Source organism: Demequina pilifera (assembly GCF_048814985.1).
Classification (GTDB): Bacteria; Actinomycetota; Actinomycetes; order Actinomycetales; family Demequinaceae; genus Demequina.
Map to the genome: position 1 here is coordinate 184,288 of NZ_JBMDTW010000003.1, position 57,671 is coordinate 241,958.

A 57,671-nucleotide genomic window follows, 5' to 3' on the forward strand; every position below is an offset into this window, starting at 1 on the left:
GGCATCTGGGTGATCACGGACGAGATCTACGAGCACCTGCTCTACGACGACGCGGCCTTCACCCCGATGCTGTCCGCGGTGCCCGACCTCGCCGACACCACCATCGTCCTCAACGGCGTGGCGAAGACCTACGCGATGACCGGATGGCGCGTGGGCTGGATGGTCGGACCTGCGGACGTGATCAAGGCGGCGACGAACTTCCAGAGCCACCTCACGTCCAACGTGGCCAACGTGTCGCAGCGCGCCGCGATCGCCGCCCTCCAGGGCGGGCTCGAGGAGGTCGAGCAGATGCGCACCGCCTTCGATCGCCGCCGCCGCACCATGGTCGACATGCTGCGCGAGATCGACGGCTTCGAGGTGCCCACCCCCAAGGGGGCGTTCTACGCCTACCCGTCGGTCGAGGGCGTGCTCGGGCGCGAGATCCGCGGCAAGGTGGCCACCACCTCGGCCGAGCTGGCGACCATCATCCTCGAGGAGGCCGAGGTCGCGATCGTGCCGGGCGAGGCCTTCGGCCCCTCGGGCTACGCGCGCCTGAGCTACGCGCTAGGTGACGACGACCTCGCCGAGGGCGTCGGTCGCATCCAGTCCCTGCTCTCTTAAGGAGCAGCGGCGCGAGTCATCATCTCGGTCACGGGAGATCGTTCGCGCGGCCGATGCGCGGGCGGGGCCACTTCTCGCTAGCCTCGTGGGCATGAGCGACGGAGCGATCTCAGTCACGGGCCTGCGCAAGACGTACGGACCCAAGAACGCGGTCGATGGCATCGACCTCGAAGTGCACCGCGGCGAGGTGTTCGCCCTGCTGGGGCCCAACGGGGCCGGCAAGTCGACCACGGTCGAGATCATGGGCGGCTTCCGCAAGCGCACGGCCGGCGACGTCGCGGTGCTCGGAGTCGATCCCGCGCATCCCACTCGCGAGTGGCGCGAGCGCGTGGGCATCATGCTGCAGTCCACCAGCGGGAGCAGCGTGCTCACCGCTCGGGAGGCGCTTCACCACGCCGCCCGCCTGTATCCGAACCCGCGGGACATCGACGAGACGCTCGAGGTCGTGGGCCTCACCGAGAAGGCTGACGCCAAACCCCAGTTGCTGTCGGGCGGCCAGCATCGGCGACTGGACGTCGCTCTCGCCGTGATGGGCAACCCCGAGCTGGTGTTCCTCGACGAGCCCACCACCGGCTTCGACCCCGAGGCGCGGCGGCAGTTCTGGACCCTGATCGAGTCTCTGCGCGACCAGGGCACCACCATCCTCCTCACCACGCACTATCTGGACGAGGCGGACCGACTCGCCGACCGCATCGGCATCATCGCGAACGGTTCGATGGTCGCCCTGGACACCCCCGAGGGCCTGCGGTCCCGCGCGACCGATGCGTGGGTGAGCTGGGTGGAGGACGGCGCCCCGCGCCGGGAGCCCACGCCCACCCCCACCGCCTTCCTCCGCGACCTGCTCGCTCGCAACGACGGCGAGATCCCGCGGCTGCAGATCACGCACCCGTCCCTCGAGGACGTCTATCTGGATCTGATCGGCGCGGCGCAGGCCGAGGCTGCGGCAGAGTCGGACGAGGAGGTGGCGGCATGAGCGCCCAGGACACCCGCCGCTCGCCAGGATGGGGCTCGCTGCTGACGAACCGCGTCGTGCTCGAGCTCAAGGAGTTCACGCGCTCGCGCGAGCAGATGATCTTCATCTTCGCGTTCCCCATGATCTTCCTCGTGCTGTTCGGCACGATCTTCGGGGGTCAGACGCTGGGAGACACCGACGTCACGTTCGCCCAGTACTTCCTCGCGGGCATGATCGCGACCGGCATCCTCAACACCGGCTTCCAGTCGCTCGCGATCTCGCTGTCGATCGACCGCGACGAGGACCTGCTCAAGCGCATCTACGCCACCCCACTGCCGGCCACCGTGTACTTCACGGGCAAGATCGCGCAGGTCCTGCTCGTGTCGATCGTGCAGATCGCGATCCTGCTGGTGCTCGGGGTGCTGCTGTACGACGTGACCCTCCCGACCGACGCGGGCCGCTGGTGGACCTTCACCTGGGTCTTCCTGCTCGGTACTGCGGCGTCCTCTGCGGTGGGGATCGCGACCTCGTCGCTGCTGCGCAACGGCAAGGCCGCCTCCGCGATCCTCACGCCGGTGGTGCTGTTCCTGCAGTTCACCTCCGGGGTGTTCTTCGTGTTCACCCAGCTGCCCACCTACCTCCAGACGGTCGCCGAGATCTTCCCGCTGAAGTGGCTGGCACAGGGAATGCGCTCGGTGTTCCTGCCGGAGTACTTCGAGGCTCAAGAGGCTCACGGATCGTGGGAGCACCCCATGACCGTGGTCATGCTCAGCGTGTGGTTCGTGCTCGGCCTGGTGGTCGCAGTCCGCACCTTCCGGTGGATGCGGGCCGATGACCGCTGACCGGCCGCACGCCGCCGCGCCCGAGATCTGAGAGGCCGCTCAGGCTCACGCGACCATACTGTTGCCATGATTCGCCCCAGTTTCCGTGCTCTCGCCGTCGCCGCGGGATTCCTGGGCGTGAGCTTGATCGTCGCGGGCACCGCCAGCGCCATGGCCGGCGCCCCGACCACGAACCCGGTGGCCTCCGCGGTTCAGCTGAACCAGGAGGACCCGGCATCCGTGACGCCCGCCGTCGAGGCCGGCACCTCCGGCTCGGAGCCGCCCGCCGAGGTGACGGCCCCGGTCGAAGTCGCCCCGACCGCCATCGAATGCAGCGACGCGGGCGTGTGCGGTGGAGCGCGCGCGGCGGCTGCCCCCGCGCCCGTGGAGACCACCGACGCGCGCGCTCCCGAGCCCGCCCCGACGGCGATCGCCCGGCCTGCGTGCACTCCTCCCGAGCCGCCGGCCGAGCCGACGGACGGCGCCGGCACCGACACGTGGAGGAAGGCGGTCGACGACTGGGCCCAGCAGTGGCGAGAGTCGGCTCGTGAATGCGGGTGGGATCAGCACGACTGGACGGACGCGCTCGGGGACCACCCGTGGCGGAGCATCCCGGGGGACGCTCGCCAATGGCGTGGCGACGATCGCGACGGATGGGCCGACGGCGACCCCCGCGGCCACACCCGGTGGCGCGACGGTCCCGCGGAATGGTGGGAGGACGCGCCGACCGCAGGCCGCGAACCGGGAGCGCGAGGCGACCGCTGACCGGCACGGACGAGCGGTGCCGCATCGCACCAGGGCGCTAGCGTAGGCGCAGGAGGATCTCATCGCGCGCCTGATCGAACGCATCACGCACCCGGCTCGACGCATGACAGTGCGAGCGCGGGTGCTCGCGTACCTCGTGGCGCTCACCACCGCCGCCCTCACCATCGCCGGCTTCACGGCATACGGGATCGAACGCGCCCGCATCGACGCGACGATCGTCGAGGGGCTGGCGCTGCGCACCGAGGCGTTCATCGAGCTCGCCGAGGGACCGGATCCCAGCACCGGCGAGCCCTTCGCGACATCGGAGGACCTCATGCGCGAGGCGATGATCCGGGTCGTCGCCAGTCCCACCGAGAGCGCCGTGGCGCACGTGGGGAACGTGGCGAGGTTCGTGCCGTCCTCCCCCCAGCGATTGCGGCTGGAGGACGATCCGGAGTTTCTTCGGGTGGCGGCGGAGCGCGCCGCCGAGACGGTCGTCGTCCGCGCGGTGGTCACCGACGTCGCCGACTACCGCTTCGCCGCCGTGCCGATCATCGAGCCGGACGGGGACACCGTGGCGGTGTTCACCATTGCGACGGACCGCGGCGCGCTGGTGGACAACCTGACCGAGACCTTCCGCATCTATGCGCTGGTCGCGATGGTGGCGCTCGCGATGATCGGCGTCATCGGGTGGACCACAGTGGGTCGCATGCTGCACCCGATCTCGGTGCTCGAGGGCAAGGCCCGGCACATCAGCGAGCACGACCTCGCCGAGCGCATCCCGGTGTCCGGCCATGACGACCTGTCCCGGCTGTCGCACACCGTGAACGCGATGCTGGACCGCCTCGAGCGCGCCTTCTCCGACCAGCGCCAGCTGCTCGACGACGCGTCTCATGAGCTGCGCACGCCGCTCGCGATCATGCGCACCAATCTCGAGCTCATCGAGCCACGGGACCCGGTCGACGTGCTCCGGGTGCAGAGCGACCTGCTCGACGAGGTCGACATGATGTCCCGGCTCGTCGACGACCTCGTCACCCTCGCGAAGTCGGATCGTCCCGAATTCGTGCTGCGCGAGAGCGTCGACGTGGGGGAGCTGACCGAGACGACGTTCGCGCGCGCCCAGGCCCTCGGCGACCGGAACTGGAAGCTGGACTCGGTGGCGCACACGACGCTGCCGGTCGACGCCCAGCGCGTCACCCAGGCGTGGCTGCAGCTGGTCGCCAACGCCGTCAAGTTCTCCGAACCCGGCACGACCGTCAGCATCGGCAGCGCGAGTCTGGCCGCCGAGGTGCACCTATGGGTCACGGACGAGGGTCGCGGGATCGCACCGGAGGACCAGGAGCGGGTGCTGGAGCGGTTCCATCGCGTCGACCCCGAGACCGAGGGCACCGGGCTCGGACTGCCGATCGCCGCCGCGATCGCGACCGCCCACGGAGGACGACTCTCGCTGGCGTCGCGCGTAGGCGAGGGGTCCACCTTCACACTGGTGCTCCCGAGGAATGGAGGCGACGCGTGATCAGGATGCTGCTGGTCGAGGACGAGGCGAGGCTGGTCGAGTCCCTCACCAAGGGTCTGCGCACCGCGGACGTGGACGTGACCGCCGTGCGCACCGGTCGCGACGGGCTGCGGCTCGCTCTCGAGGACGGCTTCGACATCATGGTGCTGGACATCGGCCTTCCCGACCAGGAGGGCTTCACGGTGCTGCGGAAGCTGCGCGCCTCCGGCTCGGAGCTCCCCGTCATCATCCTGACGGCCCGCACCTCCGCCGAGGACACGGTGCGCGGCCTGGAGCGCGGCGCCGACGACTACATGGCGAAGCCATTCTCATTCGACGAGCTGGTCGCGCGCGTGCGGCTGCGGGCCCGGGCGCGGCCCGAAGAGGAGCAGGGCTCGGCGCAGCTCATTCGCGTGGGGAGGTGCGAGCTCGACCCGATCGAACGCACCCTCGCGTGCGATGGCATCGACGTGCCGCTGAGCCCCCGCGAGTTCCAGCTCGCCCACCTGCTGATGTCCCGAGGGGGCGAGGTGGTGCCGCGCGCGGATGCGCTCCAGGAGGTGTGGGGCTCTGCGGCTCGCGACAACGTGCTCGACGTCTACATCCGATACCTGCGCACGCATGTGGGCCAGGGCGCCATCGAGACGGTGCGAGGGGTCGGCTACCGGTTCGTCGGCTGAGCAGCTCGGGATCCGGCAGACGGCCGATGCGCGGGGCGCCCGGGTGCGCCTACGCTTTGGTGTCATGGACCTCCGGCCGCCGCGATGGAACGACGCGCTCGTCGTGGGCGCGCTGCTGGCGCTGAGCATGATGTGGGCCGCGTCGCTCACCGGCTTCCAGTACGCGGAGATCCGCCCCATCGACCCGCTGGGATACGTGCTTCTCGCGGCCATGGTCATCCCGCTGCTATGGCGTCAGAGATACCCGCGCGCGGTGCTGTGGCTGACCGCCGCGGCATGGATCGTCGTGGTGGGGCTCGGGTACGAGGCCACTCCCGCCATGCTCGGGCTGTTCCTCGCGATCTATGGCGTCGCGTCGTACATGCCGCGGGCGACCTCGATCCGCCACAGCGCGGCCCTGATGGGGATGATGCTCGCGTGGACCGCCGTGGGCGCGATGACCTCGGAGGCCGTGCCGACGAGCGCCATCTTCGCGATCCCGGTCGCCGTGATCGTGCCGTTCGCGATCGGCATCGGGGATCGCCGCCGCCGCCAGCGGCTGAGCGAGCTCGAGGTCGCGCACGCGCGCCGCGAGCAGGCCGGCTACGAGGCCGCGACGGATGCCGTGCGCGCGGAGCGCGCGCGCATCGCGCGCGAGCTGCACGATGTGGTCGCGCACGAGATCACGGTGATGACGCTTCAGGCAGAGGGAGCGCGACGCCGGCTGGGAGCCGAGGACGAGGAGCTCGCCGGCACCCTCGCGACGATCGCCGCTTCTGGCCGCTCGGGCCTGGAGGAGATGCAGCGCATGATCGGCGTGCTGCGTGCCTCCGAGCTCGAGGCGAACGAGCGCGTCGACTCGGACCGCGCGCTCGCCACCGGAGCCTCCACCCACGATGGCCTCACTCCCATGCCGTCGCTCGCAGCGCTTCCCACGCTCGTCCGCCACGTGCAGGACTCGGGGCTGCCGGTCACTCTCGAGATCTCGGGCTCCGCCCACGTGCCCGCCGGAGTCGAGGTGAGCGCCTACCGGATCATCCAGGAGGCTCTCACCAACTCGCTCAAGCACGCAGGCCCAGGGGCGCGGGCGGACGTGATCGTCAAGCGCACCGCGCACGCCGTCCACATCAGCGTCGAGGACGACGGCCGCGGCGCCGCCAGCGATGGGCCGCGCCTGCCCGGCGGTCACGGCCTGACCGGCGTCGCCGAGCGGGTCCAGGCGCTCGGCGGTGCACTGTCGCATGGGCCGCGCCGGGGCGGGGGATTCCAGGTGCACGCCGTGCTGCCCTCGGGAGACGATCAGGTCTCGGGCCCGGCCTCCGGCGGTCAGACTGCAGTCATCCAATCGAAGGGGGCATCCGCGTGATCCGAGTGGGGCTGGTCGACGACCAGGCGATGGTGCGCGTGGGACTGCGCATGATCCTCGAGGCCGAGGAGGACATCGAGATCGTCGGAGAGGCCGCGGACGGGGCGGACGCCCGGGCGCTCGTGCACGACCACGCGCCCGACGTCGTGCTGATGGACATCCGCATGCCGGGCATGGACGGGCTGGCGGCCACCGAGCAGGTGCTGGCGGCGCATCCCGAGGCCCGCGTGGTGATTCTCACCACCTTCGACGACGACGAGTATGTCTACCAGGCACTTCGCGTAGGCGCCTCCGGCTTCCTGTTGAAGAGCGCGGACGGGGACACGCTCGTGAACGCGGTGCGCGTGGTGGCAGGAGGAGAGGCACTGCTCGCGCCCGAGGTCACCCGCCGGGTGATCGAGCGGTTCGCGGTTCCGTCATCGGTGTCCGCAGTCGAGCCCGCGCCGGAACCGGGAGGTGCGTACGTGCCGCCGCCCGAGGCCATCGGCGACCTGTCCGAGCGCGAGGTGGAGGTGCTCCAGCTCATCGCACGCGGGATGTCCAACCAGGAGATCGCCGCGGAGCTGTGGGTGTCGCCGACCACCGTCAAGACCCACGTGAGCCACATCCTCACCAAACTCGGCGTGCGCGACCGCGTGCAGGCGGTGGTGGAGGCCTACGAATCTGGAATCGTCGTCCCCAAGGGATGACCCGCCAGGGTCATCCCTGAGGACGACAGGGGCGAACCGTCCTCGGGAGGGATACCCGCACATCGGCCGCACTTGGCACACTTGTCCCGGATCGACTCGAACCCTGATGAAAGGCCACCCCATGACCACCACCGCTGCACCCGGGCTTGAGCTCGCGGCCACGATGCGCGACGGCTACAAGGACTACGGATTCGGCGAGGCCGCCGTGCGCGCGCTGGACGGCATCAATGTCGACATCGCCCGCAGCGAGTTCACGGCGATCATGGGTCCCTCGGGCTCCGGCAAGTCGACGCTGCTGCACACGCTCGCGGGGCTCGACCGGCTCACCGCGGGCTCGTCCACGATCGCCGAGACCACCATCACGCAGCTGTCCGAGGCGCAGATCACGGAGGTGCGGCGCAAGTACATCGGCTTCGTGTTCCAGTCCTTCAACCTGATCCCGTCGCTCAACGCACGCGAGAACATCACTCTGCCGCTCGACATCTCGGGCACCGAGGTCGACAAGGAATGGTTCGACAACATCATCGGCATCCTCGGCCTCGCGGACCGCCTCACCCACCTGCCCGCGGAGCTCTCGGGGGGCCAGCAGCAGCGCGTCGCGGTCGCCCGGGCGCTCGTGGCCCGACCCGAGATCATCTTCGCGGACGAGCCGTCGGGAAACCTCGACTCCCGCTCCGGCTCGGAGCTGCTGACCTTCATGCGCAGCGCGGTCAAGGATTTCGGGCAGACCATCGTGATGGTCACGCATGACCCCACCGCCGCCGCGTACGCGGACCGGATCGTGTTCCTCGAGGACGGACAGATCGTCGACGAGATGCGTGAGCCCACCGCGGAGCGCGTGCTCGACCGCATGAAGCAGATGGGGCACTAGACCGCGATGTTCAAGATTGCGCTCAAATCCGTCCGGCACAACCCCAAGCGGCTGATCCTGACGGCGATCGCGGTGGCGCTCGGCGTGTCCCTCGTCGCCGCCTCGCACACTCTCACCAACGCACTGTCAGCCGGCTTCTCGAACCTGTTCTCGGACATCTACGCCGCCACCGACGTGATCGTCGAGGAGGACCCCGAGGGCTCCGAGTCGGAGGGCGGCGACCCGTTCGCCGCAACGCAGGGCGTGTTCGTCCCGGAGGACGTCGACGCGATCGCCGCCGTCGAGGGCGTCGACGTCGCGATCGGCGGCATCCAGGCCCCCGGCGCGGTGCTGCCGCCCGCGACGGACGACTCCGCGGGCGACCCCTTCAGCGGCGGCGGGCCTCCCAGCCAGCTCTTCAACTGGTCAGGCATTCCCGAGATCGACCAGTCGACGCTCGTCGACGGGCGCGGGCCCGAGTCCGACGGCGAGCTGGCCCTCGACCTCGACTCGGCTCCCCGGCTGGGGTACGACATCGGCGACACCGTGCGCATCGCGACGGAGGACGGCGTCACCGAGTTCGAGCTCGTCGGCACCGTGCGGTTCGGGGAGACCAACAGCCTGCAGGGCGCGACGCTCGGCTTCATGACGGACGCGGATGCGCAGCAGCTCGCGGACGACCCGAACTACCAGCAGGTCAGCGTGCTGGTCACCGACGGCTCCGATGCGGATGCGGTGGTCGACCGCGTCTCGGAGGTCCTGCCTGACGGGACTCGAGCGATCACCGGCGAGGACAAGGCCGCCGAGGAGACCGAGTCGCTCGACGAGGTGCTGGGCTACATCGACGTGTTCGCGATCGCCTTCGCGCTGATCTCGCTGTTCGTGGGCGCGTACATCATCGTCAACACGTTCCGCATCATCGTGACCCAGCGCACGCGAGAGTTCGGGCTGATGCGCGCGATCGGCGTCACCGGCCGCCAGGTCCGGACGATGATCCTGCTCGAGGCCCTGGTGGTCGCGGTCCTCGCGTCCACGATCGGGATCGTGGTCGGCTACCTCCTCGCCCTCGCCGCGGCCGGAATGGTCAGCCTGTTCGCCGGCGACATCTTCGGGCCGATGACGCTGCCGCTGGAGGCGGTGGGATGGGCGTACCTGCTCGGCACGCTGGTCACGCTCGTCTCAGCCCTGCTGCCCGCGATCACGGCCTCGCGCATCTCCCCCATGGAGGCCCTGCGTGAGTCGGCCACGGGGGGCAAGAAGCCGCTCAAGGTCCGCAACATCGTCGGCGCCGCTCTCGCTCTCGTGGGCGTGATCACCATCACGACCGGGCTGTACGCCGGACTCGAGCGCCCGTACATCTACGTCGGCGCCGGGGCGGTGATGCTGGTGCTCGGCACGACGCTGCTCGCGGCCCAGGTGCTGGTGCCCATGGCCTACGGGCTGCGCCACCTGCTCACACGGACCTTCGGAGTGGACGGCAAGCTGGCGGCGAACAACATCCGGCGCGAGCCCCGCCGCAGCGCGAACACCGCGGCGGCGCTGATGATCGGCGTGATGCTGCTCGCCCTCGTCGCGACGTTCACCGAGTCGCTCAAGACGGTCTTCACCGAGCAGTTCGCGCAGTCCGAGGCGGACCTGTTCGCCTTCTCGACTCAGGGCGCCATCCCGAACGGAGCGGTCGATGTGCTCGCGGAGGTCGATGGCGTCGAGGCCGTGAGCAGCCTGGGCATCGACAGTGCACTCATCGACGGCGAGAGCCGCACCGTGGCGTCGACGGATCCGGAGACGGCGGAGATGGCCTTCGCGTACGACACGGAGCCCGAGCTGGCGGAGCTCTCCGGTGGGGCATTCGTCGACTCGGTGCTGCAGGACCTCGGCTACGAGGTGGGAGACGACATCACGGTCGAGGGGCCCGAGGGCTCGCTGACGCTCGAGGTGACCGGCCTGTACCTCACCGAGGGAGACGCGAACCTGTGGGTCGACGAGGCCGCTGCCGCGGACCTGTTCGGCGAGCCCACGATCGTGCAGTCCTCGATCATGCTCGAGGACGGCGTCGACGTGGATGAGGCGCAGACGGCCATGGTGGACGTGCTCGCCGAGGACTACCCACTGACGATGGTCGAGCAGCCGGGCGCGCTCGTGCAGTTCGCCAACCAGATCATCGACCTGATGCTGGGCATCATCTCGGCCCTGCTGGCGAGCGCCCTGGTGATCGCGATCCTGGGGGTGGCGAACACGCTGCTGCTGTCCGTGACCGAGCGCACACGAGAGATCGGTCTGCTGCGTGCGGTGGGACTCAAGCGGAGCTCGGTGTGGCGCATGGTGACCGTGGAGTCGATGGTGATGGCGGTGTTCGGCACCATCCTCGGCATGATCCTGGGCGTCTCGCTCGGCTCGGCGCTGGTGCTCGCCCTCGAGGACTTTGGCTTCGACGGCGTCACGATCCCATGGATGTGGCTCGTGATCTACACGGTGCTGGCCGCCATCGCGGGAGTGCTGGCCGCCATCTGGCCGGCGTGGCGCGCCTCGCGGCTCGACATCCTCAAGGCGATCGCGACCGACGGGTAGCGAGGCCCCGCACGAATTCCAAGCGGCCGATGCGCGTCTCACCCGAGCGCGCATCGGCCGCTTGGCGTGTGCGTGGGTGCGAGCGACGCTACAGCTGCACGCCGAGCAGCACCGGCTCGGGAACGAGCGTGACGTCGAAGCGCTCCCTCACTCCGTCCCGGATGGTCCGTGCGAGAGCGACGAGCTCCTCCGCGGTCGCGTCGCCTCGATTGGTGAGGGCGAGCGTGTGCTTGGTCGAGAGTGCCGCGCCCGAACCATCGATCGAGTGCGCCCGGGGGAAGCCGGCCTGCTCGATCAGCCACGCGGCCGAGGTCTTGACGGTGCCGTCGGCCGCCTCGAAGCGCGGGGCATCGTCGGGCAGGCGCGCCGCCGCATCCGCGGTGAGGATGGGGTTGGTGAAGAACGAACCCGCGCTCCACGTGTCGAAGTCATCGGCGTCGAGCACCATCCCCTTCGCCCCCCTCACGCGCAGCACCGCCTCCCGGACGTCGGCGATGGGAGCGCGGCCCCCGGTCTCGATCCCCAGGGCGTCCGCGAGCTGCGCGTAGAGGACGGGCCCCGAGCGGGTTCCCTGACGCATCTGAAAGGTGACGTCGAGCACCACGTAGCGCGGCGTCGGGTGCCACACCCCCGCGTCGGGAGCGGCACCCCTCATCGACCTCTTGAACACTGAGTCGCGGTAGCCGAACCCGCAGTCGATGCGCGGAAGCGAGCGCACGCGCTCCTCGAGCCGGTCCCAGACGCGTACGAGAGCGATCACGTCCGCGACCTCCGCGCCGTAGGCGCCCACGTTCTGCACCGGCGTGGCGCCCGTCGACCCGGGAATCCCGGAGAGGGCCTCGATTCCCACCCAGCCCTCGTCCACCGCGCGCCGCACCACGTCGTCCCACGGCACGCCGGCGGTCACGGTCACCGACACGCCCCCGCACATCCCGTCGTCCTGGACCGAGATGTCGGTGCGCGCATCGCGCACGACGACGCCGGCAAAACCGTCATCTCCCGCAAGCAGGTTCGACCCGCCGCCCAGCACGAGCAGCGGTTCGCCCGCACGGTCGGCGTCGATCACGGCATCGATAAGTTCGCGCTCGGTGCGCGCCGAGACGAGCCGGCGGACCGGGCCGCCCACGCGCAGCGTCGTGAGTTCCGCGAGAGTCGTCATGCGCCCAGCGTATCGGCGGGCCGAGCCCGTCACTGGCCGCGCACGGGGGCGTCCGGGGCGCCCGTCGCGGTCGTGGACCCGGGCGCGACGGCAGGCTCATCCGCCTCCTTGCCGGCGGCCAAGCGGCCGGCGCCGACGCGCCGGAGCGCCGCGGTGCGGCTGCCGAACAGCCCGCCGTCCTTGCGCACCGCTCGCGCGAGGACGAACGATGCGGTCGAGGCCAGTGCGACGACGAGCAGCGCGTTGCTGAGGTCCACCGCTTCGCCGAGATAGCCGATGAGGGGCGGGACCATCAAACCGGCGACGGTGGAGAAGGACGCGACGGCGGCCACTCGCGCGGCGGCCCGGCCGGGCTCGTCGGCGGCGGCCGAGAAGCCGATGGGCACCCCCAGCGCCGCGCCCACGCCCCACAGCGCCGCCGCGACGGGCACGAGCCAGAACACGGGGGTGAAGGCGAACAGCAGCAGCCCGCACACGACGGACACGGCGCTCGCGCGCAGCGCCACCACTCGTCCCAGACGCCCGATGATGGGCGCGCCGAACCAGCGCACCGTCACCATCGCCGCGACGAACACCCAGTACATGAGGTCGCCCACGGCCTCGGGCCTGTCGAAGTCGTCCACGACCGCGAGCGCCATCCACTGCGCCGCCGACATCTCCGTCATCGACGCCGCGAACAGGATGACGCCGATCAGCACCACCCGCCGGTCGCGGTACTCAGCGCGGGCGGTCGCGAAGGGGCCGCCGAGAGACACCTCTCCCGTGTCCGGGGCCGGACCGCCGTCCATGGTCGCCGCGGGGATGATCGCGAGCCGGATCGCCGTCAGGACGGCGGCCACCACGATGAAGTGCCACAGCGGCGGGATCCCCGCGTGGGACACCGCCGCACCGAGCGCCAGGGCGGCGGCCATGCCCACGGAGAAGGCGGCGTGGAACTGCGGCATCACCGCGCGTCCCATGCGCCGCTCGACCTCGGCGGCCTCCGCGTTCATCGCGACGTTCGTGAAGGCGAAGGAGAACGACACCAGGAAGTGCCCGATCGCGAACATCGGCGGGGACGCGATGAGCGTCGACACCGCGACGAGGGTGAACGCCCCCAGGTGGACGAAGCTCGACCACCACAGCAGCGCCCGGGTGCCGAACTTGGCCGCCGACCACCCGGTGACGAGCAGCCCGGCGAGAGCGCCGAACGCGCCGAAGACGATGAGGTTGGCGAGGCCCGACACGCTGACGTCCAGCAGGTCGCGGATCGAGGGCACACGCGACAGGAACGTGGACAGCATCGCGCCCATGAGCGCGAACAGGCCGAGCACGGCGAATCGTGCCGCGCGCACGCGCGTGGCGTCGGGCGTCGTGGTCGGCGCGTGGCCGAAGGTGAAGGGCATGGCGTCCTGTCTGCGAACGGCGCTGGGCGCCGGGATCGCCGTGGTCGGCGCGGCGCCGGGCACCACGCTCAGCGCAATGCCCGCTCCCCCATTGTGCGACTACGCTGGGGCGAGCGCAAAAATGGACTGAGGAGCAACGTGGCCGCCAGAAGACGACCCACCATGGCCGATGTGGCCGCGAAGGCGAGTGTCTCGCTGTCCACGGTCTCGCTCGCGTATTCGGGAGCGGGCCCCATCTCGCCCGAGATGAAGGCGCGAGTCGAACGCGCCGCCGAGGACCTCGGCTATGCCGGCCCCTCGGCACAGGCGCGGGCGCTGCGATCCGGCCGCACCCACGTGGTCGGGGTCGTCATCCACGACGCGTTCACCCTCGCGTTCCGCGCCCCGCTGATCCTGAACGTCATGGACGGCCTCATCTCCGAACTGGGCGAGATGGGCCTGGGCGTGCTGCTGCTCCCCACGCCGTCCGCCGACCAGGGCGACAAGTCGCTGCTGGCCACCGCGCCCATGGACGCCGCGGTGGTGTTCCGCGTGCGCGACCACGACGATCCCGCGCTCGAGCTGTTGCGCAAGCGCGCGGTGCCGTTCGTGATCATGGATGGCGACGCCCCTCCGGGCGCCGGTCAGGTGTCGATCGACGACACCACCGCCACCGTCCAGCTCATCGAGCACCTGCAGGAGCTCGGGCATGAACGGATCGGCACGATCACCCTCCCGCACGCGCCCGGGCACGAGACCACGCTCCGGCCCAAGGACTACATGCCTGAATCGGCGTGGGCGCCCATGCACAACCGTCTCGAGGCCTTCCGGGTCGCGGGGGTCGAGCCCTGCGTGGTGGTCGAGGCGCGCGAGTCGATGGTCGCGGAGGGCATCGCGGCGGGCCATCTGGCGCTCACGCACGAGTCCCGACCGACCGCCATCGTCGCGCAGTCCGACATTCTCGCGGCGGGCGCGGTGATCGCGGCCCGCGAACTCGACCTGAGCGTTCCTCGCGACGTCTCCATCACCGGCTTCGACGGGATCGACCTGCCGTGGCTCGCGCCGCTCGAACTCACGACCGTGATCCAGGACGGCGTCGAGAAGGGCAAGGCCATGGCGGCCGAGGTGAAGGAACTGCTGGCCGGGGAGACCCCGTCGCAGATCTGGATGCCGCTCGAGCTGAGCGTGGGGACGTCGACTGCGCCGGTCAACAGCGAACGCTGACCGTCGTCAGCTGCAGTCGACCAGCGCCTGCGCCTTGCCCAGCACCTTGACGTCGCCGTGCTGCACGGTGAGATCCACGCGCGCGGTGCGCCGCTCCTCGTCGAGAGCGCCGATGCGCGCGGTCACCAGGACGGTCGCCTCACCCGGGTTCGGCACCGGGACCGGCCGCGTGAACCGCACCTGATAGTCGGCGACGTTTCCCGCGCCCGCCCACTCCTCGACCACCGACGCGGCCGCGCCCATGGTCAGCATGCCGTGCGCGATCACCCCGGGCAGGCCCACCTCCTCGGCGAACACGTCGTTGTAATGGATCGGGTTGAAGTCGCCCGACGCACCGGCGTAGCGCACCAGCGACGCGCGGGTGAAGGCGAGTTCGCGCTCGGCGACCACCTGGCCCACCTCCAGTCCCGCGAAGCTGGGGCTCGTCGACTCGGTCACTTCGCCTCCTCCGACTCCTGCGGCTCCCTCACCGCGAGCGTGCTGAGCACTGTCGACACCGGGGCCCCGTCCTCATCGGCCAGCTCGGCGCGCGTGGTGACCATCGAGATCCCCGCACGCTGCTTGATGGACTCGATGTGGACGGTGGTCAGGATGACGTCGCCCGCGACGAGGGGCCGCACATGGGTGAAGCGCTCCTCGGCATGCACCACGCGGGAGAAGTCCACCCCCACCTCGGGGTCGGCGACCACGTGGAACTCGGCCTGCTGCGCGATCACCACCGCGAAGGTGGTGGGTGCGACGAGGTCCGCGTACCCCTCCGCCTGGGCGACCGCGACGTCGCGGTGCGCGCCCGAATAGGCGTCGACCGCATCGGCGAACTCCCGGATCTTGACCCGCGTCACCTCGTAGGGCTCGAACGGGCCATAGGTGCGGCCCACTGCTTCGCTGTTCACTGGCACGATTCCACCCTAGCGAACCGGGACGCCGCGGGTCCCGCTCAGCCCACCAGCGTCGTGATGGGGCCCAGCGCGAAGTACAGCACGAACGCGGCGGCCGCTCCCCACATGAGCGGGTGGACCTTGCGAGCGCCGCCCGAGGCGATCTGCAGCACCACGTAGGAGATGAACCCCACGCCGATGCCGACCGAGATCGAGTAGCCGAACGGCATCAGGATGAACGTCAGGAACGCGGGGATCGCGATCCGGTAGTCCTTCCAGTCGATCCCGGCGACCTGCGACACCATCAGGAACCCGACGACCACGAGCACGGGAGTGGCCGCCTCGAACGGCACGAGCGCGTACAGCGGCGTGAGGAAGGTCGACAGCAGGAACGCGATTCCCGTCACCACCGATGCCAGGCCCGTGCGGGCGCCGTCGCCCACTCCCGCGGCGGACTCGATGTAGGAGGTGTTGGAGGACACCGAGCCGAAGCCGCCGGCGGCCGCCCCCACCGAGTCGACCAGCAGGATCTGCTGGCTGCGAGGCGGGTTGCCCTCCTTGTCGTTGAGCCCCGCCTCGGCGCCCACGGCGGTCATGGTTCCCATCGTGTCGAAGAAGTCCGCGATCAGCAGCGAGAACACGAGGAGCAGGGCGGTGAGCACCGGCAGCGACGTGAAGCCACCGAACAGGTCGACCTGACCGATCAGCGAGAAGTCCGGCAGGGACACCGCGGAGTCGGGCAGCGCGGGGACCACCAGCGCCCAGCCGTCGGGGTTGTCCTCGGAGGATCCGAGCGACATCGTCGCCTCAAGGATGATCGCCAGCACCGTCGCGGCTGCGATCGAGATGAGCAGTGCGCCGCGCACCTTCTTGACCATCAGCACGATCGCGGTGAACAAGCCCACGACGAACACGACCATCGGCCACGTCGAGATGTACCCGCCGTCGCCGAACTGGGTGGGAGTGCCGGCGCCGGTGCGCACGATTCCCGCGTCGTAGAGCCCGATGAAGGCGAGGAAGAGCCCGATGCCCACCGCGATCGCCTGCTTGAGGAAGGTCGGCACCGCCGCGAACACGGCCTTGCGGAAGTTGGTCATGACGAGGATCAGGATGACCACGCCCTCGATGACCACGAAGCCCATGGCCTCGGGCCACGTCATGCCGGAGCGCGACGCGATGCCGTACGCGACGAAGGCGTTGAGGCCGAGCCCCGCCGCCATCGCGAGCGGGAACCGCGCCCACACGCCCATCATGATGGACAGCAGTCCCGCCACCAGCGCGGTCGCGGCCGCGATCATGGCGAGGTTGGGCTCGCTGCCGCCCCCGAGGAAGCTGCCCTCGCCGTCGGCGACGGTGCCGATGATCAGCGGGTTCAGCACCACGATGTACGCCATCGTGAAGAAGGTCGTGAGTCCACCCCTGATCTCCTGGACGAGGGTGGATCCGCGGGCGGTGATCTCGAAGAAGGAGTCGAGGCGGCCGGTCATCCCGGTGCGCTGGCTGGTCGTGGTCACGTGTCCCTTTCGTGCGCATGGGTGCGCGTGTCGGCCATCAGGACGGCGCCGGTGAAGTCGCCGCGTGTCCGCTCCTCGTCGCTGCGGTGCGACCTGCGACGCACGCGGACGCGCGGCGCGCTGCAACGGCGTGCAGCGAGGTTTGGACGGGGATACCCTAGCGCCCCCGCGCCGTGCCGATCCCCCAGCCCGCGCATCGGCCGCATCCAGCACCACCCCGGAAACGACGAACGCCCGCCCCCTCTGATGAGGGGACGGGCGTTCGGGGAAATCTAGAGCGTCAGCGCGTCTCGCGGTGCGGGTTGTGCTTGCCGCAGTTCCGGCAGAACTTGGAGAGCTCCACACGGTCGGGGTTGTTGCGACGGTTCTTGCGCGTGATGTAGTTGCGGTTCTTGCACTCGGTGCACGCGAGCGTGATCTTCGGACGAACGTCGTTCTTTGCCATGTGGTCTTGCTCCCAGCCTTGTGGTGACGCGCCTGGCAGGCACGGCGACAGGCGATGCGCCTGTCTCGTAGCGAGGGCGGGACTCGAACCCGCGACCCCACGATTATGAGTCGTGTGCTCTAACCACCTGAGCTACCCCGCCGCGAGAATCGCTCGATCATCACCCCTCGCAGAAGGAGTGATGATCGAGCATTTCTCAGAGCCCCGACAGGGAATCGAACCCTGGACCTTTTCCTTACCATGGAAACGCTCTGCCGACTGAGCTATCGGGGCAAGCCGGACAAGAATACACGCCGCGCGCAGTGGTTGTGAAATCGGCCAGGAACGCGGTGTCGGCGGGCGCGGATACTGTGTCCGACGTGACTGTACAGCTCAGCGCGGCTCAGGCGCGACGCACCTTTCTCGACGCCCAGTCCCTGGCGCGGCGACGTCCCGCGCGGCGCCCGCGAGACGCGGACTTCGGCTCGTACCTGGAACGTCAGGGCGTGCTTCAACTCGACACCGTGAACGTGCTCGCCCGCGCCCACTACCTGCCGCTGTACTCGCGGCTCGGCCCGTACGCGCACGCCGACCTGGATCGGTTCCTTTGGGGAGATCCGAGCGGCCACTCCCCGCATGCGTTCGAGCACTGGGGCCACGAGGCCTCGGTGATGCCGCGCGACCTGCTGCCGATGCTGCACCACCGCATGGTGGGCGCCTCGAACTGGAAGGCCCGGACTGCGGCGCAGCTCGAGGATGAGCGGCCCGGCCTGCTCGCCGCGGTGCGGGCGGCGGTCGAGGACGCGGGCCCCGTCACCGCCGCGGATCTCGATCACCTCGCTCCCAGCGCGGGGGTGCGCGGGACGTGGTGGGACCACGGCCACGTGAAGGCGGCACTCGAGCACCTGTTCATCACCGGGGGCGTCGCGGCGTCGCGAGGGCGTCACTTCGCGCGCACCTACGATTCGCCGATGCGCGGGTGGGGCCTCGAGGCGGCCGATGCCGGGGCTTGGGGCGCGCCCGCCGCGCGAGCGCGGCAGGCGCTGTTCGATCGCGCGCTCTCGGCGACGGGCATCGGCACCGTGCGGGACCTGTGCGACCACTTCCGCCTGCCCTACGGAGCCGGCGCTCGCTCGCCGGACGTCGCCGGCGGCGAGGTGTGGGCCGCATCGGCCGTGGAGCGCGGACTGGCGGAGTGGACACAGGTCGAGGGGTGGCATGAGCCGGCGCTGATCGCAGTCGGCGGGCCCAGCGAGGATGCGCCGCATCGTCGTCCGGCTCGCGACCCCGACAGGGCCACCGGCCGGGCGCTGCTGAGCCCCTTCGACCCCGTGTGCTGGTACCGGCCGCGACTGCTGCGGATGTTCGGCGTGGACTACCGCATCGAGATCTACACGCCGGCGCACAAGCGCGTGTTCGGCTACTACTGCCTGCCGCTGCTCGTGGGCGACCAGATCGTCGCCCGGCTCGACCTCAAGGCCGATCGCAAGGCCAAGGTGCTGCTGGTGCAGGCGGCGTGGCACGAGCCGGGACGCGCCCCGGGCTCGCGTCCCATGGGGCGCGGAGCGGTCGCGCACGCCGCCGCCGCGGAGCTGGACGCCATGGCGCAGTGGCTCGGACTGGAGTCCTGGGCCGTCGCGGGAAGAGGTGACCTCGCGCCCACGTTGTGAGGGCGACGGCTGCCGCGCCGCATGGGCCCCACCGCGGGGTTCGTGTGGCGAGAGTACGCCGCACGAGCACGTCGCACCCCCGTACCGACGAGAGGCATCACCATGACGAGCACGCCCGCCACACCCCCGCCCCGCGCAGCCAGCAGGCTCAATCGACGCGTGATCGCGATCAGCATCGGCGCCGCGCTGGGCGGGTTCCTGTTCGGCTTCGACTCCTCGGTCATCAACGGCGCCGTGGAGTCGATCGAGGGCGAGTTCGACCTCTCTGCCGCGTTCACGGGCTTCGCGGTCGCCGCGGCGCTCCTGGGCTGTGCGGTGGGCGCGTGGTTCGCGGGCACCATCGCGAACAAGTACGGCCGCATCCGCGTGATGCTGATCGCGGCAACCCTGTTCTTCATGTCCGCGGTGGGCTCCGGCCTGGCGATCGGGATCTGGGACCTCATCCTGTGGCGGATCGTCGGCGGGCTCGCCGTCGGTGCCGCCTCCGTGATCGCGCCGGCGTACATCGCCGAGGTCTCCCCCGCGAAGTTCCGCGGGCGCCTGGGATCGCTGCAGCAGCTCGCGATCGTGACGGGCATCTTCGCGGCGCTGCTCACCGGTCAGCTGTTCGCCGACGCCGCCGGAGGCGCTGCGGAAGAGTGGCTGTTCGGCATCGAGGCGTGGCGCCTCATGTTCATGGCGGAGGCGATCCCTGCGATGATCTACGGCGTCGCGGCGCTCCGCCTGCCCGAGTCCCCGCGCTACCTCGTGGGTCAGTCGCGGGACGAGGACGCGGCCGAGGTGCTGCGGCTGTTCACCGGCGTGCAGGACGTCGACGCCAAGATCAAGGAGATCGAGGACTCGCTGCACCGCGAGGAGAAGCAGACCCTGCGCGACCTGCGCGGACACACTCTCGGGCTCAAGCCCATCGTGTGGACCGGCATCCTGCTGTCCGTCTTCCAGCAGTTCGTGGGCATCAACGTGATCTTCTACTACTCGAACACGCTGTGGCAGTCCGTGGGCTTCGACGAGGGCCAGGCCTTCCTCACGTCGACCATCACGTCGGTCACGAACATCGTGGTCACCATCGTGGCCATCCTGCTCGTCGACAAGATCGGCCGGCGACGGCTGCTGCTGATCGGCTCCTCCGGCATGACGCTGTCGCTGGGCCTCATGGCCGTCGCGTTCTCGCAGGCCATCACCGACGGCGCCGGCGAGGTCACCGACTTCGAAGGCTCGTGGGGCACTGCGGCCGTGATCGGCGCGAACGCCTTCGTCGTGTTCTTCGGAGCCACCTGGGGACCCGTGGTGTGGGTGCTCCTTGGCGAGATGTTCCCCAACCGGATCCGCGCATCGGCGCTCGCCGTGGCGGCCGCCGCGCAGTGGATCGCCAACTGGACGATCACCGTGACGTTCCCGTCCTTCGCGTCGATCGGGCTGACGTTCGCGTACGGCTTCTACGCCTCGATGGCGCTGCTGTCGCTGCTGTTCGTGTTCTTCCGGGTGCCCGAGACCAAGGGCATGGAGCTCGAGGACATGGACGCGGACGTGCGCGTCAAACGCGGCAAGTTCGTGGAGTCCAGCCGCACCTGACCTCGCCCGCCCCCTGTCCGGCACTCATGGTCGCCTCCAGGAGGTTTCATCCTCCTGTCCGGCACCTGCCGTCAAGGAGTGCCGGACAGAAGGTCGCGACCTCTCAGAGGGGTCAACCAGTGCCGGACAGGGAGTGGGGCGGAAACACGAAAGGCCCGGCTCTCGCCGGGCCTCGCGTGGCAGGTACAGGATTCGAACCTGTGAAGTCTGTGACGGCTGATTTACAGTCAGCTCCCTTTGGCCGCTCGGGCAACCTGCCTTGAGCGCGTAGGTCCGAACCGAACCTGGCGCGCATGGAAGGATAGCAACTAAATAGCGGCCCACGCGAACCGATGCGGGGCCGGCCCCACCGGCGAGACCACCGGCGCCGCGAGCGCCCCGACCCGAGGAGGACCGATGGCAGGCGACAGCAGCTTCGACGTCGTGAGCAAGATCGACCGTCAGGAGGTCGACAACGCGCTCAACCAGGCGCACAAGGAGATCAGTCAGCGCTACGACTTCCGCGGAGTCGGAGCCTCGATCGAGTTCTCAGGCGACGCGATCCTGATGAAGGCCGACTCGGCGGAACGTGTGAAGGCGGTGCTGGACGTGCTGATCGCGAAGCTCGCCAAGCGCGGCATCTCCATGAAGTCCCTCGAGTACGGCGACCCGGTGCCCTCCGGCAAGGAGTTCCGCCTGGTCGCGGACCTCAAGGAGGGCATCACTCAGGAGACGGCGAAGAAGCTCGGCAAGCTGCTTCGCGAGGAGGGCCCCAAGTCAGTGAAGTCACAGATCCAGGGCGACGAGCTCCGGGTGCAGTCGAAGTCCCGCGACGACCTTCAGGCGGCCATCCAGTTGCTCAAGGGCGCGGACGTCGACGTGGACCTCCAGTTCGTCAACTTCCGCTAGCGGGCGCCGTCGGCCACGCACTCCTTCCCCGGAGTCCACCGCGGAGCCGACGCGCCGCGCCTCGATCGGTGGCTCGCGTTCGCACTGACGAACGTGGCCGCGATCGCATCACGGGTGCCCGGACGCCTCCCCTCGCGATTGCACTGATCGCGAGGACTGTCGCTCACGAAGTCTGCGAGTCGCCGGTCCGCCGCTCGCTCAGCACAGAGTGCTGCGCGCCTCGTGGCGGGGGCGTGTAGGTGCAGGTGTCACCGGCACACAGTTGGGGCTTCTGGCGCGCGAATCGTTGCGCGAGGAGGCAACCCACGCAGATCCCGAACGCGGTCTCCACGTAGAGCAGGAGCAGACAGACTCCGCAGATCACTTGCGCGATGATGGCGGGCAGCCCGAGCCACCCGAGGCTGAAGCACCCGGCAAGCGCCATGACCAAGCCGAGTTGCCATGCCAAGTGCTTGGATCGGGCCTCTACCCACTCTGGACGCTGGGGTCGAGTGATCAGCGTCCCGATGACGAGGGTCGGGGTGAGGGCCGTCCCGACGTACATGCGGAGCATCATCTCCACGGCGAAGACGATGCCAAAGAGGCGCATGGGCTGAAGGTCACCGGTGATGACACCCCAGAGCCATGCCGCAAACCCGCCGATGAAGAGAATCCCCGCCGATGCCCTGACGGCGCGCTCGTTCACTACCGGCTCATCGATTCCTTCGACCCATTGGCCGACGACGAGTTGGTCTTTGTCTGATGGGGTCCGCATCCGGCGATAATACCCTAGGGGGTATACACCGGTGACGAGGCGGGGAACCTGACGCGGCACAATGAGCGCGCCCCGCTCAGTGCACGGGCGGGACACATTCTGAGCAAGCAGCGGGGCTGAGCAGGCGGCGCTCTCCGTCGAGGCCGACCTCCAGTTCGTCAACTACCGCTGAGGACCCTCACGGCCGTCGGCGACTGCTGGTGCAGCATCATCCGCCAGCCGTCGCTCGAGCGCATGTAGGTGCTGGACAGCATGGCCTCGAAGGGCGGTTCCTCGACACGGCGTGCGCGCACGCGATAGGCGACCACGGCGACGCCTGATCCGAGGTCGTGCACGGTGACGTCCTCGAGCTCGTAGTCCTGCCAGCGGCGGGACTCGGCCATGCCGTCGATCGCGTCGTCCCGCTCCATCACGCCGAACGGGAAAACCATGACGGCGTCCTCGGTCAGCACGTCATCGTAGAACTCGCGAGCGTGCCCGTTCGTGAGCGCCTCCCAGCCGTGCGTCTCCAGCGCGACCAATTGCTCTTCCTCGTGTGTCTTCATGGCCCTTACCTCCTGCTCTCAATGCCTTCGGTGAGCTTCGCCACCGCGTAGCCCCACGCCTGCGACACCTTCGGGTGCGGTGGGACCGAAATCTCGTCCGGATTGGTGAGGACGTCGAGCAGCACTGGACCGTCCTGGCGGAAGGCCCACTGCAGCGCGCCGTCCAACTCGTCGGGTCGCTCCACACGCCGCGACGCCAGGCCCATGGCGGTGCCCACGGCGGCCAGGTCCGGGTTGTCGAGATCCGTGCCGGAAGAGGCGAGCCCACCCTGCTGCTGCTCGAGCTGAACCATGCCGAGTGAGGCGTTGTCGAACACCACGACCACGACGGGCAGGTCCTCGGACACCGCGGTGCGCAGGTCGCCGAGCAGCATCATCAGCCCCCCGTCCCCACTCATCGACACCACCCGGCGCGTGCGGTCCAGCGCCTGGGCACCGAGCGCCTGCGGCAGCGCGTTCGCCATGGACCCCAGGTTGAACGAGCCGAGCAGCTCGCGACCGCCGCGCATCTCGACGAACCGTGACAGCCACACGGTCGACATCCCCGTGTCCACGGTGAAGACCGCGTCGTCGGGCGCGTGCCGGTCCACAGCCGCGGCGAGCGCCTCGGGGCGAATGCGATCGTCGGGATTGTCGAACTTGGAGCGCACCTTGGCCACCAGGCCGGACTCCTCGTAGTCGGGGTCGGACACGGAGCGCTGGCGTTCGCGCCACGACGCGTACGCCTCCCTCGCCCGATCCACATGCGCGGAATCCCGATCACGCGTGAGGCGGGGCAGCAGCGCCGTCAACGCGTCGCCGGCGTCTCCCACGACGGGCACATCGACCGCGACCCGGCGCCCCACATGGGTCGCCGCGCGATCGATCTGCACCACCTTCGCGGCGGTCGGATAGAAGTCGCGATAGGGGAAGTCCGTGCCGACCATCAGCAGCACGTCGCAGTCCGCGAGCGCATCGGCCGCGCCGGGGTTCCCGAGCAGGCCTGCCTGGCCCACGCCGTAGGGGTTGTCGCCGTCGAAGCCCGTCTTGCCCTTAAGCGTGACCACCATGGGCGCCTGCAGGCGTTCCGCCACGGCGAGAGTCTGTTCGCGAGCATGCTCGGCGCCGCGTCCCACCAGCATGGTGACGCGCTCGCCGCCGTCGAGCGCGGCAGCGGCGGCCGCCAGCGACTCCTCGGCCGGCTCGGCCTTGCGAGGAGGGCGGGCGAAGGCGATCGCGGGGGCGTCCTCATCGAGCTCGAGATCCCCGACGTCGCCGGGCACACTCAGCACGGCGACTCCTCGCTGCGCGTACGCCGCGGTGATGCCCTGGACCAGCATCTGCGGCAGCTGCTCGGGAGAGGTTAGGGTCTGGTTCCACACGGCGACGTCGTCGAACACCCGGTCGTTCGCGACCTCCTGGAAGTACTCAGTGCCGATCTCTCCCGTGGGGACCTGCCCGCAGATCGCGAGCACCGGGGCGTGCGACTTCTTCGCGTCGTACAGCCCGTTGAGCAGGTGCAAGGAACCGGGGCCGACCGTCCCCATGCACACGCCGATGCGGTCGGTGAGCTGTGACTGGGCGCCGGCGGCGAACGCCGCGGTCTCCTCGTGCCGCACCCCGACCCACTCGATCCGGTCCTCGGTGCGCATGGCCTCGGTGAAGGGGTTGAGCGCGTCCCCCACCACTCCCCACACCTGAGTGACGCCGTGCTCGGCAAGCGCATGGACGATGGTCTGCGCGATCGTGCGGCTCATCGTGACTCCTCCCGGCGTGACGGAGCCGCCGGGTCGGCGACATTCCGCGCCCTACTTGGCCAACGCTATGGCTGGGCGCGCACATTCCTTGACCTAGAGAGAGCGGCCCGCCATGTGTTCGAGTCGAGCCACCCGCTCGTCCATGGGGGGGTGCGTCGAGAACAGCTTCGCCATTCCGGCGCCGGAGAACGGGTTCGCGATCATCATGTGCGACACGTTCTCGAGCGGCCCCTCCTGCGGCAGCGGCCTCGCCCGGGTGCCCTGCTCAAGCTTGCGCAGGGCAGACGCGAGCGCCAGGGGGTCTCCCGTCAGCGTGGCGCCATCCTCGTCCGCGTCGTACTCCCGCGTGCGGGAGATCGCCATGCGGATCAGCGCCGCGGCGATGGGCGCAAGCAGCAGCATCGCAAGCATCCCGATGGGTCCCATGGGGTTGTCGCGGCTGTTGCCCCCGCCTCCGAAGAAGAACATCATCTGCGCGATCGCGGTGATGATTCCCGCAAAGGCCGCCGCGACGGAGCCGATGAGGATGTCGCGGTTGTAGACGTGCATGAGCTCGTGGCCCAGGACTCCGCGCAGCTCACGCTCGTTCAGCAGGCCCAGGATCCCCGCCGTGCAGCACACCGCGGCGTTCTGCGGGTTGCGGCCGGTCGCGAACGCATTGGGCGCTTGAGTGGGTGACACGTACAGGCGCGGCATCGGCTGATTCGCCTCCGCCGACAGCTCGCGCACGATCCGGTACATGACCGGCTGCTCGACCTCCGTGACCGGTCGCGCATGCATCGCCTTGATGGCGAGCTTGTCCGAGTTCCAGTAGCCATACGCTGTGCCGGCGACGCCGAGCAGGGCGAAGATCCAGATGAACTGGCCGCCGCCCACGAACGAGCCGACGCCGAGCAGCACCACCCACAGCACCACGAACAGTCCAGCGGTCTTGAGACCGTTGAAGTATCGCTTTCCCACGTCACCTCCTAGGCGTCTTGTCAGACGCAGGGGAAACGGCCGATGCGGGCGCGCGGTTCCCGCCGATGTCCCCGCCGCGCGCGGCGGGGGCCGGGGTACGCAAGGCTGCCCGCCTGGCGATCCCCGGGGCGGAGGTCGAGCGCACAGCCGATGCGCGCATCGGCCGTCTTCGCGCCGAGGCTAGGCCCGCCGGCGCCCCAGCGCGATGTCCGTCATCTCTTCGCGTGGCACGACCTTGACGCGCTCGCGGCCGTCGGCCTCGCCGGAGGCACGCTCGAAGGCGTCGAGGACCTCCCAATCGTGCCACTGCACGACGTCCACGCCCCGCGAGTGGAGCAGGCGCAGCAGGTTGTCGGGGCTGCGCTGCTCGGCGCCGGCCTCGCTCTCGGCGTACAGCCGCGGAGCGTCCTCGACGAGGTTGGCGATGGTCTCCTGAGCGTCCGACTTGGTGTGGCCGATGAGCCCCACGGGACCGCGCTTGATCCAGCCGGTGGCGTAGTAGCCAGGCACGACATCGCCGCCGGTGGACACACGGCCGCCCTCGTTGGCGATCACTCCCCTGGACTGGTCGAACGGGATGCCGTCGATCTCGGTGCCGTAGTAGCCGACGGCACGGTAGACGGCCTGCACGGGGTAGTCGATGAACTCCCCGGTGCCCTTGACGTTGCCGTCACCTTGCAGCGCGGTGCGCTCGACGCGCACGGCCGTCACCTTGCCGTCCTCGCCGAGCACCTCGTGGGGCGCCTGGAGGAAGTGCAGGTGGATGCGGCGCGACGCGCCGGTGGGCTCCCTGAGCGTCCAGTCGGTAAGCGTCTTGACGACCTGCTTGGTCTGCTTGTTCGTCTCCGCGGCCTCCATCGACGCCTCGTCGAAGTCGTAGTCCTCGGGGTACACGATGATGTCGACGTCGGGCACGTGGCCCAGCTCGCGCAGCTCGAGCGGGGAGAACTTCACCTGCGCGGGTCCGCGGCGACCGAAGATGTGCACGTCCGTGACGGGCGAGGCCTCGAGGATCTCCATGACGTTCGCGGGCACCTCGGTCGAGGCCAGGTCCTTGGGGTGCTTGGAGAGGATGCGCGCCACGTCGAGCGCCACGTTGCCGACGCCGAAGACCGCCACCTCCTTGGCCTCGAGCGGCCAGGTGCGCGGCACGTCGGGGTGGCCGTCGAACCAGCTGACGAAGTCGGCGGCGCCGAACGAGCCCTCGAGTTCGATCCCCGGAATGTGGAGCTCGGCGTCCTTGAATGCGCCGGTCGCGAAGATGACCGCGTCGTAGTGGGCGCGCAGGTCGGCGAGCGTCAGGTCGGTGCCGATGTTGACGTTCGCGAGCAGCCGGATGTCGCCGCGGCCCAGGACGTTGGCGAGAGCCACCACGATCTGCTTGATGCGCGGGTGGTCGGGAGCGACCCCGTAGCGCACGAGGCCGAACGGCGCAGGCAGGCGCTCGATGATGTCGATCGACACGTCGATGTCGCTCTTCGACAGGATGTCGGAGGCGTACGTGCCAGCGGGGCCGGCACCGATCACGGCAACCCGGAGCGGGCGGTCTGTCGTCACGATTGTCACAATCCTCGATGGTGGGGGCGTGCGACGAGCTCTATCTCAGTCGCATGACGCCATGAGTATAGACATGAACGTTCGGTGACCCTCTCGTGGGGGATATCCAGCAGCGCCGTGCAGGTGGCATTCTCGAGACATGAGCCCGGCAGCGCCGTTTCCCACGCCCTCGCTCGCGCCGCCGTTCGCCGGCGGCGCGGAGCGCGGCCTGCCGAACCCGACGCTGCTGCTTCCAGGCGACTACATCGCCGATGCGACGGCGCGCGTGCGTGCGGCCACCCGGCGGGTGCGTCTCGCCACTCTCACCATCGCGGACGAGGAGCGCACCGCTGACCTCATCGAGGCGCTCATCGCGGCGGCTCGGCGCGGGGTGGATGTCAAGATCGCGGCCGACGTGTTCACCTACCTGGACACCGCGGCCACCCTCCTGCCGGCCGGCTTTCGAGGCAGGCGCCGGCGCGAGTCCGCCTCGCTCGTCGCCCGGCTGACCGAGGCGGGCGCGCGCTTCACGTGGCTCGGGTCCGAGCGGGGATTGATCTGGCGGGGCCGCACCCACACCAAGCTGTGCGTGGTCGACGATGTCAGTTACGCCTTCGGCGGCGTCAATCTGGACGACCGCGGCGCCACCAACGTCGACTACATGATGCGCGTGGACGACCCCGGTCTCGCGAACGACCTGGACAAGGTCTACACGTGGATGGCGGAGATGGGTCCCTCCGAGATCGGCCACCCCTCGCTCACGCTCCGGCACGGCGGGGACGCCGTGCTCATCGACGGCGGCATGCCCGGGGACTCGGTGATCTACAGGCGCGCGGTGGAGCTGGTGGCGGATGCCACGCACGTGCTGCTCGTCTCCCAGTACTGCCCCACGGGCGAGCTGGGACGGCTGATCTCCGCCCGCCCGCACGGACTGTGGTTCAACCGCCCGCGCAACGCGACGACCGCCAACCGCATCCTCATCGCCGCCTCGATGGCGGCCAGCGGCCACCGCACGCGCTACCGGGCGCAGCGCTACCTGCATGCCAAGAGCCTGATCATGACCATGCGCACGGGCGAACGCGTGGCGATCACCGGCTCGCACAACTTCGTCAGCGCCGGCGTGACGCTCGGCACCCGCGAACTCGCGCTCGAGACGAGGTCCGAGCAGGTCATCGACCAGCTCCTCGCGTTCCACCGCGAGCATGTGGTGGACGGCGACGTTCGGGACCGACGCGGCGCGCGAGATCGCCCCGGCGCCGGCCGCTGAGAGGGGCTGGCGCATCGCCATGCGCTGTGAGACACTCTCGACCATGGCATTCTCCCCGGACTACGGCGCACCCATGATGTGCTGCTGTGTCTGCTGTGCCATGTGTCCTGTGGCCTGAGCCCACGGATACACACCCCCTGTAGCCCTGGGCGCTCGGCCATCGAGCGCGAACCAGACGCGCTCGCACGGCCTCGCTCCCAGAACACGACGAGTCGAGGAGTCTCGGTGACAAACGCCGACGCCACCCATGCCGATGGGCGCACGCCTGCCCAGATCGCTGAGGCGCAGGAGCGCCGGCGCCACCGCGAGGAGGCGCGCATGATGCGCACGCGCGAGGCCTCCCAGCGCAAGAACACCGCCTCGAAGGACGGCCAATGGGCCGCGGGTGACCGCACCCCGCTGAACCCGAACGAGGAGATGAAGTCGACGGGCGACCCGCTGCGCGTGCGCGAGCGGATCGAGTCGATGTACTCGAAGTGGGGCTTCTGGTCCATCCCGCCGGGCGACCTGCGCGGCCGGTTCCGCTGGTGGGGCCTGTACACGCAGCGTCGCCAGGGCATCGACGGCGGCAAGACGGCGATCCTCGAGCCGCATCAGCTCGACGACGAGTACTTCATGCTCCGCATTCGCTCAGACGGTGGCCAGCTGTCCGTCGCCCAGGCGCGCGAGATCGGGCTCATCTCCGAGCAGTTCGGACGCGACACGGCGGACGTGTCCGATCGCCAGAACATCCAGTTGCACTGGATCCGCATCGAGGACGTGCCCGAGATCTTCCGCCGTGTCGAGGAGGTGGGCCTGCTCGTCACCGAGGCCTGCGGCGACGTGCCGCGCGTGATCCTCGGCTCCCCCGTGGCGGGAGTCGCCAAGGACGAGCTGATCGACCCCACGCCGCAGATCAACGAGATCAAGGAGCGCTACATCGGCAGCCCCGAGTTCTCGAACCTGCCGCGCAAGTTCAAGACGGCCTTCACCGGCCAGCCCGTGCCCGACATCCTGCACGAGGTTCAGGACGTCGCCTTCTGCGCGGTGGAGCACCCGGAGCTGGGCGTGGGCTACGACCTCTGGGTGGGCGGCGGCCTGTCGGTCAATCCCTTCCTGGGCGTGCGCCTGGGCGTCTTCGTCAAGCCCGAGATCGCTCACGAGGTGTGGAAGGGCGTGGTGGGCATCTTCCGCGACCACGGCTACCGTCGCCTCCGCACGCGCGCCCGCCTCAAGTTCCTCGTCAAGGCGTGGGGCGCGGAGAAGTTCCTGCAGGTGCTGCAGGACGACTACCTGGGGTACGAGCTTCCCAAGGGGCCAGCCCCGCAGGAGGGATCCCCCGGTGAGCGCGGCGATCACGTGGGGATCCATGAGCAGGCCGACGGCCACTGGTACGTGGGCGTCGCACCCGTCGCCGGCCGCGTGTCGGGAACCAAGATGCAGGCGATCGCGGACATCGCGGAGAGGGTCGGCTCGGACCGGATCCGCTTGACGCCGCTGCAGAAGATCCTGGTGCTGGACATCGACCAGGAGAAGGTCAGCGACGTCGTCAACGGGCTGCGCGCCCTCGAGCTGGACTCCGACCCGGGCGAGTTCCACCGCAACGTCATCGCCTGCACCGGAATCGAGTACTGCAAGCTCGCGATCGTCGAGACCAAGGCCACCGCACGCGAGGTGGTGAAGGTCCTCGACGACAAGTTCCCCACGCTCGACAACCCGATCACGGTGCACGTCAACGGATGCCCGAACTCGTGCGCGCGTGTGCAGATCGCCGACATCGGCTTCAAGGGGCAGCTCGTCCTCGACGAGGAGTCCGGCGAGCAGGTGCCCGGGTTCCAGGTCCACCTGGGCGGCCGGCTCGGACGCGGCGAGGACAACGACTTCGGGCGCAAGATCCGCGGGCACAAGGTCACGCAGACCGGCATGCCCGAGTACGTCGAGCGCGTCACCACGCATTACCTCGCCGACCGCAACGGGCCTGACGAGACGTTCGCCGACTGGGCCTTCCGTGCCGACGAGGAGCTCATCAAGTGATCCCGTCCCTCTCGGGTGCCGCGGCGCTGACCGCCCTCAACCCGCGCGAATGGAACGCCGAGGCCTGCGCGGCCGTCGCGTCCCGGCTGGAGAACGCATCGGCGACGCACATCGCCGATTGGGCCGTGGCGACCTTCGGCACGGGTCTGGGCGTGGCCTCGTCGATGCAGGACACGATCCTGCCGCACATGTTCGGCACCCGTCTCGCCGGGGTCGACGTGCTGTTCCTTGAGACGGGCTACCACTTCCAGGACACCCTCGAGACGCGGGATCGCGCGGCCCAGCAGTTCCCCATCACCGTCGTCGACGTGATGCCGGACCTCACGGTGGCGGAGCAGGACGCGAAGTACGGCAAGGACCTGTTCGCTCGCGACCCCAACCTGTGCTGCTTCATGCGCAAGGTCGATCCGCTCGCGCGCGCCCTGTCCGGATACGACGCGTGGGTCACCGGCGCGCGCCGCGTGGACGCGGTGACGCGCTCCGAGATGCCGGTGGTGACCTGGGATGAGAAGCACGGGTTGGTGAAGATCAACCCGATCGCCCGCTGGGACGACGACGACGTGGAGCGCTACCAGGACGACCACGGACTGCCCCGCAACCCCCTCGTCGCGCAGGGCTACCCGAGCATCGGCTGCGCGCCGTGCACGCGCAAGGTGGCGCCGGGCGAGGATCCGCGCGCCGGGCGCTGGTCCGGCCAGGGCAAGACAGAATGCGGGATCCACACATGAGCGAGGACGACGTGACGACGACCATGACCACCCTTGATGCCCTCGAATCCGAGGGCATTCACATCATCAGGGAGGCTGTGGGCACCGCCCGCAAGCCCGTGCTGCTGTTCAGCGGCGGCAAGGACTCGGTGGTGGTGCTGCACCTCGCGACCAAGGCCTTCTGGCCGGGCCGCGTGCCGTTCGAGCTGCTGCACGTCGACACCGGGCACAACTTCGACGAGGTCATCGAGTTCCGTGACCGCACGGTCGAGCGGCTGGGACTGCGCCTGCAGGTCGCCAGCGTTCAGGACTACATCGACGACGGCCGGCTGCGCGAGCGCCCCGACGGCACCCGCAACCCGCTGCAGACCGTGCCGCTGCTCGACGCGATCGTGGGCCACGGCTACGACGTGGTGTTCGGCGGCGCCCGCCGTGACGAGGAGAAGGCGCGCGCCAAGGAGCGCGTGGTGTCGCTACGCGACGAGTTCGGGCAGTGGGACCCGCGCAACCAGCGCCCCGAACTGTGGAACCTGTACAACCCGCAGCACCTGCCCGGCCAGCACGTCCGGGTGTTCCCGCTGTCCAACTGGACCGAGCTGGACGTGTGGCGCTACATCCAGCGCGAGCAGATCGACCTGCCCGGCCTCTACTTCGCGCACGAGCGCGACGTCTTCGCGCGCGACGGCATGTGGCTCACGCCGCACGCGAGCGTGCGCGTGCGCGACACCGACTCCCCGGAGCCCCGATCGGTGCGGTACCGCACGGTCGGCGACGCCTCGTGCACGGGGGCGGTGGAGTCGACGGCCTCGACGCTCGACGAGATCATCGCCGAGGTCGCGGCGACCCGCATCACCGAGCGCGGGGCCACCCGCGCCGACGACCGCCTCTCCGAGTCCGCCATGGAAGACCGCAAGAAGGAAGGCTACTTCTGATGACCGCCCCCGAGACGGCCACCGTGGCGGCCTACGCCCCCGACGCCCGGCGCACCTCCCTGCTGCGGTTCGCCACCGCCGGCTCCGTCGACGACGGCAAGTCCACTCTCGTGGGCCGGCTGCTGCACGACACGAAGTCGATCCTCGCCGACGCCTACGCGGCGATGGAGCGCGTCTCGAAGGAGCGCGGCGGCGAGGAGGTCGACCTCGCCCTGCTGACCGACGGCCTGCGCGCCGAGCGCGAGCAGGGAATCACCATCGACGTGGCGTACCGCTACTTCTCGACGCCCCAGCGCACGTTCATCCTCGCGGACTGCCCCGGCCACGTGCAGTACACGCGCAACACCGTCACCGGGGCCTCGACGGCCGATGCGCTGGTCGTCTTGATCGACGCGCGCTACGGGGTGGTGGAGCAGACCAAGCGCCACCTCGCGGTGGCGGCGCTGCTGCGCGTTCCGCACGTGATCGTCGCGGTCAACAAGATCGACCTGCTCGACTACGCCCAGGGACCCTTCCGGTCCATCACACAGCACGTGCACACCCACGCCGAGTCGCTCGGCCTCACCAACGTGGTGACGGTGCCGGTGAGCGCGCTCAAGGGTGACAACGTCGCTCTGCGCTCCGACCTCACCCCCTGGTACGACGGCCCCACCGTGCTCGAGGTACTCGAGACGGTGCCCAGCATCGATCAGGGCGCGGACGACTTCGCCGCCGCCCACCGGCGCGGCATCGAGCACCCGACGGCGGAGCAGGCACGCGCGACCGAGACAGGCTGGCGAATGCCCGTCCAGTGGGTGCTGCGGCCGCAGGACGCGGCCATCGCCCCGGAGTTCCGGGAGTACCGGGGCTACGCGGGCCAGGTCGCCGAGGGCACGGTCCGGGTGGGAGACGCCGTCGTGGTCCAGCCGTCCGGGCGCCGCACCACGGTGGCGGGAATCGACACCGCGGACGGGCCGCTCGAGCAGGCGCACACCGGGCTGTCGGTCTCGATCCGCCTCGCGGATGACGTCGACGTGGCGCGCGGTGACCTGCTGTCGAGCGCGAGCGACGCCGTGGCGCCCGAACGGGCGTTCCACGCCCACGTCGCGTGGCTCACGGACCGACCCCTGCGGGTGCGCGACAGGGTGCTGATCCAGCACGGGTCGGCACGGGTGCAGGCCATGGTCACCGCGATCGACGGGATTCTCGACATCTCTCTGCCGGGCGGGACCCTCGACTCGTCGATCGCCCCCGGCCACGAGCTGCTGCTCAACGACATCGGGGTGGTGCAGTTCCAGCTCGCGCAGCCCCTCGCGATCGAGGACTACGGCCGTCACCGGCGCACGGGCGCCTTCTGCGTGGTCGATCCGCAGGATGGCAACACGATCGGCGCGGGGACCGCACGGGCGACCGCCCCCGGCACCGGCGCCGATGCCCACGTGACGATCTGATGAGTGCTGCGGTCTCGCTGCGGGGCGTCTCCCAGGCCTTCGCGGACACCGGCGGGGGCAGGCTCGCGCTGGACGGCGTGGACCTCGAGGTCTCGGCCGGCGAGTTCGTGTGCGTCGTGGGACCGTCAGGATGCGGCAAGTCGACGATGCTCGACCTGCTCGCGGGCCACACGAGGCCGGCCCGAGGAGACGTCACCGTCGCGGGCGCCCAGGTGCGCGGTCCCGGCCCGGACCGCGTCATGGTGTTTCAGGAGCACGCGCTGTTCCCGTGGCTGTCGGTGAGCGACAACGTCGCCTTCGGGCTCAGAAACGCCGGTGTGCCTGCGGCGGAACGCGATGAGATCGTGGCGCGGTGGCTCGGAAAGGTGGGGCTCGCCGATGCGGCTCAGCTCCACCCACACCAGCTGTCGGGAGGCATGCGGCAGCGCGCCGCGCTCGCACGCGCGTTCGCGATGCGCCCGCAGGTGCTGCTGATGGACGAGCCGTTCAGCGCTCTCGACGCGCCATCCCGTGACCGCCTCCACGTCGAACTCCAGGAACTGTGGGCGGAGACCGGGGTGACGATCGTGTTCGTCACCCACAATGTGCGCGAGGCGGTCGCCCTCGGCGATCGCGTGATCGTGCTTTCGTCCGGTCCGGGCCGGATCATCGGCGATGTGCCGATCACCCTCCATCGCCCACGCGTGGTGGAGTCGGAGCGAGTGGTCGCCCTGTCCGCCACCGTGCGAAGGCTTCTCGACGCGGCCGACCAGCTGGGGATCTCGGCCCCGCGAGAGGGCGGGGACTCGTATGTCAACATCTAGGCTGCCGACCCGCGACGGGGCTCCGCTCGAGGTGCGCAGCGAGGCTCCCTGGTGGCGTCGCGCCACGCCGATCGTGGTCACCGGCATCGTCCTCGCGCTACTGTGGGCACTCGCCGCCGGAGTCGCAGATGCGCTGCCCACGCCCGTCGCGACGGCCGGGGAGCTCGGGCGGATGGCCGGCGACGGACAGCTCGCGTCGATCTTCGGGCGCATCACCCTGTTCATGGGCGCGTGCTTTGCGGTCGCGGCCGTCGGCGGCGTCGCACTGGGACTGCTGCTGGGCTCGAGCACCTGGCTCGATCGCGGGCTGTCCCCGTACCTCGCCGCGCTGCAGGGCATGCCCACCTCGATGTGGATCCCCGTCGCAGCCGTCGTGCTCGGCACGTCCCCGTGGTCCCTCGCCGCCGTGGTCAGCATCGGCGCCATGCCCGCGATCATGCTGGGCACCCGGTCCGCGGTGAAGAACGTGCCGCCGCTGCTCATCCGCGCGGGCCGCACCTTCGGCGCGGATCGGGGTGCGCTGCTGCGACACGTGGTGATGCCGGCCGCGCTGCCCGGAATCACGACTGGGCTCGAACTCGGATGGTCGATCGCCTTCAGGTGCCTCGTCGCCGGCGAGATCTTCTCCGGTGCACTGTCCGGCACCGGCATCGGCGACGTGATCGACCGCTCTCGCGAGACCGGGGAGCTCACCGAGATGATGGCCACCATCCTCATCGTGCTCGCCTTCACGCTGCTCGTCGACCGGCTCGTGTTCGCCCGCGCGCAACACCGCCTGCGCGTGAGCCGCGGACTCGTGGACGCGGGCCTCCCGCACTGACACGGCGCGGCGCGCCGATGTGAGACATGTCACACAAACGTCACCCAAGGTTTACATGACGATGTAGACATACGGGACACCCCCGTCGACTATGGAACCGAGGCCCCGCACACCGCCTCGACGCAAGGCGCCTGACGGGCGCCACCGCCAGCGCCGTCGATCCTCATCCTCATCGACACGCGCCCTGGAGGTGCCATGGCCGTCGACGCTGAAACCGTCACGCCCCCACAGACCAGCACGAGCACTGGCGATGGTCGCGGACCCTCGCCCGTCATGATCCTGCTCGTGCTCATCAGCACGCTCGGCATCCTCGTGTACACCGGGTTCCTGCTGGACCCGAGCAACCGGGGCGACCTCGTGCCCTACATCATGGTGATCACCGCCGAGTCGGTGCTGGTCTTCCACGCGCTGCTGGCCATGTGGACCATCCTGTCGGCGAGCCAGAGCCCGGAGCACTTCGCCTCCCACCGCGCCAAGCGCTCCCTCTTCGAGCCCGCGGACGATCGCGCGCCCCAGGACAGGCCGCTGACCCTTGAGGGGCGGCGCGTGGACGTCGACGTCTTCATCACCGTGTACGGAGAGGACCTGGATGTGGTGCGGCGCACCGCGACCGCGGCACTCGCGATGCACGGCCGTCACCGCACCTGGATCCTCGACGACGGGCGATCGGACGACGTGCGCGCTCTCGCCGCGGAGATCGGGGCGCGTTACGTGCGCCGGCTCAGCTCCGGCGGCGCCAAGGCGGGCAACGTCAACCACGCGCTGACCTTGGCCAAGAGCGAGTTCTTCGCGATCTTCGACGCGGACTTCGTCCCCCACCCCACCTTTCTCACCGAGACCGTGCCGTTCATGGTCGACGAGTTGGTGGCGTTCGTTCAGACGCCCCAGGCGTACGGCAATCTTCACACCACCGTCGCACGCGGCGCCGCGTACATGCAGGCGGTCTTCTACCGATTCATCCAGCCAGGGCGCAACCGGTTCAACGCGGCCTTCTGCGTCGGCACCAACGTGCTCTTCCGGCGCGCGGCGATCGACGACGTCGACGGCATCTGCACCGACTCCAAATCGGAGGACGTGTGGACGTCTCTCGCGCTCCACGAGCGCGGCTGGCGATCGGTGTTCATCCCCGAGGTGCTCGCCATCGGAGAGGCCCCGGACACGATCGAGGCGTACTCCAAGCAGCAGCTGCGATGGGCCACCGGCGGATTCGAGATCCTGCTGACTCGCCTCCCGCTGGTCAACCGTCGGCTCACCATGGACCAGCGCATCCAGTACTTCGTGACGGCCTCGTTCTATCTGACGGGCATCAGCCCGCTGCTGCTGATCCTGGTGCCGCCGCTCGAGATCTACTTCGACCTGCGACCCATGAACCTGTCGCTCACGGTGCTCACCTGGGCGCTGTACTACTGCGGCTTCTACGCGATGCAGATCGTCCTCGCGTGGTACACGCTCGGCTCCTTCAAGTGGGAGACGCTGACGCTCGCCGCGGTGAGCTTTCCCATCTACGTCAAGGCGTTCGTCAACGCGTTCACGGGGCGAGACGTCGGCTGGCAGTCGACCGGCACCGCCCGCGGCCAATCGCCGTACAACTTCATCGTCCCCCAGCTGCTGTTCTTCCTGTTCCTGGTGCTGACAAGTGGCGTCGCGATCTGGCGGGACGTCGACAACGGGGTCTTCACCCTCGCGACGGCGTGGAACATCACCAACACCGTCATCCTGGGGGCGTTCGTCAACGCGGCTCGACGCGAGGCGCGTGCGCTCCGGAAGGGCCGGGCGCTGTCGCCGCGCCCGGGCGCACCCGACCCCGCGCCCCCGCAAGGTCCCCGGACCGTTGTCGCCCGTCCGGAGGGCGACGCGGCCATCCAGGCCGCGCGGCAGCCCGCGGCCACAGGTCAGACCGCGCGCACCCGTCGCGCACGACGAGAGAAGGAGCTGGTCCGATGACCTGGCGCAACCGACTCAAGCTGGTGTTCGGCACCATCGTGGTGCTCGCGGTGGTGGCGGCGGCGACGCTCGTGTTCAACCAACGTCAGACGCAGGTGACGAGCGCGAGCGCGTCCATCCTCGCCGCCTCCTATGCGGTGGGCACCGACTACAGCGGAATCGTCACGACCTCGCACGTCAAGCCCGGAGACACCGTCTACGAGGGCCAGCGGATGTTCGAGGTGCAGAGCCTGCAGCTCGCGAGGGATCTGGACACCGGAGCCGTGTCGGCCATCGAGGCGTCGGTCCAGGACGACGGCATCCTCATCGTGCGCGCGGGGGTCGACGGCACCGTCGCAGAGGTGATGGTGAACAGCGGCTCCTACGCCTCCCCCGGCGACGTGCTGGCCAGCATCGACGCGGACGGCACGATGTTCGCGGTCGCGGAGTTCGTGCTCACGCCCCGGGACTTCGGGCGACTCGAGGACTCGGCGACCGTCGATCTGCGCCTGCCTGACCAGCGCGAGCTCTCGGGCACCGTCGAGGATCTCACGGTCGAGACCGTCGACGGCGTCGCGCACGTCAGCGCCCGCATCGCGTCGGAGGACCTTGGCCGGACCGACGGCGACGCCCTGGTCAAGCCGGGGACGCCGCTCGCCGCCACCCTGCAGCTCAGGGACGACGGTCCGTTCGCGGGAGTCAATGACATGGTGAACGATCTGGCCGAGAGGGTCGGGCTGTGAAGTCGCCCCGCGCCCCCGCTGCCCTGGCGACATGCGTCGCCATCGCTGCCGGCGCATCGGCCTGCGACGGGGGCGCGGCGGCCGAGCAGCCCGTGATGTCCCCCTCGCCGGCGGACGTCGCTGTGCTCGCGGAGGACTCCACTGCCGTGGACGTGGCGACGCGGCTGGGCGACGGCGCCATTGCGCCCACCAACCGCTGGTACTCGTCCCTCGCCTTCGGAGAACCAGGGCTCCCCGTGTTTCCCAAGCCCCTGTCGGTGGCAACCATCGACGGGGGCCTCACGCTCGGCCTCACCACTCCAGGGGACAGCGCCGATGCGATCCTCGCCCCGGCGCGCGGCGACATCACGGTCGCGATCACGGGCGCATCCGGGCATGGCGTCGTCAGCGCCGCCGGCCCCGTGAGCGTCACGGTCACCTGGGGTGACGCGAGCATGTCGCTCGCCCAGGGCTGGCCCGTCGTGGGGCTCACGGCCGGCCCGGCCGTCGAGGCGGAGCTGAGCGTCGCCTTCTCCGCCACGGGCGGAGGGGTCGCCACCGCCGTCGTCGACAGACGAGAGTACGGACTGCTGATCGAGGGCGGCGAGGTGGACGGCACGGCGCTGAGCCTCGAGGAGGGCGGCACGGCCCAATTCTTCGCGGTGCCCGACGGGGGTGAGGCCGACGCATTCGGGGACGCGCTCGGAGACGTGGTGACGGGCGTGGAGTGGTCGGGCTGGGCGGGACAGGACGTGGCCACGACGAGCCTCGACTACGGCACGCCGACCGTCGTCGCGATGCCCGAGTCTCGGGCGGACAAGGCCCAATGGGGATGCGATCTCGGCACCTACGCCACGATCAACGGTCCGTACGCGGTGTGCCACATGCAGGAGGCCCGGTGGGACGTCGGCGCCGTGGCGCCCCGCGACGCGCTCGAACTGGAGGGGGTGGCGGATTCGCAGCGTGCCGCGATTCGCGACGCGTTGATCGCGGACGTCGCGACAGCGCCCGAACTCCCGGCCGACACGTACTTTGGCGCCAAGGCGCTCTCCCGCCTCGCGAACCTGCTCACGATCGCCCGCTCACTCGGGGAGGACGCGATCGCTGCCGACCTTGCGGCGGTGCTCACCGAGCAGCTGCGCATGTGGGCGGACCCGGATCGATGCGCGACCGCGGCGGATCGCTGCTTCGTGTACGACTCGACCCTCGAGGGCGTGGTGGGCTACGCCGCGGCGTTCGGGTCCGAGCAGTTCAACGACCACCATTTCCACTACGGGTATCTCCTCCACGCGGCCGCCGTGATGGGCGCCGAATCCCCCGAGCTCGCCGACGAGATCGGCCCGGTCCTCGACCTGGTGGCGGCGGACATCGCTCATGGCGAGGGGGGACCGATGCCCGCGATCCGCACCTTCGACCCGGTCGAGGGGCACTCGTGGGCCTCCGGCTTCTCTCCGTTCGCCGACGGCAACAACCAGGAATCGAGCTCCGAGGCGGTCGCCGCCTGGAACGCCGTCGCACTGTGGGCCCAGGTGCGCGGCGACGCGGCGCTCGAGGAGCGCGCGCGCTGGCTGCTCGCCGCCGAGGCCGAGGCCGCGCGCCGACTGTGGCTCGCGCCCGACCTCTCGCCATTCGCCGGCTACGAGCACTCGATCGTGGCGCTCCAGTGGGGAGCCAAGCGCGACTACGCGACGTGGTTCTCACCCGAGCCCAGCGCGATGCTGGGGATCCAGCTCATCCCGGCGTCGCCGGCACAGGCCATGCCGCTCGCGCAGGTGGGGGCGGAGCGCATCGAGCAGGCCGTCGCCGAGGCCGCGCCGCGAGGATTCGACGTGCAGTTCGGGGACTACCTGCTGATGTATCTGGCGCTCGCCGGGGACAGTCAGCGCGCCAGCGCCTGGGAGCAGGCGATCGACCTGCCCGACACCGCGATCGACGGCGGCAACAGCCGTGCCACGATGCTCGCGTGGATCGCGGCGGCGCCGCATCGCGCGCCGGCGTCGCAGTGATGCCAGCCGCCCACCGCACCCTCGCCGGGCTGGGAGGCCGGCACCCGCATCGGCCCCTCTGCTGGGTCCGTCGGAAACAAGCCCTCCACATATGCCCTGTTCAGAGCGTCATCGGGCACATCTGAGACATTTCTGAGAGAGCCCCTGACCTACAGTGGTGATCAGGCCGTGCTCCAGACCCTGGCACTGACTGGCCCTGACTGAGCAGGGCGCCGCCCGACGGCGCCATCGCCACCGACGACGAACCGACCACTTGATCCCGGCCTACCAGCGCCGGCCAAGGCGACGTCGCCACCCACCTCTTCCCGGGCCACAGCATGCCCGCGGCCCGCCCACTTCTGGAGTGAGACATGTCTGCACCCCGAAAAGCCCATGCCCGCCCCGAGGCGTCCCTGCCGACGACGGAGACGGGCACGTCACCCAGCCCGATCATGTTCCTCACCGTGGGCGTGGCCGCTCTCGGCACCCTCCTGTACGCGGGGTTCCTGCTCGACCCCAGCCACCGCGGCGATCTGCTGCCGTACACCATGGTGATCATCGCGGAGACGGTGCTCGTGGCGCAGGCCTTCTTCGGGATGTGGACGATCCTGTCGGGCGGACACAACCCCCGCGATTTCGCGTACTTCCGCGCCAAGGACGCCCTGTACCGCGTCGACGCGCAGCACGAGCAGCGGCCACCGCACCTGTGGCCCACCCAGATCGACGGGCACGGGGTAGGCGTCGACATCTTCATCACCACGTACGGCGAGGACCTCGACGTGATCCGGGGGACAGTGCGCGCGGCGCTGAAGGTGCGCGGGAGCCACACCACCTGGGTGCTCGACGACGGTCACAGCGACGCCGTGCGGGACCTCGCGGCGGCAGAGGGCGCGCGCTACGTGCGACGACTCACCTCGGGCGGCGCCAAGGCGGGCAACATCAACCACGCGCTCACTCTCGCCAAGGGCGAGTTCTTCGCGGTCTTCGACGCGGACTTCGTGCCCAGTCCCGGTTTCCTCGAGGAGACGCTGCCGTTCTTCCACGACGCGAACCTCGCCTTCGTCCAGACGCCCCAGAGCTACGGGAACCTGCGCACGACGATCGCGCGCGGCGCCGGCTACATGCAGGCCGTCTTCTACCGGTTCATTCAGCCCGGCCGCAACCGATTCAACGCCGCCTTCTGCGTCGGCACCAACGTGATCTTCCGCCGTGAGGCCGTCGAGGACGTCGATGGCATCTACACCGGCTCCAAGTCGGAGGACGTGTGGACGTCGCTGATGATGCACGAGGCCGGCTGGAAGTCCGTCTTCATCCCGGACGTGCTCGCCGTCGGCGAGGCTCCCGAGACCATCGAGGCGTACTCGAAGCAGCAGCTGCGGTGGGCGACCGGCGGATTCGAGATCCTGTTCAACCGCAACCCGTTCCGCCGCGACGTCCGTCTCACGCTGGAGCAGCGCGTGCAGTATCTCGTCACGGCGACGTTCTATCTCACGGGGATCGCGCCGCTGATCCTGCTCATGCTGCCGCCGATGGACATCTTCTTCGACCTGCAGCCGATGACCCTCGAGACGTCGGCGCTGACCTGGTTCATGTACTACGCCGGCTTCTACGCGCTGCAGATCCTGTTCGCCTGGTACACGCTCGGCTCGTTCCGCTGGCAGACGCTGACCCTCGCCGCGGTGTCGTTCCCGATCTACGTGAAGGCCCTCGTCAATGCCCTGAGGGGCAAGGACGTCGGGTGGCAGGCGACGGGAACCACCAAGGGCGGGTCTCCGTTCAACTTCATCGTTCCGCAGGTGCTGATCTTCGTCTTTCTCGCGCTCACCTCCGTGGTGGGCATCACCAGGGACCTGGGCAACGGGTCGCTGTCGCTCGCGACTGCCTGGAACGTGACCAACACCATCATCCTTGCGACGTTCCTCGTCGCCGCAGCCCGCGAGGGCCGCCAACTGTCCACACCCGTGTCGGCCCGCAAGAAGGTCGCGCCACCCACCCGCACGGTGGTGGCCCGTCCGACCGAGCGCGCGTTCGCCCCCGTCTGGGGCCACGGCACCGCCACCCTTGAGAAGGAGTCCTCATGACCTGGGCCACCCGCTTCAAACTCTTCTTCGGCACGCTGGGCGTGCTCGTGATCATCGCCGCCCTGACGTTCGTCTACACCGAGCGCGAATCCAGCGCCACATCGCAGAGCGCCACCATCACCGCCACCGAACTGCCCATCGGCACCGACTACGCCGGCAAGATCGTCGAGCAGCACGTCGAGGAGGGCGCCCACGTCGCCGAGGGCGACGTGCTGTTCACCATCGACAGCCTCGCTCGTCAGCAGGACCTCGAAAGGGAGGCGGAAGCTGAAGAGCGCGAGGCGAAGGCCGATGCGCAAGAGGCGGAGGCTGCCGACGTGGCCAATGCCTCGTCCCCCGAGGCCGCAGCACCAGCGACAGCCTCGTCGTCGAGTTCCGATGAGGAGTCATCGGATGGCGGCGACGAGGAGTTCAGTCCGCTGTGGACCGTCACCGCGAGCGCCTACGGCACGGTGGCCGAGGTCCCCACGGCTGTGGGCGGATACGTGCCCGCAGGCGGCATCGTGGCCCAGGTCTACGAGGAGGGGTCGCTCTACATCAGCGCGGACTTCGTCCTCACCCCCCGCGACTTCGACCGCCTCCAGCTCGGCGCCCCGGTGGAGGTGCGCCTGCCGGACCGCTCCATCGTGGTGGGCTCGATCGAAGAGATCGAGGTCGCCACCGAGGAAGGCGCGGCGCGGGCCTTCGTGCGCGTGGACTCCGACGAGATCACCGACAGCGACCCCGCCGGGTTGACGGCACCCGGGACCCCCGTGACCGCCACGGTGGATCTCCGCGACGACGGCCCGCTGGCCGGACTGCGCGACGCCGCCACAGACTTCCTTGAGCAGATCGGACTATGACATGAGACGACACATCTGGGCCGCCGCGGCCGTGACGGGCGCTCTCGTCGTCCTTGCGGGCTGCGACGGCGGATCCAACGACCAGACGGAGAGCACCCCGGACCCGAGTCCGAGCACGAGCGCCAGCGCCGATGCCCCGACCGCGAGCGCCGGCGACCTCGTCGCTCCCGGCAGTGACACCGTCGCTGCACCGGGAACCGCCGACCCCTCCGTGCTTCCCACACGAGACGGCGATTCCGCCGCGACGGCGCGAGTCGCCGACGGCGTGGTCCCCCCGACCAACCGCTGGTACTCCGGCCTGGTGTTCGGCGATCAGCCCTTCGTGGCGTTTCCCGCGCCGCTGTCGTTCGCGTCGACCGACGGCGGTTTCGCTTGGGGCGTTCCTCAGGTGACTGCTGGGCCCGACACGATCGTCGGCCCGGCATCGAGCGACGTCACGGTCACAGTCGAGGGCGCGACGGGACTTCCCGTCGCGACCGCCGCGGACACCGTCGCCGTCAGTCTCGCCTACGGCGACGCGGCGGTGAGCCTCGCCGCGGGATCTCCCCTCGTGGGAGTCACCGCGACTGACGACCTGTCCCTCACGGTCGCACCCGCGCCCACCGAGGCCGGCGACGGCGTGTGGACCATGGACGCCGGTGGCCGTACGTACGGCATCGCGTCCGCGAGCGCGACCGTCGAGGGCTCGACGGTCACCCTGTCGTCGGGTGATCACCTGCAGATGTTCGCGGTCCCCGACGACGGCGACGCGGCAGCCGTCGCGGCAGCCGTGGGCGCACCCGTCGACGGCGTCGATGTGAACTACGCCCTCGATGGCGACGCCGCGACCACTGCGCTCACCTATGCGCCAGAGGGCGAGCCGACCGTCGTCGCCGTTCCACGCGAGCGCGCCGAAGGGATGGAATGCGACCTCGGCACCTACCCCTCCATCAATGGGGAGCTCGCGGCATGCTCGGCGTCGACGGTCACCTGGTCCGTGCCGGTCATCGAACCGGACCTCGGTCTCGACCTCAGTGCCATCACGGACGAGCACCGTGCGGAGATCGTCGCGGCCCTCGAGGCCGAGGCCCAGGTCGAGCCCGTGTTCCCCGCCGACACCTACTTCGGGTCCAAGGCGCTGCACCGTCACGCCATGCTGGTGACCATCTCAGACGCGTTGGGCGAGACGGACCTCGCTGACGGGTTCGCCGGCGCGCTCTCCGACCAGCTTTTGACCTGGGCGGACGCTGCAGGCTGCGACGGTCGCTCGGAGCGATGCTTCGAGTACGACGATCAGCTGCAGGGAGTCGTGGGACTCGAGGCCGCATTCGGCTCGGAAGAGTTCAACGACCACCACTTCCACTACGGCTACCTGTTGAACGCCGCCGCGGTCGCTCTCGACCGCGACCCGTCGCTCGAAGAGGACCTCGCTCCGGTCATGGACCTCGTGGCGGCCGACATCGCAAGCCCCGCAGACGCCGAGGCCTTCCCGGTGCTGCGCGCTTTCGACCCCTTCGCAGGGCACTCGTGGGCGAGCGGCTTCGCGCCGTTCGGCGACGGCAACAACCAGGAGTCCAGCTCGGAGGCGGTGCTCGCGTGGAACGGGGTGGCCGCCTGGGCCGCCGCCCGCGGCGACGAGTCGCTCGCCGACACGGCGACGTGGGCCCTGTCGGCCGAGGCAGACGCAGCGGTCAACCGCTGGCTGCGACCCGACCTTGAGGGGTTCGACGAGTACGAGCACGACATCGTGGCGCTCCAGTGGGGCGGCAAGCGGGAGCACTCGACATGGTTCAGCGCGGAGCCGAGCGCCATGCTCGGCATCGAGCTGATCCCGATGGCGCCTGTGCAACAGCACCTCGCGCCCACCGACGATGCTACGGTCGAGACCGCGCTGCGGTCGATCGAGTCTGCGGCGCCTGACGGCTACGACGTGCCGTTCGGCGACTACCTGCTGATGTACCAGGCACTCGCGGGGCCGGAGCAGGCCGCGGCGGCGTGGGACGAGGCCATCGCGCTGTCCGAGGACGGCATCGACGACGGCAACTCGCGTGCCGCCATGCTGGCCTGGATCGCCGCGGCGGAATGAGGCGGCTCGCCGCGGTGGAATGAGGCGGCTCGCCGCGGCGGTGTGATGCCGTCCGCTTGGCCCGGTCAGCCTGCCTTGCCTGGGCCCGTGTCTTGCGTCCGCTCTAAGGTGGTCGCATGAGGGACGACGCGGACCCGGGCACAGCGGCCATCGCGGTGGTGCCCGCGACCCAGGAGCGCTGGCAGGACGTCCGCGCGATCCTGGGGCCCAAGAGCCTCGACACACCCGCGTGCTGGTGTCTGGCGATGCGGCTCAGCGCAGGCGATCCGCGCATCAAGGACCAGCCCGCGAGGGCCCGCGCCGACACCCTTTACGAGCTGTGCGGGGAGGACATCCCGCCGGGCGTGCTCGCCTACAGGGAGGGGCAGGCGGTGGGCTGGTGCTCCGTGTCCCCGCGCGCGAGCTATCACCGGCTGGTCCACTCCCGCGTGATCCCCTCCCTGGACGACGAGCCCGTGTGGTCGGTGGTGTGCTTCGTCGTGAGGGCCGGCCACCGCCGGCAGGGCCTCGCGGGAGTACTCCTCGATGGCGCCGTCGACTACGCGCGCTCTCGCGGTGCCACCATCGTCGAGGGGTATCCCGCAGACACCGGCGGCGACAGAATCGATGTCGCCTCGGCCTACGTGGGCACCGCGTCGCTGTTCGAGCGACACGGATTCACCAAGGCGTCCGACACCACCTCGAAGGGCGGCGGCAAGCCGCGCGTGCTGATGAGGCGGATTCTGACCTGACCCGCAGGTGGGGCGGAACGGCGCCGGTGCCAGCACCTGCCCGACTGGCACCCGCAGGCACACCCAGCCCGCGCATCGGCCGTCGTGCCGCGCCCCCGGTGACACAATCGCCAGGTGAACGAATCCTTGAGCAGGGCCGGGCTCGCGTTCGGCGCCGGTGCGTACCTGATGTGGGGCGGATTCCCCCTACTGATGCACGCCCTCGAGCCGGCTGGCGCGGTCGAGATCACCGCGCATCGGGCGCTGTGGTCCGTCCTCGTGTGCGCGGCGATCGTCGCCGTCATAGGCGGCTGGGCGCGGCTCAAGGGGGCGGTCGCCAACCGTCGCAACCTGCTCACGCTGGCCGCTGCCGCCGTGTTCATCGCCATCAACTGGCTCATCTACGTGTACGCGGTCGTCACCGACCACGTGAACTCGGCCGCGCTCGGCTACTACATCAACCCACTGTTCACGGTGGCGCTCGGCGTGGTGTTCCTCGGGGAGCGGCTGCGCCGGTTGCAACTGGTCGCGATCGGCATCGCCGTGGTCGCGGTGCTGGTGATCGGCTTCGGACTCGGCGAGTTCCCGTGGATCGCGCTGGTGCTGGCTACGTCCTTCGGCCTGTACGGACTCATCAAGAAGAGAGTGGGCGGGAAGGTCGATGCGGTGACGGGCCTCACTGTTGAGACCGCCATCCTGGTGCCGGTCGCGGTGGCCGCGATCGTGTGGATCCACCAGTCCGGCCAGGCCACGTTCCTGGCACGCGGGGAGCCCGGGCTGGGGATCGGCCACGACGTGCTGCTGTGGTCGACCGGAGCGTTCACGGCAGGCGCGCTGCTGCTGTTCGCAGCCGGCGCGCGGCGACTGCCGCTGTACGTCACGGGCTTGCTGCAGTACATCGCCCCCACGCTGATGTTCGTCCTCGCGGTGTGGCACTTCGGCGAGCCCATGCCCCTGAGCCGGTGGATCGGCTTCATCCTCGTGTGGGTCGCGCTCGTGGTGCTGACGGTCGATGGCTGGCGGGCTCGACCGAGCCGCCGCGAGGCGAGGGTCGTGCCCGTCGAGCCGGTCTAGCGCCCTCCCCCGCGCCACTTCTGCACACACCTGGTGACGGTGGGGCTGGCGAGGGCGGTGCGACACCACATCCGACGCACCACCCACTCCTGTCACAGCCGTGTGCAGAAGTGGTGGGGGAAGTGAGGCAGGCTTCAGTCGGCCGATGCGCTTGCTTGGGTTAAGCGGCGCGCGCCACGAGGGCGTCGGCGAAGGTCAGCAACGCGTCACGCACGTCACCCTCAGGCAGACAGTCCACTGATTCCTTGGCGCGGCCCGCCCACGCGTGAGCCAGCTGGCTCGTCTCGTCGACGACATCGTGGCCACGCAGAGCGAGAACCGCCTGGTCCAGCGCGTCGTCTCCGCTGAGGTCGCCGTCAATCGCGGCGAGCAGGTCCGCATCGGCGTCGCTGCCCCGCCCCTCAGCCACACGCTTGCGCAACAGCAGTACCGGCATGGTGGGCACTCCCTCACGCAGGTCGGTTCCCGGGGTCTTGCCGGTGGTCGCGGCGTCGGAACGCACGTCGATGACGTCGTCCGCCAGCTGGAAAGCCACGCCGGCGAGCTCGCCGTATCGCGTCACGGCCTCGACCGTACGCACGTCGCAGCCCGCGAACTTGGCGCCGAACATCGCCGAGGTCGCGATCAGCGAACCGGTCTTGTCCGCGAGCACCTGCAGGTAGTGCTCGGCGGCATCCTCGCCGTCATCCGGCCCCACGGTCTCGTGGAGCTGGCCCAGGCACAGCCGCTCGAAGGTCTCGGCCTGGATGCGCACGGCCTCGGGCCCGAGCCCGGCGACCACGCGGGACGCGCGCGCGAACAGCAGGTCGCCGGTGAGGATCGCCACGGAGTTGCCCCACACCTCGTGCGCGGCCGGTGCGCCGCGCCGGGTGGGCGCGGAGTCCATGACGTCGTCGTGGTACAGCGTCGCGAGGTGGGTCAGCTCCACGACCACGGCCGCGTCCACGACCTCGGGGCGGGCACCGTCGCCGAGCTGCGCAGTGAGCAGCGTCAGCATGGGCCGCAGCCGCTTGCCGCCCGCGTCCACGAGGTGACGGGAGGTGGCGTGCGCGAGCCGATCCGACTGCGCGACCGCGTCTCGCAACCGCTCCTCGACGATCGCGAGCCGCGGGGTGAGCGCCTCCTCGAGCGCCGGGGAGCCTAGCGGCAGCGCCATCAGGTCACGCCCCCAAGGAGACCAGGAGCACGGCCGCGTCCTCGAACAGTCCGAGGATCGGCGCGGGCAGGATCCCGAGCAGCACGGTCGCAACCGCGGTGACCCAGATCACGATCCTGGCAAGCGGGCTATCGTCGACGTCGATGTCCTGCTCGGCGCCCTCGGGCACGTCCGTGAGGAACATCAGCACGACGAGCCGCACGTAGAAGAAGGCCGCGACCGCGGAGGCGATCACCGCGATCAGCACGAGCGGCCAGGCGTCGCCCGCGATCGCCGCGGAGAACGCCTCGAACTTCCCGACGAATCCGGCGGTGAGCGGGATGCCCGCGAAGGACAGCAGGAACAGGCTCATCGCGCCGGCGAGCAGCGGCGAGCGCTTGCCGAGCCCCGCCCACTGACCCAGGCGGAGAGCCTCGGACCCCACCGCGCCGTCCTCGTTCCGCTCCCTCACCTGCGTCACGACCGCGAACGCTCCGATCGACGCCAGGCCGTATGCGAGCAGGTAGAACGGCAGGGCGCTCAGCGCCTCGCCCTCGAGGCCCGCGAACGCGACCAGGATGAACCCGGCGTGCGCGACGGAGGAGTAGGCGAGCATGCGCTTGATGTCGGTCTGCACGAGTGCGAGCACCGTGCCGAGAGCCATCGACGCGATCGCAGCCGTCCAGAACAGCCAGCTGAGCTCCCATTCGAGAGGGTGCAGCGACGTGTACATGATGCGCAGCAGTGCGGCGGCCGCCGCCGCCTTGGTGGCCGCGGCCATGAATCCCGTGACCGGCGTGGGGGCTCCCTGATAGGCATCGGGGGTCCACGAGTGGAACGGCACCGCGCCGATCTTGAACAGCAGGCCGGCGACGATCAGCACCGCGCCGGTGATGAGGATCGGGTCACGGTCTCCCGCCATGGAGATGACGGACGCGACCGCGGAGTAGGACGTGAAGGTCGTGGCGCCGTAGACGAGCGCGGCGCCGAACAGGAAGATCGCGGAGGAGAAGGCGCCGAGCACGAAGTACTTGAGCGCCGCCTCCTGCGACAGCAGTCGGCGCCGGCGTGACAGCGCCACCAGGATGTACAGCGGCAGCGAGAACACCTCGAGCGCCACGAACAGGAAGATGTAGTCGGTGACCGACGTGAACAGCATCATGCCGCCCACCGCGAACAGCCCCAACGGGAACACCTCGGTGAGCTGGAGTCCCTTGCGGCGTGCAAGCGTCTCCTCCATCGAGCCGGGAGCGGCGGACCCGAGGGCAGTGAAGGCCTCCTCGCCGGCGCGCGTGCGCGCGGCGAACAGGATCACTCCGAGGATGCCGAACACGAGGAGCATCGACTGCCACGCGAGCGCCTGGCGGTCCACGGTGATCATCTGATCCATCACCACGGTGCCGGCCCCGTCGAGCAGCGCCCATTGTATCGCCGCGACGCCCAGAGCGGCCGCGAGGGAGAACAGCGACACGATGAGCTGGACCACGCGGCGAGTGGCCGGGGTGCGGATGAAGGCCTCGATCAGGATGGCGGCCGATGCGGCGCCGAGCACGATCAGGATCGGCGCCAGCGGCGCCCATGAGATCTCGGGGGTCACGAAGTTCACGCGCCGGCCTCCTCGATGGTGACCTGGGCGACCGCATCAGCCGCGGGCGCGCTCAGGTAGTCGATGGCGATCCCCGGCAGGAAGCCCAGCAGCAGCATCAGCGCGATGAGCGGCCAGGTCACGAGCCGTTCGCGGGTGGACAGCTCCCGCGCCTGCCCCAGGTCGGCCCGGGGTGGTCCGGTGAACACCTTCTTGTAGGTCAGCAGGATGTACAGCGCGGCGAGCACTACCGACAGCGCGGAGATGATCACCGCGGCGGCCGCCACAGGGAAGGCGCCGATGAAGACCATGATCTCGGACACGAACGGGGACAGTCCCGGCAGCGACAGCGCCGACAGGCCGACGATCAGGAAGGTGCCGGCGAACACCGGGACCACCTTCTGAAGTCCTCCGTACGCTTCGACGTCGGCCGTCCCGTAGCGCGCGACCAGGAACCCCACGAGGAGGAACAGCGCGCCGGTCGACAGCCCGTGGTTGAACATGTAGAAGGCCGCGCCTTCCATCGAGGTCGCCTGGAAGGCGAAGATCCCGAGCACCATCACGCCGAAGTGGCTGACGGACGTGAAGGCGACCAGGCGGAACATGTTCCGCTGGCCGATCGCGAGCAGCGCGCCGTACACGACCGAGATCACGGCCAGCACGATGATCACCGGCGCGGCCCACCGGGCCGCGTTGGGGAACAGCGCGAGGCACAGCGTGATCATGCCGAACGTGCCGATCTTGTCGAGCACCGCCACCAACAGCGCGGTGGTCCCCGCGCGGGCGGACTCGGCCACGTCGGGCAGCCACGTGTGCACCGGCACCATCGGGGCCTTGATCGCGAACGCGAGGAAGAACGCGAGGAACATCAGGCGTTCGGCGTTCACGGGCAGGTCCAGACCGGTGAGGTTGTCGGTGAGGAACGCCTGCTCTCCGCCGGGTCCCACGAAGTACAGCGCCACGACTGCGACGAGCATCACGAGGCCGCCGAGCAGCGAATACAGCAGGAACTTCACCGCGGCGTAGCGGCGCTGGGCGCCACCGAAGCCGCCGATCATGAAGTAGATCGGGATCAGCATCGCCTCGAACAGCACGTAGAACAGGAAGACGTCCCGCGCCGCGAAGATGCCCACCATGAACGCCAGGCTCAGCAGAATCAGCGCCAGGTAGTGGCGCCGGCGGGACTCGTCGGCGTCCTCTCGCCACGCGGCGAGAATCGCCAGCGGCGTCAGGATCACGGACAGCGCGATCATCAGCAGCCCCAGGCCGTTGACGCCGAGCGCCCAGCTGGTGCCGATCTGCGGGATCCACGAGTAGACCTCGGAGAACTGGAAGGCCCCCGCATCGGACTTGTCGAACTGCAGCGCCATGACGGCGAACAGCGCGAGCTCGAGGCCGGTGACGGCGAGCGCGATCTCGCGCGCGCGGCTGCGCGCCGATGCGGGCAGGGCCCACAGCAGCACCGCACCCACGACCGGCACGGCGACCAGGATGGTCAGGAACGGGAACACTTACAGACCTCCCACGACGATGATGAGAGCGACGATCACGAGACCCACGAGCATGGTCGCTGCGTACGAACGCACCTGGCCGCTCTGCAGGCGGCGCGAGGCCTCGCCCAGTCCGGCCCAGCCACGCGCCTGCTTGTTGACGGCGCCGTCGACCACGGTCGCATCCAGGTAGACCAGGGTGCGGGTGAGGTGCTGGCCGGGACGCTGCAGGGCCGCGCGGTTGACCGAGTCCTGGAAGAAGTCGTTGCGCGCGGTGATGGTGGCGAGCGACGCCACGGAGGCATCCTCCGCGACCGGGCGGCGGCCGTACTTGAGCCACGCCAGCGCCACGCCCGCGATCACGAGGATCAGCGTCGCCGCGATCAGCACGGGCACCGGCAGCACCGGATCGTGGTGATCCGCGGGGCCCGTCACCGGCTCGAGCCAGTGCGTGAAGCGGTCGCCCGAGGCGAGGATGAGTCCGAGGAACGCGGAGCCGACCGCGAGGATGATCATCGGCACGGTCATGAGGGCCGGGCTCTCATGCGGGTGCTGATCGTCCGTCCAGCGCGCCTTGCCGTGGAAGGTCATGAAGAACAGTCGCGACATGTAGAACGCGGTGAGCCCGGCGCCGATCAGCGCCGCCCCGCCGAGTACCCACGGCTGCCATCCCTCGCCCACGAAGGCGGCCTCGATGATCTTGTCCTTCGAGTAGAAGCCGGAGAACGGCGGGAGGCCGAGGATTGCGAGCCAGCCCAGACCGAAGGTCACCCAGGTCACTGTCATCACTCCACGCAGCGCACCGAAGCGGCGCATGTCGACCTGGTTGTCCATCGCGTGCATGACCGATCCGGCGCCGAGGAACATGCCCGCCTTGAAGAAGCCGTGAGTGACGAGGTGGAAGATCGCGAAGGCGTAGCCGATGGGGCCGAGCCCGGCCGCGAGCATCATGTAGCCGATCTGCGACATGGTCGAGGCGGCCAGCGCCTTCTTGATGTCGTCCTTCGCCATGCCGATCAGGGCGCCCATGATCAGGGTCACGGCGCCGACGAGCGCCACCACGACCTGGGCGTCGGGAGCCCCGTTGAAGATCGGCGCGGAGCGCACGATGAGGTACACGCCCGCGGTCACCATCGTCGCGGCGTGGATGAGTGCGGACACCGGAGTGGGACCGGCCATCGCGTCGCCCAGCCACGACTGCAGCGGGAACTGCGCGGACTTTCCGCAGGCCGCGAGGAGCAGCATGAGGCCGATCGCCGTCAGCTGCGCGGCGCTGGCCTCGGGAGCCTCGGCGAAGACCGTGGCGAAGTCGACGGCGCCAAAGTACGAGAACATCAGGCCCATCGCGATGATCAGGCCGATGTCGCCGATGCGGTTGACGACGAAGGCCTTGTTCGCGGCCGTCGCGTACTCGCTGCGCTGGTTCCAGAATCCGATCAGCAGGTAGGAGGCGAGACCCACGCCTTCCCAGCCGACGAACAGCAGCAGGAACGAGTCCGCGAGCACGAGCAGCAGCATCGCCGCGATGAACAGGTTCAGGTAGGCGAAGAACCGGCGTCGGTCCGGGTCGGTCTCCATGTATGCGACGGAGTACACGTGAATGAGAGTGCCGACGAACGTGATGAGGAGCACGAACGTGATCGACAGGGGGTCCACCAGCAGGCCGGCGTCGAGGTTCAGCTCGCTGCCGGGGATCCACGAGAACAGATGCACGCTGGTCGAACGCGCATCGGCCGGCTGGCCGAGCATCTGCAGGAAGGCGATGAGGCCGATGAGGAAGGCGCCGCCGGAGGCGGCGACGCCCAGCCAGTGGCCCCAAGCATCGGCACGACGGCCGGCGAGAAGCAGCACGAAGGCGCTCACCAAGGGCACGGCGATGAGCAGCCAGGTCACAGACAGCATGCGCTACCCCTTCAGCTCTGCGGGTTCGTCGAGCGAGATGGACTGGCGGGCGCGGAACACCGCGATGATGATCGCGAGACCCACCACCACTTCGGCTGCCGCGACCACCATCACGAAGAAGGCCATCACCTGGCCGTCGAGCTGGTCGTGAATGCGGGCGAACGCCACCAGGGACAGGTTCGCCGCGTTCAGCATGAGCTCGACGCCCATGAAGGCCACGATCGCGTTGCGGCGCAGCAGCACCGCGGCGGAGCCTATCGCGAACAGGATCGACGCGAGGATCACGTAGTTCATCGGGTTCACTGCGCGCCCTCCTCGTCCCGGCCCTCGCGGCGGCCCTTGCGGTCGTCGGCGTCGCCGGACGGCGCTCCCGACGGCCGCTGGTAGTCCTCGGGATTGTTGGTGTTCTCGAGGCGAGCGCGGAACTCGGTGCCTTCGGCCATCTGGTTCCTGGCCTCCAGCACGCGGGAGACGGAGTGCTCGATGGGCTGCCCATCGGGATCGATCGCGGGGGCGTCCAGCGAGTTGCTGCGCGCGAAGACGCCCGGCATCGGCTTGTTGACCGGGTCCGCTCCGGCGAGCACGCGGGCCGCCTGGAGCTCGGTCTGCGTCCGACGCGGGGTCAGGCGCGGGACGTGCGTCATCACCAGCGCGCCCACGGCCGCGGTGATGAGCAGCGCGCCCAGCACCTCCATGACGAGCACGTATTCGCCGAACAGCACCATGGCGATCTCTTCCGGATTGCCGACCACGCCGCGCGGGGCGGGCTCGATGGTCACGCGACCCACGACGGCGATCAGCAGGATGGCCAGGCCGCCGGCCGCGAACAGCGCGATCCAGCGTTGGCCGGTGATCGTCTCCTTGAGATCCTCGCGCTGGTCGACGCCGACCAGCATGAGCACGAACAGGAACATCATCATGACGGCGCCGGTGTAGACCACGATCTGCACCACGCCGAGGAACGGAGCGTCCAGTCCCACGTACGCCGCCGCGAGGCCCACCATCACGAGCACGATCGACATCGCGATGTGCGCGGGCCTGCGCGCGAACAGCAGGGACAGCGCCGGGATCACGGTGATCGTGGCGACCACCCAGAAGAGCACCTCGTTAACCACGGCGGGCCTCCGCGGTCTCGCCGTCACGGTCCTTGCCGCGGTTCTCGGGCAGCGTCGGGTCGTCGGGGCGGCGCTCGCGCACCCACTCGACCTGGGCGTCCACGACCTGGGTCACGTCGCCGCGGTAGTAGTCGTCGTCCTCCGTGTCGGGGACCATCGGGTGAGGGGCGGCCAGCATCGCGTCCTGCATAGGGGCGAGCAGGTCCTGCTTCTCGTAGATGAGGCCCTCGCGGGTGGGACCGGCGAGCTCGTACTCGTTGGTCATCGTCAGCGCACGCGTGGGGCACGCCTCGATGCACAGCCCGCAGAAGATGCACCGCAGGTAGTTGATCTGGTAGACGCGGCCGTAGCGCTCTCCCGGCGAGTACTGGGCGTCCTCGGAGTTCGAGTCCCCCTCGACGTAGATCGCATCGGCCGGGCAGGCCCACGCGCACAGTTCGCAGCCGATGCACTTCTCGAGCCCGTCCGCGTAGCGGTTGAGCTGGTGGCGCCCGTGATAGCGCGGCATCGCCGGGGTCTTCTTGTCCGGGTACTGCTCGGTGACCGTGGGGCGGAAGAAGTTCCGCATCGTCACGCCGAAGCCGGCGACCGGCGCGAAGGCGCGGCCGAGTGCACCGGGCTCAGGGAAGTTGGACTCGAAGCGCTGGGCCTCGCCATCCCGCTCACGATTGACCTTCCAGACGTCGTCGTGCTCGGTCATTCGGCGCCTCCTTCGCTCGTAGTGCCGCCCGCACGTGCCTCGACCGTGCGGCCGGAGCGGGGTGACGGGGGCAGGGTCTGGTGGGGCAGCGGCGGCACGGGGAAGCCGCCGGCGAACGCATCGAGCTCCTCGTGCTCGGGCTCCTGTGGCTCGACGGGCTCGCCCTTGATGAAACTGATCACCGCGACGGTGAGCAGGATCGCGATCAAGCCGGCGACCGCATCGTACACAGCCAGGTCGCGGTCCCACGCGTCGAAGGCGGCGCGGCCCACCGAGAAGAACACGAGCCAGCCGAGGCCCACGGGGATCAGGACCTTCCAGCCCAGCTTCATGAACTGGTCGTAGCGGAACCGCAGCAGCGACCCGCGGATCCACACGAACACGAACATCAGCAGCCAGATCTTGAGGATCAGCCAGATGGGCGGCATGATGCCGGAGTTCAGGAACTCGGCCCCCGGCCACGACTGCGGCCAAGGCGCCTGCCAGCCGCCCATGAAGAGCGTGGCCGCCACGGCCGACACGTTGATCATGTTCATGTACTCGGCCAGGAAGAACCACGCGAACTTCATGGAGGAGTACTCCGTCATGAAGCCGGCCACCAGCTCGCCCTCCGCCTCGGGCAGGTCGAACGGCAGCCGGTTGGTCTCGCCGACCATCGAGATGACGTAGAGGATGAAGGCGGGGAACAGCGGCCAGATCCACCATCGATCGGCCTGCGCCTCCACGATGCCGCTGGTCGACATGGTCCCCGACAGCAGGAACACCGTGACGAGCGACAGGCCCATCGCGAGTTCGTACGAGATCACCTGGGCCGTCGACCGGATGGAACCCATGAGCGGGTACGTCGACCCGGATGCCCAGCCACCCAGCACGATGCCGTACACGCCCAGCGCGGCGCACGCCAGGATGAACAGCGTGGCCACCGGGAAGTCGGTGAGCTGAAGCGGGGTGACGATGTCGGTGCCGGGGATGCTCGTCACGGGGCCGAAGGGAATCACCGCGAAGATCAGCAGCGCGCAGAACACCGAGATCATGGGCGCGATGATGTACAGCACCTTGTCCGCAGCACGGACGGTGATGTCCTCCTTGAACAGCAGCTTCATCGCGTCCATCACGGACTGGAGCAGGCCGAACGGACCGTGGCGGTTGGGCCCGGGGCGCTCCTGCAGCCGGCCGATCACGCGGCGCTCGAACCACACCGCGAACAGCACGGACGTGAGCAGGAAGACCAGGATCAGGACGGCCTTCACGATGGACAGCCACAGGGGGTCGTTCGCGAGCGCCTCCGTCACCGTGAGGGACGCCGGGTCGACGACCTCGGTGCGCAGCCCAGCAAGCGTCAGCATCAGATGCCACCCTTCACGCGGACAAGGGAACCAGGCTCGACGCCGAGCTCCTGGGCCACCCAGGATCCCGGCGACTTGGCGGGCACCCACACCACGCCATCGGCCATCTCGGTGAGGACCACGGGCAGCTCGATCGCGCCGCGGCCGCCGGCCGTCAGCGTGACGACTCCATCCTTGACGCCGATGCGCTCGGCAGTGGCCGGCGACAGGCGGGCCACCGCGGTACGCCCGGTGCCGGCGAGGTAGGGCTCGCCGTCCTGCAGCGCACCCTCGTCCACCAGCAGGTGCCACGAGGCCAGCACGAGCTCGTCGCTCGCGGGCTTGACCGGCTTGGCCGGCTTGGCGGTGGGCGCGCTCACGCGCTGCCCCTTGCCGGCGGCACCCAGCTCCGCGAGCTGCTCGTTGACGTCCTCGACGGTGCCGACCTTGAGATCCGCGCCGAGTTCGCGTGCCAGGAAGTCCAGGGCGCGGTGGTCGGAGATCGCGTCGGTGCGGATCGCCGTGGCGAACCCGCGCATGCGACCCTCCCAGTTGACGAACGTGCCGGGCTTCTCGGACGGCGGGGCGACCGGCAGCACCACGTCGGCGTGCCGGGTGACATCGGTGCGCCGCACCTCGAAGGAGACCACGAAGTCGGTCCGGTCGAGGGCGCGCGCGAGGTCGTCCGTGAGGTCGGACGGGGTCACTCCGCCGACGATGAGTCCCGACAGCTGACCCGCAGCCGCGGCGGCGATGATCTCCGCCGCTGAGCGTCCCGTCTCCTCAGGCAGGGAATCGACGCCCCAGGCCTGAGCGACGGCCTCGCGGGCCGATGCGGCGGCCGCGTCGCGACCTCCGGGCAGCAGTCCCGGCAGGGCTCCCGCCTCGACGGCTCCGCGCTCTCCCGCGCGGCGAGGGATCCACACCAGCCGCGCGCCCGTCCGCTTGGCGAGGCGCAGTGCCTCGGACAGCGCACCGGGGGAACCGGCGAGCCGTTCGCCCACGATGATGACCGAACCCTCGGCCTTGAGCGACTCGGCCGCATCGGTCGATCCCTTGATCGCGGCCAGAGCGGCACCCTCACTGCCAGGGACGGACTCGATCAGCGTTGCGCCCAGCTTCTCCACCCCGCGGGACAGGAACGGGGCGACGGTGAGCACCCGCTGGGAGCCGAAGGCCTTGCGCAGGCGCAGGAAGACCACGCCGCCCTCGTCCTCGGGCTCGAAGCCCGCGAGGAGCACGGTCGGCGCCTTCTCGAGATCCGCGAAGGTGACGCCCATCCCCGATCCCGCCACGGTCGCGCCGAGGAAGGCCTGCTCCTCGTCGGAGGCGGTGCGGGTGCGGACGTCCACGTCGTTGGTCCCGAGAGCGACCCGGGCGAACTTCTGGTAGGCGTACGCGTCCTCCATGGTGATGCGCCCGCCGGGGAGCACTCCCACGCCCTTGGCCTTCTTGTCGGCGGGGGTCCCGGTGCGGCCGGCCGCGGCACGCAGGCCCTCGGCGGCGCGCGCGATCGCATCGGGCCATGAGGCCTCGTGGAGCTCGCCGTCCTCGCCGCGCACGAGCGGGCGCTCGAGGCGGTCGGAGAGGTTCTGCCACGAGAAGGCGAACCGGTCCTTGTCGGTGATCCACTCCTCGTTCACCACCGGGTCGTTGTCCGACAGCCGGCGCAGGATCGTGCCGCGACGGTGATCCGTGCGGATCGCGGCACCCGAGGAATCGTGCTCGGAGATGCCGGGCGAGCTCACGAGGTCGAACGGGCGGGAGCGGAACCGGTAGGCGGCGCTGGTCAGCGCGCCCACGGGGCAGATCTGCACGGTGTTGCCGGAGTAGTACGAGGAGAATGCGCGACCGGACTCGTCCTCGGCGGCGACGCCGATGGGCTCGTAGCCGTCGAAGTCGAGCACGTCCTCGTCGAACGTGCCAATTTGCTGCATCGCGCCGCGGTTCTGCAGGTCGATGAAGGCGTCGCCCGCGATCTCCTTGGAGAAGCGGGTGCAGCGCTGGCACAGCACGCAGCGCTCGCGGTCGAGCAGGATCTCCGAACTCAGCGGCAGCGGCTTCTCGAACACGCGCT

49 protein-coding genes and 3 tRNA genes (2 of these 52 only partly in view) are annotated in these 57,671 nt (G+C 69.7%); 29 read left to right on the forward strand and 23 right to left on the reverse strand.

Translation table 11 applies throughout. The features are described from left to right. The 10 genes from ACNI14_RS06125 to ACNI14_RS06170 all read left to right on the forward strand — a co-directional run. Positions 1–600: the 3' portion of a pyridoxal phosphate-dependent aminotransferase gene (locus tag ACNI14_RS06125; RefSeq protein ID WP_420519070.1), read on the forward strand. Its footprint begins 600 nt before the window's first position; only the last 600 of its 1,200 coding nucleotides appear in the window; its start codon lies off the left edge, out of view; its stop codon occupies positions 598–600. A gap of 91 nt (positions 601–691) precedes the next feature. After that, positions 692–1,573, forward strand: coding sequence for an ABC transporter ATP-binding protein (locus ACNI14_RS06130; protein WP_420519071.1), 882 nt, complete (start codon positions 692–694; stop codon positions 1,571–1,573). Continuing rightward, positions 1,570–2,394, forward strand: a complete 825-nt coding sequence (locus ACNI14_RS06135; RefSeq protein ID WP_420519072.1) for an ABC transporter permease — start codon at positions 1,570–1,572, stop codon at positions 2,392–2,394. Before ACNI14_RS06130 ends, ACNI14_RS06135 begins: the two co-directional genes overlap by 4 nt. A 66-nt stretch (positions 2,395–2,460) precedes the next feature. After that, positions 2,461–3,138: a hypothetical protein gene (locus ACNI14_RS06140; RefSeq protein WP_420519073.1), complete on the forward strand. Its 678-nt coding sequence runs from the start codon at positions 2,461–2,463 to the stop codon at positions 3,136–3,138. A gap of 103 nt (positions 3,139–3,241) precedes the next feature. Beyond that, entirely contained in the window at positions 3,242–4,633 is a 1,392-nt protein-coding gene (locus tag ACNI14_RS06145; RefSeq protein WP_420519074.1) for a sensor histidine kinase, read from the forward strand. A 5-nt stretch (positions 4,634–4,638) separates the two neighbouring features. Then, positions 4,639–5,292 (forward strand): response regulator transcription factor, encoded by a 654-nt coding sequence (locus ACNI14_RS06150; protein ID WP_420519425.1) that lies wholly within the window; start codon positions 4,639–4,641, stop codon positions 5,290–5,292. A 64-nt stretch (positions 5,293–5,356) separates the two neighbouring features. Further along, the gene (locus ACNI14_RS06155) at positions 5,357–6,637 is read left to right on the forward strand and encodes a sensor histidine kinase (RefSeq protein WP_420519075.1); all 1,281 of its coding nucleotides are present in this window, start codon (positions 5,357–5,359) and stop codon (positions 6,635–6,637) included. Beyond that, the gene (locus ACNI14_RS06160) at positions 6,634–7,326 is read left to right on the forward strand and encodes a response regulator (RefSeq protein WP_420519076.1); all 693 of its coding nucleotides are present in this window, start codon (positions 6,634–6,636) and stop codon (positions 7,324–7,326) included. The genes ACNI14_RS06155 and ACNI14_RS06160 overlap by 4 nt, the downstream gene beginning before the upstream one ends. A gap of 121 nt (positions 7,327–7,447) precedes the next feature. Further along, the gene (locus tag ACNI14_RS06165) at positions 7,448–8,197 is read left to right on the forward strand and encodes an ABC transporter ATP-binding protein (protein ID WP_420519077.1); all 750 of its coding nucleotides are present in this window, start codon (positions 7,448–7,450) and stop codon (positions 8,195–8,197) included. Between the two features lie 6 nt (positions 8,198–8,203). Next, entirely contained in the window at positions 8,204–10,744 is a 2,541-nt protein-coding gene (locus ACNI14_RS06170) for an ABC transporter permease (protein ID WP_420519078.1), read from the forward strand. An 88-nt stretch (positions 10,745–10,832) separates the two neighbouring features. On the opposite strand, the gene ACNI14_RS06175 is transcribed toward ACNI14_RS06170, so the two are convergent. After that, a complete protein-coding gene (locus ACNI14_RS06175; protein WP_420519079.1) occupies positions 10,833–11,903 on the reverse strand; it encodes a UDP-N-acetylmuramate dehydrogenase in 1,071 nt (356 codons plus the stop codon). 29 nt (positions 11,904–11,932) lie between these two features. Next, entirely contained in the window at positions 11,933–13,288 is a 1,356-nt protein-coding gene (locus ACNI14_RS06180; protein WP_420519080.1) for an MFS transporter, read from the reverse strand. Between the two features lie 138 nt (positions 13,289–13,426). On the opposite strand from ACNI14_RS06180, the gene ACNI14_RS06185 reads away from it, so the two are divergent. After that, positions 13,427–14,491 (forward strand): LacI family DNA-binding transcriptional regulator, encoded by a 1,065-nt coding sequence (locus ACNI14_RS06185; RefSeq protein ID WP_420519081.1) that lies wholly within the window; start codon positions 13,427–13,429, stop codon positions 14,489–14,491. Positions 14,492–14,497: 6 nt separating this feature from the next. Here the strand turns inward: ACNI14_RS06185 and ACNI14_RS06190 are convergent, their stop codons facing one another. The 6 genes from ACNI14_RS06190 to ACNI14_RS06215 all read right to left on the reverse strand — a co-directional run bounded on the left by ACNI14_RS06190 (position 14,498) and on the right by ACNI14_RS06215 (position 17,601). Beyond that, positions 14,498–14,929 carry a MaoC family dehydratase gene (locus ACNI14_RS06190; protein WP_420519082.1) on the reverse strand — a complete coding sequence of 144 codons (432 nt, stop codon included), beginning with the start codon at positions 14,927–14,929 and terminating at the stop codon, positions 14,498–14,500. Then, complete coding sequence (locus tag ACNI14_RS06195) at positions 14,926–15,390, reverse strand: FAS1-like dehydratase domain-containing protein (RefSeq protein WP_420519083.1); 465 nt, start codon at positions 15,388–15,390, stop codon at positions 14,926–14,928. Before ACNI14_RS06195 ends, ACNI14_RS06190 begins: the two co-directional genes overlap by 4 nt. Positions 15,391–15,428: 38 nt before the next feature. Further along, positions 15,429–16,856, reverse strand: a complete 1,428-nt coding sequence (locus ACNI14_RS06200; protein ID WP_420519426.1) for an NCS2 family permease — start codon at positions 16,854–16,856, stop codon at positions 15,429–15,431. Positions 16,857–17,163: 307 nt separating this feature from the next. Further along, entirely contained in the window at positions 17,164–17,328 is a 165-nt protein-coding gene (gene rpmG, locus ACNI14_RS06205) for a 50S ribosomal protein L33 (protein ID WP_420519084.1), read from the reverse strand. A 68-nt stretch (positions 17,329–17,396) separates the two neighbouring features. Beyond that, positions 17,397–17,470 (reverse strand) — tRNA-Met (locus ACNI14_RS06210). A gap of 58 nt (positions 17,471–17,528) precedes the next feature. After that, positions 17,529–17,601, reverse strand: a tRNA-Thr gene (locus tag ACNI14_RS06215). Between the two features lie 86 nt (positions 17,602–17,687). On the opposite strand from ACNI14_RS06215, the gene ACNI14_RS06220 reads away from it, so the two are divergent. Next, positions 17,688–18,977 carry a winged helix-turn-helix domain-containing protein gene (locus tag ACNI14_RS06220; protein WP_420519085.1) on the forward strand — a complete coding sequence of 430 codons (1,290 nt, stop codon included), beginning with the start codon at positions 17,688–17,690 and terminating at the stop codon, positions 18,975–18,977. Between the two features lie 102 nt (positions 18,978–19,079). Continuing rightward, positions 19,080–20,549 carry a sugar porter family MFS transporter gene (locus ACNI14_RS06225; RefSeq protein WP_420519086.1) on the forward strand — a complete coding sequence of 490 codons (1,470 nt, stop codon included), beginning with the start codon at positions 19,080–19,082 and terminating at the stop codon, positions 20,547–20,549. Positions 20,550–20,726: 177 nt separating this feature from the next. On the opposite strand, the gene ACNI14_RS06230 is transcribed toward ACNI14_RS06225, so the two are convergent. Beyond that, positions 20,727–20,808 (reverse strand) — tRNA-Tyr (locus ACNI14_RS06230). A gap of 137 nt (positions 20,809–20,945) precedes the next feature. On the opposite strand from ACNI14_RS06230, the gene ACNI14_RS06235 reads away from it, so the two are divergent. After that, positions 20,946–21,437, forward strand: a complete 492-nt coding sequence (locus ACNI14_RS06235) for a YajQ family cyclic di-GMP-binding protein (protein ID WP_420519087.1) — start codon at positions 20,946–20,948, stop codon at positions 21,435–21,437. A 163-nt stretch (positions 21,438–21,600) separates the two neighbouring features. On the opposite strand, the gene ACNI14_RS06240 is transcribed toward ACNI14_RS06235, so the two are convergent. From ACNI14_RS06240 to ACNI14_RS06260, 5 genes are all read right to left on the reverse strand, one after another. Beyond that, positions 21,601–22,122 carry a DUF4395 domain-containing protein gene (locus tag ACNI14_RS06240; RefSeq protein WP_420519088.1) on the reverse strand — a complete coding sequence of 174 codons (522 nt, stop codon included), beginning with the start codon at positions 22,120–22,122 and terminating at the stop codon, positions 21,601–21,603. A 227-nt stretch (positions 22,123–22,349) separates the two neighbouring features. After that, entirely contained in the window at positions 22,350–22,736 is a 387-nt protein-coding gene (locus ACNI14_RS06245; protein ID WP_420519089.1) for a nuclear transport factor 2 family protein, read from the reverse strand. A gap of 5 nt (positions 22,737–22,741) precedes the next feature. Beyond that, positions 22,742–24,472 (reverse strand): thiamine pyrophosphate-dependent enzyme, encoded by a 1,731-nt coding sequence (locus ACNI14_RS06250; protein ID WP_420519090.1) that lies wholly within the window; start codon positions 24,470–24,472, stop codon positions 22,742–22,744. Positions 24,473–24,565: 93 nt separating this feature from the next. After that, positions 24,566–25,432: a zinc metalloprotease HtpX gene (htpX, locus tag ACNI14_RS06255; protein WP_420519091.1), complete on the reverse strand. Its 867-nt coding sequence runs from the start codon at positions 25,430–25,432 to the stop codon at positions 24,566–24,568. Between the two features lie 180 nt (positions 25,433–25,612). After that, positions 25,613–26,989, reverse strand: coding sequence for an FAD-dependent oxidoreductase (locus ACNI14_RS06260; RefSeq protein ID WP_420519092.1), 1,377 nt, complete (start codon positions 26,987–26,989; stop codon positions 25,613–25,615). Positions 26,990–27,128: 139 nt separating this feature from the next. Between ACNI14_RS06260 and ACNI14_RS06265 the strand changes: the two genes are divergently transcribed. The 15 genes from ACNI14_RS06265 to rarD all read left to right on the forward strand — a co-directional run bounded on the left by ACNI14_RS06265 (position 27,129) and on the right by rarD (position 46,342). Beyond that, positions 27,129–28,235 carry a phospholipase D-like domain-containing protein gene (locus ACNI14_RS06265; RefSeq protein WP_420519093.1) on the forward strand — a complete coding sequence of 369 codons (1,107 nt, stop codon included), beginning with the start codon at positions 27,129–27,131 and terminating at the stop codon, positions 28,233–28,235. A 318-nt stretch (positions 28,236–28,553) separates the two neighbouring features. Beyond that, positions 28,554–30,248 (forward strand): nitrite/sulfite reductase, encoded by a 1,695-nt coding sequence (locus ACNI14_RS06270; protein ID WP_420519427.1) that lies wholly within the window; start codon positions 28,554–28,556, stop codon positions 30,246–30,248. After that, positions 30,245–30,976, forward strand: coding sequence for a phosphoadenylyl-sulfate reductase (locus ACNI14_RS06275; RefSeq protein WP_420519094.1), 732 nt, complete (start codon positions 30,245–30,247; stop codon positions 30,974–30,976). Before ACNI14_RS06270 ends, ACNI14_RS06275 begins: the two co-directional genes overlap by 4 nt. Further along, a complete protein-coding gene (gene cysD / locus ACNI14_RS06280) occupies positions 30,958–31,887 on the forward strand; it encodes a sulfate adenylyltransferase subunit CysD (RefSeq protein WP_420519095.1) in 930 nt (309 codons plus the stop codon). The genes ACNI14_RS06275 and cysD overlap by 19 nt, the downstream gene beginning before the upstream one ends. Continuing rightward, on the forward strand, positions 31,887–33,317 hold the full coding sequence (locus ACNI14_RS06285; RefSeq protein WP_420519096.1) for a sulfate adenylyltransferase subunit 1: 1,431 nt from the start codon (positions 31,887–31,889) through the stop codon (positions 33,315–33,317). The genes cysD and ACNI14_RS06285 overlap by 1 nt, the downstream gene beginning before the upstream one ends. Further along, on the forward strand, positions 33,317–34,120 hold the full coding sequence (locus tag ACNI14_RS06290; RefSeq protein ID WP_420519097.1) for an ABC transporter ATP-binding protein: 804 nt from the start codon (positions 33,317–33,319) through the stop codon (positions 34,118–34,120). The genes ACNI14_RS06285 and ACNI14_RS06290 overlap by 1 nt, the downstream gene beginning before the upstream one ends. Beyond that, positions 34,107–34,940, forward strand: coding sequence for an ABC transporter permease (locus tag ACNI14_RS06295; protein ID WP_420519098.1), 834 nt, complete (start codon positions 34,107–34,109; stop codon positions 34,938–34,940). The genes ACNI14_RS06290 and ACNI14_RS06295 overlap by 14 nt, the downstream gene beginning before the upstream one ends. Before the next feature lie 273 nt (positions 34,941–35,213). After that, complete coding sequence (locus ACNI14_RS06300; RefSeq protein WP_420519099.1) at positions 35,214–36,884, forward strand: glycosyltransferase family 2 protein; 1,671 nt, start codon at positions 35,214–35,216, stop codon at positions 36,882–36,884. Then, entirely contained in the window at positions 36,881–37,606 is a 726-nt protein-coding gene (locus ACNI14_RS06305; protein ID WP_420519100.1) for an efflux RND transporter periplasmic adaptor subunit, read from the forward strand. Before ACNI14_RS06300 ends, ACNI14_RS06305 begins: the two co-directional genes overlap by 4 nt. After that, the gene (locus ACNI14_RS06310; protein ID WP_420519101.1) at positions 37,603–39,591 is read left to right on the forward strand and encodes a glycosyl hydrolase; all 1,989 of its coding nucleotides are present in this window, start codon (positions 37,603–37,605) and stop codon (positions 39,589–39,591) included. Before ACNI14_RS06305 ends, ACNI14_RS06310 begins: the two co-directional genes overlap by 4 nt. A gap of 350 nt (positions 39,592–39,941) precedes the next feature. Further along, complete coding sequence (locus ACNI14_RS06315) at positions 39,942–41,651, forward strand: glycosyltransferase family 2 protein (RefSeq protein ID WP_420519102.1); 1,710 nt, start codon at positions 39,942–39,944, stop codon at positions 41,649–41,651. Further along, entirely contained in the window at positions 41,648–42,493 is an 846-nt protein-coding gene (locus ACNI14_RS06320) for an HlyD family secretion protein (protein WP_420519103.1), read from the forward strand. The genes ACNI14_RS06315 and ACNI14_RS06320 overlap by 4 nt, the downstream gene beginning before the upstream one ends. A gap of 1 nt (position 42,494) precedes the next feature. After that, on the forward strand, positions 42,495–44,558 hold the full coding sequence (locus ACNI14_RS06325) for a glycosyl hydrolase (RefSeq protein WP_420519105.1): 2,064 nt from the start codon (positions 42,495–42,497) through the stop codon (positions 44,556–44,558). A gap of 116 nt (positions 44,559–44,674) precedes the next feature. Continuing rightward, positions 44,675–45,289 (forward strand): GNAT family N-acetyltransferase, encoded by a 615-nt coding sequence (locus ACNI14_RS06330; RefSeq protein ID WP_420519106.1) that lies wholly within the window; start codon positions 44,675–44,677, stop codon positions 45,287–45,289. 114 nt (positions 45,290–45,403) lie between these two features. Further along, complete coding sequence (rarD, locus tag ACNI14_RS06335) at positions 45,404–46,342, forward strand: EamA family transporter RarD (protein ID WP_420519107.1); 939 nt, start codon at positions 45,404–45,406, stop codon at positions 46,340–46,342. Positions 46,343–46,502: 160 nt separating this feature from the next. Here the strand turns inward: rarD and ACNI14_RS06340 are convergent, their stop codons facing one another. The 9 genes in view from ACNI14_RS06340 to ACNI14_RS06380 are tightly spaced (at most 4 nt apart) and all read right to left on the reverse strand, a layout consistent with a single transcriptional unit that may run on beyond the window. Next, a complete protein-coding gene (locus ACNI14_RS06340; RefSeq protein ID WP_420519108.1) occupies positions 46,503–47,498 on the reverse strand; it encodes a polyprenyl synthetase family protein in 996 nt (331 codons plus the stop codon). A 4-nt stretch (positions 47,499–47,502) separates the two neighbouring features. Further along, positions 47,503–49,083, reverse strand: a complete 1,581-nt coding sequence (gene nuoN / locus ACNI14_RS06345; protein ID WP_420519109.1) for an NADH-quinone oxidoreductase subunit NuoN — start codon at positions 49,081–49,083, stop codon at positions 47,503–47,505. After that, a complete protein-coding gene (locus ACNI14_RS06350) occupies positions 49,080–50,573 on the reverse strand; it encodes an NADH-quinone oxidoreductase subunit M (protein ID WP_420519110.1) in 1,494 nt (497 codons plus the stop codon). The genes nuoN and ACNI14_RS06350 overlap by 4 nt, the downstream gene beginning before the upstream one ends. Next, entirely contained in the window at positions 50,574–52,454 is a 1,881-nt protein-coding gene (gene nuoL / locus ACNI14_RS06355) for an NADH-quinone oxidoreductase subunit L (RefSeq protein WP_420519112.1), read from the reverse strand. 3 nt (positions 52,455–52,457) lie between these two features. After that, complete coding sequence (gene nuoK / locus ACNI14_RS06360) at positions 52,458–52,757, reverse strand: NADH-quinone oxidoreductase subunit NuoK (protein WP_062131310.1); 300 nt, start codon at positions 52,755–52,757, stop codon at positions 52,458–52,460. Next, on the reverse strand, positions 52,754–53,569 hold the full coding sequence (locus tag ACNI14_RS06365) for an NADH-quinone oxidoreductase subunit J (RefSeq protein WP_420519113.1): 816 nt from the start codon (positions 53,567–53,569) through the stop codon (positions 52,754–52,756). Before ACNI14_RS06365 ends, nuoK begins: the two co-directional genes overlap by 4 nt. Continuing rightward, entirely contained in the window at positions 53,562–54,269 is a 708-nt protein-coding gene (gene nuoI, locus ACNI14_RS06370) for an NADH-quinone oxidoreductase subunit NuoI (RefSeq protein ID WP_420519114.1), read from the reverse strand. Before nuoI ends, ACNI14_RS06365 begins: the two co-directional genes overlap by 8 nt. After that, the gene (gene nuoH, locus ACNI14_RS06375) at positions 54,266–55,615 is read right to left on the reverse strand and encodes an NADH-quinone oxidoreductase subunit NuoH (RefSeq protein ID WP_420519116.1); all 1,350 of its coding nucleotides are present in this window, start codon (positions 55,613–55,615) and stop codon (positions 54,266–54,268) included. Before nuoH ends, nuoI begins: the two co-directional genes overlap by 4 nt. Further along, positions 55,615–57,671 carry the 3' portion of an NADH-quinone oxidoreductase subunit G gene (locus ACNI14_RS06380; RefSeq protein ID WP_420519117.1) on the reverse strand. 454 nt of this gene lie beyond the right edge of the window, so 2,057 of the gene's 2,511 nt are visible here — the last part of the coding sequence; the start codon falls outside the window, past its right edge — the gene reads right to left on this strand; it ends in the stop codon at positions 55,615–55,617. The genes nuoH and ACNI14_RS06380 overlap by 1 nt, the downstream gene beginning before the upstream one ends.

What these genes read in the sequence shown, in the direction of transcription:
- ACNI14_RS06130 (WP_420519071.1), top strand. Translation starts at nt 692, where the DNA reads ATGAGCGACGGAGCGATCTCAGTCACGGGCCTGCGCAAGACGTACGGA.
- ACNI14_RS06135 (WP_420519072.1), top strand. Translation starts at nt 1,570, where the DNA reads ATGAGCGCCCAGGACACCCGCCGCTCGCCAGGATGGGGCTCGCTGCTG.
- ACNI14_RS06140 (WP_420519073.1), top strand. Translation starts at nt 2,461, where the DNA reads ATGATTCGCCCCAGTTTCCGTGCTCTCGCCGTCGCCGCGGGATTCCTG.
- ACNI14_RS06145 (WP_420519074.1), top strand. Translation starts at nt 3,242, where the DNA reads ATGACAGTGCGAGCGCGGGTGCTCGCGTACCTCGTGGCGCTCACCACC.
- ACNI14_RS06150 (WP_420519425.1), top strand. Translation starts at nt 4,639, where the DNA reads ATGCTGCTGGTCGAGGACGAGGCGAGGCTGGTCGAGTCCCTCACCAAG.
- ACNI14_RS06155 (WP_420519075.1), top strand. Translation starts at nt 5,357, where the DNA reads ATGGACCTCCGGCCGCCGCGATGGAACGACGCGCTCGTCGTGGGCGCG.
- ACNI14_RS06165 (WP_420519077.1), top strand. Translation starts at nt 7,448, where the DNA reads ATGACCACCACCGCTGCACCCGGGCTTGAGCTCGCGGCCACGATGCGC.
- ACNI14_RS06170 (WP_420519078.1), top strand. Translation starts at nt 8,204, where the DNA reads ATGTTCAAGATTGCGCTCAAATCCGTCCGGCACAACCCCAAGCGGCTG.
- ACNI14_RS06175 (WP_420519079.1), bottom strand. Translation starts at nt 11,903, where the DNA reads ATGACGACTCTCGCGGAACTCACGACGCTGCGCGTGGGCGGCCCGGTC.
- ACNI14_RS06180 (WP_420519080.1), bottom strand. Translation starts at nt 13,288, where the DNA reads ATGCCCTTCACCTTCGGCCACGCGCCGACCACGACGCCCGACGCCACG.
- ACNI14_RS06200 (WP_420519426.1), bottom strand. Translation starts at nt 16,856, where the DNA reads ATGACCGGCCGCCTCGACTCCTTCTTCGAGATCACCGCCCGCGGATCC.
- rpmG (WP_420519084.1), bottom strand. Translation starts at nt 17,328, where the DNA reads ATGGCAAAGAACGACGTTCGTCCGAAGATCACGCTCGCGTGCACCGAG.
- ACNI14_RS06225 (WP_420519086.1), top strand. Translation starts at nt 19,080, where the DNA reads ATGACGAGCACGCCCGCCACACCCCCGCCCCGCGCAGCCAGCAGGCTC.
- ACNI14_RS06235 (WP_420519087.1), top strand. Translation starts at nt 20,946, where the DNA reads ATGGCAGGCGACAGCAGCTTCGACGTCGTGAGCAAGATCGACCGTCAG.
- ACNI14_RS06245 (WP_420519089.1), bottom strand. Translation starts at nt 22,736, where the DNA reads ATGAAGACACACGAGGAAGAGCAATTGGTCGCGCTGGAGACGCACGGC.
- ACNI14_RS06250 (WP_420519090.1), bottom strand. Translation starts at nt 24,472, where the DNA reads ATGAGCCGCACGATCGCGCAGACCATCGTCCATGCGCTTGCCGAGCAC.
- ACNI14_RS06265 (WP_420519093.1), top strand. Translation starts at nt 27,129, where the DNA reads ATGAGCCCGGCAGCGCCGTTTCCCACGCCCTCGCTCGCGCCGCCGTTC.
- ACNI14_RS06270 (WP_420519427.1), top strand. Translation starts at nt 28,554, where the DNA reads ATGATGCGCACGCGCGAGGCCTCCCAGCGCAAGAACACCGCCTCGAAG.
- cysD (WP_420519095.1), top strand. Translation starts at nt 30,958, where the DNA reads ATGCGGGATCCACACATGAGCGAGGACGACGTGACGACGACCATGACC.
- ACNI14_RS06285 (WP_420519096.1), top strand. Translation starts at nt 31,887, where the DNA reads ATGACCGCCCCCGAGACGGCCACCGTGGCGGCCTACGCCCCCGACGCC.
- ACNI14_RS06290 (WP_420519097.1), top strand. Translation starts at nt 33,317, where the DNA reads ATGAGTGCTGCGGTCTCGCTGCGGGGCGTCTCCCAGGCCTTCGCGGAC.
- ACNI14_RS06295 (WP_420519098.1), top strand. Translation starts at nt 34,107, where the DNA reads ATGTCAACATCTAGGCTGCCGACCCGCGACGGGGCTCCGCTCGAGGTG.
- ACNI14_RS06300 (WP_420519099.1), top strand. Translation starts at nt 35,214, where the DNA reads ATGATCCTGCTCGTGCTCATCAGCACGCTCGGCATCCTCGTGTACACC.
- ACNI14_RS06305 (WP_420519100.1), top strand. Translation starts at nt 36,881, where the DNA reads ATGACCTGGCGCAACCGACTCAAGCTGGTGTTCGGCACCATCGTGGTG.
- ACNI14_RS06315 (WP_420519102.1), top strand. Translation starts at nt 39,942, where the DNA reads ATGTCTGCACCCCGAAAAGCCCATGCCCGCCCCGAGGCGTCCCTGCCG.
- ACNI14_RS06320 (WP_420519103.1), top strand. Translation starts at nt 41,648, where the DNA reads ATGACCTGGGCCACCCGCTTCAAACTCTTCTTCGGCACGCTGGGCGTG.
- ACNI14_RS06325 (WP_420519105.1), top strand. Translation starts at nt 42,495, where the DNA reads ATGAGACGACACATCTGGGCCGCCGCGGCCGTGACGGGCGCTCTCGTC.
- ACNI14_RS06330 (WP_420519106.1), top strand. Translation starts at nt 44,675, where the DNA reads ATGAGGGACGACGCGGACCCGGGCACAGCGGCCATCGCGGTGGTGCCC.
- ACNI14_RS06340 (WP_420519108.1), bottom strand. Translation starts at nt 47,498, where the DNA reads ATGGCGCTGCCGCTAGGCTCCCCGGCGCTCGAGGAGGCGCTCACCCCG.
- nuoL (WP_420519112.1), bottom strand. Translation starts at nt 52,454, where the DNA reads ATGCTGTCTGTGACCTGGCTGCTCATCGCCGTGCCCTTGGTGAGCGCC.
- nuoI (WP_420519114.1), bottom strand. Translation starts at nt 54,269, where the DNA reads ATGACCGAGCACGACGACGTCTGGAAGGTCAATCGTGAGCGGGATGGC.
- nuoH (WP_420519116.1), bottom strand. Translation starts at nt 55,615, where the DNA reads ATGCTGACGCTTGCTGGGCTGCGCACCGAGGTCGTCGACCCGGCGTCC.